At 51.3% G+C, this 57,671-nt stretch carries 54 protein-coding genes, 7 tRNA genes and 1 riboswitch (1 of these 62 running past the window's edge); of the genes, 43 read left to right on the forward strand and 18 right to left on the reverse strand.

Annotated features, from left to right (window positions below):
* Positions 1–478: 478 nt before the first annotated feature.
* The 3 genes from hemG to EHW56_RS13530 all read right to left on the reverse strand — a co-directional run bounded on the left by hemG (position 479) and on the right by EHW56_RS13530 (position 3,209).
* Positions 479–1,024, reverse strand: coding sequence for a menaquinone-dependent protoporphyrinogen IX dehydrogenase (gene hemG / locus EHW56_RS13520; protein ID WP_046074829.1), 546 nt, complete (start codon positions 1,022–1,024; stop codon positions 479–481).
* A gap of 21 nt (positions 1,025–1,045) precedes the next feature.
* Positions 1,046–2,503: a TrkH family potassium uptake protein gene (locus EHW56_RS13525; RefSeq protein ID WP_046074830.1), complete on the reverse strand. Its 1,458-nt coding sequence runs from the start codon at positions 2,501–2,503 to the stop codon at positions 1,046–1,048.
* 67 nt (positions 2,504–2,570) lie between these two features.
* Positions 2,571–3,209 (reverse strand): YigZ family protein, encoded by a 639-nt coding sequence (locus tag EHW56_RS13530; RefSeq protein ID WP_046074893.1) that lies wholly within the window; start codon positions 3,207–3,209, stop codon positions 2,571–2,573.
* A 216-nt stretch (positions 3,210–3,425) separates the two neighbouring features.
* Between EHW56_RS13530 and fadB the strand changes: the two genes are divergently transcribed.
* The 3 genes from fadB (at position 3,426) to EHW56_RS13545 (ending at position 7,938) form a co-directional block, all read left to right on the forward strand.
* Entirely contained in the window at positions 3,426–5,606 is a 2,181-nt protein-coding gene (gene fadB / locus EHW56_RS13535) for a fatty acid oxidation complex subunit alpha FadB (RefSeq protein WP_046074831.1), read from the forward strand.
* Between the two features lie 16 nt (positions 5,607–5,622).
* A complete protein-coding gene (gene fadA, locus EHW56_RS13540; protein ID WP_046074832.1) occupies positions 5,623–6,786 on the forward strand; it encodes an acetyl-CoA C-acyltransferase FadA in 1,164 nt (387 codons plus the stop codon).
* A gap of 159 nt (positions 6,787–6,945) precedes the next feature.
* Positions 6,946–7,938, forward strand: a complete 993-nt coding sequence (locus EHW56_RS13545; RefSeq protein WP_152797100.1) for an MDR family oxidoreductase — start codon at positions 6,946–6,948, stop codon at positions 7,936–7,938.
* Between the two features lie 130 nt (positions 7,939–8,068).
* Here the strand turns inward: EHW56_RS13545 and EHW56_RS13550 are convergent, their stop codons facing one another.
* Positions 8,069–8,272, reverse strand: coding sequence for a hypothetical protein (locus EHW56_RS13550; protein WP_077607307.1), 204 nt, complete (start codon positions 8,270–8,272; stop codon positions 8,069–8,071).
* A gap of 121 nt (positions 8,273–8,393) precedes the next feature.
* Between EHW56_RS13550 and tusA the strand changes: the two genes are divergently transcribed.
* Positions 8,394–8,642 carry a sulfurtransferase TusA gene (tusA, locus tag EHW56_RS13555; RefSeq protein ID WP_046074835.1) on the forward strand — a complete coding sequence of 83 codons (249 nt, stop codon included), beginning with the start codon at positions 8,394–8,396 and terminating at the stop codon, positions 8,640–8,642.
* Positions 8,643–8,675: 33 nt separating this feature from the next.
* On the opposite strand, the gene EHW56_RS13560 is transcribed toward tusA, so the two are convergent.
* Positions 8,676–9,236, reverse strand: a complete 561-nt coding sequence (locus EHW56_RS13560) for a TMEM165/GDT1 family protein (protein ID WP_152797098.1) — start codon at positions 9,234–9,236, stop codon at positions 8,676–8,678.
* Between the two features lie 28 nt (positions 9,237–9,264).
* Positions 9,265–9,437, reverse strand: a riboswitch (yybP-ykoY riboswitch).
* Between the two features lie 175 nt (positions 9,438–9,612).
* On the opposite strand from EHW56_RS13560, the gene glyQ reads away from it, so the two are divergent.
* The 3 genes from glyQ (at position 9,613) to EHW56_RS13575 (ending at position 14,233) form a co-directional block, all read left to right on the forward strand.
* Complete coding sequence (gene glyQ / locus EHW56_RS13565; RefSeq protein WP_069362311.1) at positions 9,613–10,524, forward strand: glycine--tRNA ligase subunit alpha; 912 nt, start codon at positions 9,613–9,615, stop codon at positions 10,522–10,524.
* A 9-nt stretch (positions 10,525–10,533) separates the two neighbouring features.
* Positions 10,534–12,603 carry a glycine--tRNA ligase subunit beta gene (glyS, locus tag EHW56_RS13570; RefSeq protein ID WP_152797096.1) on the forward strand — a complete coding sequence of 690 codons (2,070 nt, stop codon included), beginning with the start codon at positions 10,534–10,536 and terminating at the stop codon, positions 12,601–12,603.
* A gap of 376 nt (positions 12,604–12,979) precedes the next feature.
* Entirely contained in the window at positions 12,980–14,233 is a 1,254-nt protein-coding gene (locus EHW56_RS13575; RefSeq protein WP_152797094.1) for a valine--pyruvate transaminase, read from the forward strand.
* A 683-nt stretch (positions 14,234–14,916) separates the two neighbouring features.
* On the opposite strand, the gene EHW56_RS13580 is transcribed toward EHW56_RS13575, so the two are convergent.
* From EHW56_RS13580 to dnaA, 6 genes are all read right to left on the reverse strand, one after another.
* A complete protein-coding gene (locus EHW56_RS13580; RefSeq protein ID WP_152797092.1) occupies positions 14,917–15,354 on the reverse strand; it encodes an Hsp20 family protein in 438 nt (145 codons plus the stop codon).
* Between the two features lie 199 nt (positions 15,355–15,553).
* Entirely contained in the window at positions 15,554–15,931 is a 378-nt protein-coding gene (locus EHW56_RS13585) for a VOC family protein (protein WP_046074842.1), read from the reverse strand.
* A 159-nt stretch (positions 15,932–16,090) separates the two neighbouring features.
* Entirely contained in the window at positions 16,091–18,508 is a 2,418-nt protein-coding gene (gene gyrB, locus EHW56_RS13590) for a DNA topoisomerase (ATP-hydrolyzing) subunit B (protein WP_077579396.1), read from the reverse strand.
* An 18-nt stretch (positions 18,509–18,526) separates the two neighbouring features.
* Positions 18,527–19,606, reverse strand: coding sequence for a DNA replication/repair protein RecF (gene recF, locus EHW56_RS13595; RefSeq protein ID WP_152797090.1), 1,080 nt, complete (start codon positions 19,604–19,606; stop codon positions 18,527–18,529).
* Between the two features lie 3 nt (positions 19,607–19,609).
* The gene (dnaN, locus tag EHW56_RS13600; protein ID WP_152797089.1) at positions 19,610–20,710 is read right to left on the reverse strand and encodes a DNA polymerase III subunit beta; all 1,101 of its coding nucleotides are present in this window, start codon (positions 20,708–20,710) and stop codon (positions 19,610–19,612) included.
* Positions 20,711–20,712: 2 nt separating this feature from the next.
* Positions 20,713–22,110, reverse strand: coding sequence for a chromosomal replication initiator protein DnaA (gene dnaA / locus EHW56_RS13605; protein WP_046074846.1), 1,398 nt, complete (start codon positions 22,108–22,110; stop codon positions 20,713–20,715).
* Between the two features lie 368 nt (positions 22,111–22,478).
* On the opposite strand from dnaA, the gene EHW56_RS13610 reads away from it, so the two are divergent.
* From EHW56_RS13610 to EHW56_RS13780, 35 genes are all read left to right on the forward strand, one after another.
* Positions 22,479–23,231 carry an amino acid ABC transporter substrate-binding protein gene (locus EHW56_RS13610; RefSeq protein ID WP_046074847.1) on the forward strand — a complete coding sequence of 251 codons (753 nt, stop codon included), beginning with the start codon at positions 22,479–22,481 and terminating at the stop codon, positions 23,229–23,231.
* 58 nt (positions 23,232–23,289) lie between these two features.
* The gene (locus EHW56_RS13615) at positions 23,290–23,961 is read left to right on the forward strand and encodes an amino acid ABC transporter permease (protein WP_046074848.1); all 672 of its coding nucleotides are present in this window, start codon (positions 23,290–23,292) and stop codon (positions 23,959–23,961) included.
* Complete coding sequence (locus EHW56_RS13620; RefSeq protein WP_152797087.1) at positions 23,958–24,704, forward strand: amino acid ABC transporter ATP-binding protein; 747 nt, start codon at positions 23,958–23,960, stop codon at positions 24,702–24,704. The genes EHW56_RS13615 and EHW56_RS13620 overlap by 4 nt, the downstream gene beginning before the upstream one ends.
* A gap of 209 nt (positions 24,705–24,913) precedes the next feature.
* On the forward strand, positions 24,914–25,048 hold the full coding sequence (rpmH, locus tag EHW56_RS13625; protein WP_025672864.1) for a 50S ribosomal protein L34: 135 nt from the start codon (positions 24,914–24,916) through the stop codon (positions 25,046–25,048).
* A 13-nt stretch (positions 25,049–25,061) separates the two neighbouring features.
* Positions 25,062–25,433, forward strand: a complete 372-nt coding sequence (gene rnpA / locus EHW56_RS13630; protein ID WP_046074850.1) for a ribonuclease P protein component — start codon at positions 25,062–25,064, stop codon at positions 25,431–25,433.
* A complete protein-coding gene (gene yidD / locus EHW56_RS13635) occupies positions 25,385–25,645 on the forward strand; it encodes a membrane protein insertion efficiency factor YidD (protein WP_077456636.1) in 261 nt (86 codons plus the stop codon). Before rnpA ends, yidD begins: the two co-directional genes overlap by 49 nt.
* Before the next feature lie 2 nt (positions 25,646–25,647).
* The gene (yidC, locus tag EHW56_RS13640) at positions 25,648–27,261 is read left to right on the forward strand and encodes a membrane protein insertase YidC (protein ID WP_152797085.1); all 1,614 of its coding nucleotides are present in this window, start codon (positions 25,648–25,650) and stop codon (positions 27,259–27,261) included.
* A gap of 99 nt (positions 27,262–27,360) precedes the next feature.
* Positions 27,361–28,725: a tRNA uridine-5-carboxymethylaminomethyl(34) synthesis GTPase MnmE gene (gene mnmE, locus EHW56_RS13645; RefSeq protein ID WP_152797083.1), complete on the forward strand. Its 1,365-nt coding sequence runs from the start codon at positions 27,361–27,363 to the stop codon at positions 28,723–28,725.
* Positions 28,726–28,875: 150 nt separating this feature from the next.
* Positions 28,876–29,976, forward strand: coding sequence for a GGDEF domain-containing protein (locus EHW56_RS13650; protein WP_052708062.1), 1,101 nt, complete (start codon positions 28,876–28,878; stop codon positions 29,974–29,976).
* A 66-nt stretch (positions 29,977–30,042) separates the two neighbouring features.
* Positions 30,043–30,495 carry an FMN-binding protein MioC gene (gene mioC / locus EHW56_RS13655; RefSeq protein ID WP_046074853.1) on the forward strand — a complete coding sequence of 151 codons (453 nt, stop codon included), beginning with the start codon at positions 30,043–30,045 and terminating at the stop codon, positions 30,493–30,495.
* A 393-nt stretch (positions 30,496–30,888) separates the two neighbouring features.
* Positions 30,889–32,778 carry a tRNA uridine-5-carboxymethylaminomethyl(34) synthesis enzyme MnmG gene (gene mnmG, locus EHW56_RS13660; protein ID WP_152800029.1) on the forward strand — a complete coding sequence of 630 codons (1,890 nt, stop codon included), beginning with the start codon at positions 30,889–30,891 and terminating at the stop codon, positions 32,776–32,778.
* Positions 32,779–33,405 carry a 16S rRNA (guanine(527)-N(7))-methyltransferase RsmG gene (gene rsmG, locus EHW56_RS13665; protein ID WP_077579391.1) on the forward strand — a complete coding sequence of 209 codons (627 nt, stop codon included), beginning with the start codon at positions 32,779–32,781 and terminating at the stop codon, positions 33,403–33,405.
* A gap of 13 nt (positions 33,406–33,418) precedes the next feature.
* The gene (locus EHW56_RS13670; protein WP_046074855.1) at positions 33,419–34,216 is read left to right on the forward strand and encodes a ParA family protein; all 798 of its coding nucleotides are present in this window, start codon (positions 33,419–33,421) and stop codon (positions 34,214–34,216) included.
* Positions 34,217–34,224: 8 nt separating this feature from the next.
* Positions 34,225–35,115, forward strand: a complete 891-nt coding sequence (locus EHW56_RS13675) for a ParB/RepB/Spo0J family partition protein (protein ID WP_152800027.1) — start codon at positions 34,225–34,227, stop codon at positions 35,113–35,115.
* 180 nt (positions 35,116–35,295) lie between these two features.
* The gene (locus tag EHW56_RS13680; protein ID WP_046074857.1) at positions 35,296–35,685 is read left to right on the forward strand and encodes a F0F1 ATP synthase subunit I; all 390 of its coding nucleotides are present in this window, start codon (positions 35,296–35,298) and stop codon (positions 35,683–35,685) included.
* An 8-nt stretch (positions 35,686–35,693) separates the two neighbouring features.
* Entirely contained in the window at positions 35,694–36,482 is a 789-nt protein-coding gene (atpB, locus tag EHW56_RS13685; protein WP_077607318.1) for a F0F1 ATP synthase subunit A, read from the forward strand.
* A gap of 70 nt (positions 36,483–36,552) precedes the next feature.
* Positions 36,553–36,804: a F0F1 ATP synthase subunit C gene (gene atpE / locus EHW56_RS13690; protein ID WP_025672872.1), complete on the forward strand. Its 252-nt coding sequence runs from the start codon at positions 36,553–36,555 to the stop codon at positions 36,802–36,804.
* Between the two features lie 52 nt (positions 36,805–36,856).
* Positions 36,857–37,327, forward strand: coding sequence for a F0F1 ATP synthase subunit B (atpF, locus tag EHW56_RS13695; protein ID WP_046074859.1), 471 nt, complete (start codon positions 36,857–36,859; stop codon positions 37,325–37,327).
* Between the two features lie 15 nt (positions 37,328–37,342).
* Positions 37,343–37,876, forward strand: coding sequence for a F0F1 ATP synthase subunit delta (gene atpH / locus EHW56_RS13700; RefSeq protein WP_046074860.1), 534 nt, complete (start codon positions 37,343–37,345; stop codon positions 37,874–37,876).
* A 16-nt stretch (positions 37,877–37,892) separates the two neighbouring features.
* Positions 37,893–39,434, forward strand: a complete 1,542-nt coding sequence (atpA, locus tag EHW56_RS13705) for a F0F1 ATP synthase subunit alpha (protein ID WP_152800024.1) — start codon at positions 37,893–37,895, stop codon at positions 39,432–39,434.
* Between the two features lie 46 nt (positions 39,435–39,480).
* The gene (gene atpG / locus EHW56_RS13710; protein ID WP_077458596.1) at positions 39,481–40,347 is read left to right on the forward strand and encodes a F0F1 ATP synthase subunit gamma; all 867 of its coding nucleotides are present in this window, start codon (positions 39,481–39,483) and stop codon (positions 40,345–40,347) included.
* Between the two features lie 36 nt (positions 40,348–40,383).
* Positions 40,384–41,787 (forward strand): F0F1 ATP synthase subunit beta, encoded by a 1,404-nt coding sequence (gene atpD, locus EHW56_RS13715; protein WP_046074863.1) that lies wholly within the window; start codon positions 40,384–40,386, stop codon positions 41,785–41,787.
* 19 nt (positions 41,788–41,806) lie between these two features.
* Complete coding sequence (locus EHW56_RS13720) at positions 41,807–42,229, forward strand: F0F1 ATP synthase subunit epsilon (protein WP_046074864.1); 423 nt, start codon at positions 41,807–41,809, stop codon at positions 42,227–42,229.
* A 153-nt stretch (positions 42,230–42,382) separates the two neighbouring features.
* Positions 42,383–43,741 carry a bifunctional UDP-N-acetylglucosamine diphosphorylase/glucosamine-1-phosphate N-acetyltransferase GlmU gene (gene glmU, locus EHW56_RS13725; RefSeq protein ID WP_152800022.1) on the forward strand — a complete coding sequence of 453 codons (1,359 nt, stop codon included), beginning with the start codon at positions 42,383–42,385 and terminating at the stop codon, positions 43,739–43,741.
* 118 nt (positions 43,742–43,859) lie between these two features.
* Positions 43,860–43,934 (forward strand) — tRNA-Gln (locus EHW56_RS13730).
* A gap of 2 nt (positions 43,935–43,936) precedes the next feature.
* Positions 43,937–44,013 (forward strand) — tRNA-Arg (locus EHW56_RS13735).
* A 42-nt stretch (positions 44,014–44,055) separates the two neighbouring features.
* Positions 44,056–44,140, forward strand: a tRNA-Leu gene (locus EHW56_RS13740).
* A gap of 35 nt (positions 44,141–44,175) precedes the next feature.
* Positions 44,176–44,250, forward strand: a tRNA-Gln gene (locus EHW56_RS13745).
* A 9-nt stretch (positions 44,251–44,259) separates the two neighbouring features.
* A tRNA-Met gene (locus EHW56_RS13750) sits at positions 44,260–44,336 on the forward strand.
* 41 nt (positions 44,337–44,377) lie between these two features.
* Positions 44,378–44,464, forward strand: a tRNA-Leu gene (locus EHW56_RS13755).
* A 45-nt stretch (positions 44,465–44,509) separates the two neighbouring features.
* A tRNA-Leu gene (locus tag EHW56_RS13760) sits at positions 44,510–44,594 on the forward strand.
* A 155-nt stretch (positions 44,595–44,749) separates the two neighbouring features.
* The gene (locus tag EHW56_RS13765) at positions 44,750–45,514 is read left to right on the forward strand and encodes a DeoR/GlpR family DNA-binding transcription regulator (protein ID WP_046074866.1); all 765 of its coding nucleotides are present in this window, start codon (positions 44,750–44,752) and stop codon (positions 45,512–45,514) included.
* 21 nt (positions 45,515–45,535) lie between these two features.
* On the forward strand, positions 45,536–47,374 hold the full coding sequence (glmS, locus tag EHW56_RS13770; RefSeq protein WP_046074867.1) for a glutamine--fructose-6-phosphate transaminase (isomerizing): 1,839 nt from the start codon (positions 45,536–45,538) through the stop codon (positions 47,372–47,374).
* Between the two features lie 279 nt (positions 47,375–47,653).
* Positions 47,654–48,025, forward strand: a complete 372-nt coding sequence (locus EHW56_RS13775; protein ID WP_021022741.1) for a helix-turn-helix transcriptional regulator — start codon at positions 47,654–47,656, stop codon at positions 48,023–48,025.
* 186 nt (positions 48,026–48,211) lie between these two features.
* The gene (locus tag EHW56_RS13780; protein ID WP_046074868.1) at positions 48,212–48,583 is read left to right on the forward strand and encodes a helix-turn-helix transcriptional regulator; all 372 of its coding nucleotides are present in this window, start codon (positions 48,212–48,214) and stop codon (positions 48,581–48,583) included.
* 38 nt (positions 48,584–48,621) lie between these two features.
* Here EHW56_RS13780 and ilvA read toward each other — a convergent pair whose 3' ends face one another.
* The 5 genes from ilvA to ilvG are packed head-to-tail and all read right to left on the reverse strand — an operon-like array spanning position 48,622 to position 54,903.
* Positions 48,622–50,181 (reverse strand): threonine ammonia-lyase, biosynthetic, encoded by a 1,560-nt coding sequence (ilvA, locus tag EHW56_RS13785; protein ID WP_152800020.1) that lies wholly within the window; start codon positions 50,179–50,181, stop codon positions 48,622–48,624.
* 2 nt (positions 50,182–50,183) lie between these two features.
* A complete protein-coding gene (ilvD, locus tag EHW56_RS13790) occupies positions 50,184–52,025 on the reverse strand; it encodes a dihydroxy-acid dehydratase (protein ID WP_152800018.1) in 1,842 nt (613 codons plus the stop codon).
* Between the two features lie 17 nt (positions 52,026–52,042).
* A complete protein-coding gene (gene ilvE / locus EHW56_RS13795) occupies positions 52,043–52,984 on the reverse strand; it encodes a branched-chain-amino-acid transaminase (RefSeq protein ID WP_152800431.1) in 942 nt (313 codons plus the stop codon).
* Between the two features lie 18 nt (positions 52,985–53,002).
* Positions 53,003–53,260 carry an acetolactate synthase 2 small subunit gene (ilvM, locus tag EHW56_RS13800; RefSeq protein WP_046074872.1) on the reverse strand — a complete coding sequence of 86 codons (258 nt, stop codon included), beginning with the start codon at positions 53,258–53,260 and terminating at the stop codon, positions 53,003–53,005.
* Positions 53,257–54,903 (reverse strand): acetolactate synthase 2 catalytic subunit, encoded by a 1,647-nt coding sequence (ilvG, locus tag EHW56_RS13805; RefSeq protein ID WP_077579379.1) that lies wholly within the window; start codon positions 54,901–54,903, stop codon positions 53,257–53,259. Before ilvG ends, ilvM begins: the two co-directional genes overlap by 4 nt.
* Positions 54,904–55,392: 489 nt before the next feature.
* On the opposite strand from ilvG, the gene EHW56_RS13810 reads away from it, so the two are divergent.
* Positions 55,393–56,916, forward strand: coding sequence for a YifB family Mg chelatase-like AAA ATPase (locus EHW56_RS13810; RefSeq protein WP_046074874.1), 1,524 nt, complete (start codon positions 55,393–55,395; stop codon positions 56,914–56,916).
* Here the strand turns inward: EHW56_RS13810 and EHW56_RS13815 are convergent, their stop codons facing one another.
* Positions 56,917–57,486, reverse strand: a complete 570-nt coding sequence (locus EHW56_RS13815; protein WP_046074896.1) for a thiol:disulfide interchange protein DsbA/DsbL — start codon at positions 57,484–57,486, stop codon at positions 56,917–56,919. It abuts the gene before it with no gap.
* A gap of 170 nt (positions 57,487–57,656) precedes the next feature.
* A protein-coding gene (locus tag EHW56_RS13820) for a serine/threonine protein kinase (protein ID WP_046074875.1) crosses the window boundary here: on the reverse strand, positions 57,657–57,671 show its final stretch. The gene runs 966 nt beyond the window's last position; only the last 15 of its 981 coding nucleotides appear in the window; its start codon lies off the right edge, out of view — the gene reads right to left on this strand; it ends in the stop codon at positions 57,657–57,659.

Consider the following 57,671-nt stretch of genomic DNA (forward strand, 5'->3'; position numbering starts at 1 on the left):
AAACGAATTGACTGTGCCGAACAACTGTAAAAGTTGTCGTTTGGTCACTCAGTTCATCGAATAAATCTTTTTGTCTATTCTCAACGAGTGCCCACACAGATTGCATAGGTCAAATTGTTAAAGAGCGTTGACGATGCGAAGCCGCGCTTCGCTTGGTCAGGGCTGCGTATCTTACGCGCCTTGCCGTTAAAGTCAAGAAGAAATTTTATCTTTTATTCTCAACCCGCCGGGTGAAATAAAACCTCTTTTTGACTCCCCTAACGCTTGGCGTTAAGCAGGTCGGCCATCTTAATCTTTTAAAAAATCACGTCAAGCGTTTATTTTTATTTGATTTTTTTCTCGACATGCTCGCTGAACGCTTGCCCTGCGTGCCGTGTCGATGGAGGCGCATTATAGAGAAACCACTCACCTTCGCAAGACTAAAAAGCGACTTTTTTTAGAAAAAGTCGCCGTTCGGTCAAACAATCAGCGTTATGGCCTAAAAGCGGGCAAATTGCTCGCTAAATTCCGCCACTTTTCGCCAATCCGTGTATTCAACCTCTTTGGTCGTATCCGTCTCCCCACCCGTGATATGCATGATGAAGCGAATCATCACTCGATCAAACCATTTATAACGTGGATAGTAGAGTGCGCCGGCAAAGACACCATGCAGTTCGGGGGTCCAGGGTGACTTTTCGATAAACTTACGGCTATAAGCGCTGGTTTCTGGCGTATCTTTCCCCGGTTTACGCGCGGTGAGATTGACACTAAAGAATGCTGCTTTCACGGTTTTAAGCTGATCTGCATGCGCATCAATGAATTGATATAGCTTTTTATTAAAATGGCCATAGCGAATAGACGCACCAATCAGTATCCGATCGTATTGGCTGAGATCAATGTCTGGCCGCTGATGAATATCTTTCACCTCACACTGCGCCGAAGCCCCCAGCTGTTGCTCGATAAAATGCAGGATTTTCTTGGTCTGCCCTTCTCGGCTGGAATGTAGCAGTAAGACTTTTTGCGTTGCGTTGCTTTGCTCGCTCATGTCCTCTCCTTCCCCATACGGCTAGCTCCGCCAGAATGTGGGAGTAAATAAAACCAATAATGTGAATATTTCTAAACGACCGAATAGCATGGCAAGGATCAATACCCACTTCGCCGTGTCATTAATATCGCCAAAGTGAGCAGCCACTTCGCCTAGCCCTGGGCCTAGGTTATTGAGGGTCGCTGCAACGGCTGAAAACGCCGTTAGCTCTTCAATGCCAGTGGCTATCAAGGCCAACATACAAATGACAAATACCAGCGCGTAGGCGGAGAAGAACCCCCATACGGCATCAACCACTTGCTGCCGTAGCGCCTTATTACCCACTTTGATGGTGTATACCGCGCGAGGGTGCACCAAGCGTTTCAATTCTCGCGTTCCTTGGAGTGACAACAGCAAGATACGAATGACCTTCATCCCGCCACCGGTCGAGCCTGCACACCCACCAATAAATGACGAGAACAGGAGTAAAACGGGGAGGAACAACGGCCAATGGGCAAAGGTTGTGGTGGTATAGCCCGCGGTGGTTGATATTGATACCGACTGAAATAGCGCCTGGGTGAAGGTTTCTGTGGCGCTCTCATAAACCTGATGCCCGCTCAGCATGGTAAACACCACCAGCCATAGTAGGAACTGAATCACCAAAAACGCGCGAAATTCTGGATCACGCAAGTAAAACTTTAGATTGAGCCCATTATTGGCAAAGGCGGCGAAATGGAGAGAAAAGTTACACGCAGAGATCAACAGAAACACCACAGTGATGAGATTAACCGCAGTGCTATCAAAGTGACCAATGCTGGCATCATGGGTTGAGAACCCGCCGATGGCAACGGTCGAAAAGCTGTGCCCAATGGCATCAAAGGCAGACATGCCCGCCAGCCAGTAGGCCAAGGCACAACTTACGGTTAAAGTCAGATAAATGTACCAGAGCACCTTGGCAGTCTCAGCGATCCGAGGTGTCATTTTGGTGTCTTTCACGGGGCCAGGGATCTCGGCGCGATAAAGCTGCATCCCCCCGATGCCGAGTACTGGTAGGATGGCCACCGCCAGCACAATGATCCCCATACCACCGAACCACTGTAGCAACTGGCGATAGAACAAAATCGCTTTAGGTAACTCATCTAGCCCCACAATGACGGTTGCGCCCGTCGTGGTTAAACCAGAAAAGGACTCAAAAAACGCCTCGCTCACGGAAAGATCGGGCTGTTCAGACAGCATCAACGGAACTGCCCCTGCACTGCCGATCACCGTCCAGAATAAGACAACAATCAAAAACCCATCACGTGCTTTGAGTTCATGCCGATAATTTCGATTGGGGAACCAAAGTAACCCGCCACCCGCGAGTAGTAGAAAAAACGTCAAAACAAAAGGATAGCCCGCACCATCACGATAGATAAACGCAACCAATGCAGGCGCTAACATGGTGATGCTGAACAGGGCCAGCAGGAGTCCGACAATGCGGGTAATGGAACGAAATTGCATAGCCTGACGTGGCCCTCTTATCGGCGGTAGCGACTTTCTACCGTCTCGTCGTTACACGTAAAGCAGGCTAAGTGCCTGACGTTGTCTTATGTTCTAACGGGTGCGCGCTTGCTTGTCCGCGGGTTTGATTTTTAAGTGCTTCAAGAAACACATCGATATAGCGCGCATCGATACGCACACTCAATCGCACATTATGGCTGAATTCTGCATCGAGCTGAACGCCATCGTACTGCTTGAGTAGCGATTCTATCGTATCAATGTGAGCATATTCACAGCTTATCGTGTAAGGGACTGTCACTGCCACTTCTCGCGTGGTCAAAAGGCCCAGGGCTTGCTGCACACTACTGCCATACGCTTTGACCAAGCCCCCAGTACCCAGTTTAATCCCGCCAAAATAGCGTACTACCACGGCACAAATCTCACCGACGTTCGCACCAGATAACTGCGCAAGCATCGGCTTGCCTGCCGTTCCCGCTGGCTCACCATCATCGCCACACCCCCATTGCACGGAAGATTCAGGCCGGCCTGCGACAAATGCCCAGCAGTGATGCCGTGCATCAGGATACGCTTCTCGCAACGATTGAATAAATTGCTTTGCCTCTTGTTCTCCGGGCGTATGAGCAAGATACGTAATAAACCGGCTTTTTTTGATTTCAAGCTCGTGCCTCACGGTGTCAGCAGGCACTGCGTATGGGGTGATAGGCATCATGGTACAACCTTTGTGTCTCAGCGATGCACTGTATCATATTCCCTCAAGCACGACAGGGACTCGACCACAGTAAAAACAACCCACACCACATATTTTAAACATTCGTTTAACTTTTGGTTGTCATTTCTTATAACAATGATCCACACTAGGTCGCATCTGGTCTAACCAGAACACTATTCAACCAGGATGGTACTGCCAACGTGGAGAACAACCATGATCTACCAAGGAGATAACCTATCAGTTCGTGCTTTGGATAACGGCATTGCAGAACTGACCCTAGACAGCCAAGGTTCTGTCAACAAATTGGATCTGGCAACGCTAGAAAGCTTAGACCAAGCCCTCGATGCCTTGTCGGGTCGCGATGATATTAAAGGACTGCTGCTGACCTCTGCTAAATCAGCCTTTATTGTCGGCGCAGACATTACCGAATTTCTCGGATTGTTTGCCAAACCCGACCAAGAGCTCTCTGATTGGGTATCTCGCGCCAATGCCATTTTCAATCGTTTAGAAGATTTACCCTATCCCACCCTTAGTGCCGTCAATGGCCATGCACTCGGCGGTGGCTGTGAGTGCATACTCGCGACCGATTTACGTGTAGCAGGTCAGGACGCGCGTATCGGTCTTCCTGAAACCAAGCTCGGCATTATGCCCGGCTTCGGTGGTACCGTGCGCTTGCCTCGACTTATCGGCGCCGATACCGCGATGGAAATCATCACTGCTGGGAAAGAAAAACGCGCGTCCGCGGCGTTAAAAGAAGGCGTAGTGGATGCCGTTGTCGATAACGCGCACCTGCGTGACGCGGCGATTCGAATGCTAGGCCAAGCGATCGACGAAAAAATTGACTGGCAAAGCCGTCGCCAACAGAAAAAACAACCACTGAAGCTTAACCGCACCGAGGCAGCGATGAGCTTTACCATGGCCAAAGGCATGGTGGCACAAGTTGCAGGGAAACATTATCCGGCTCCAATGACGGCAGTGACGGCCATTGAAGAAGCCGCAGGGATGACACGCGATGAGGCACTTGAGGTCGAAAACCGCTATTTCGTCAAGCTAGCCAAAACCGATGTCGCACAAGCCTTGGTGGGCATTTTCCTCAATGACCAGGTCATCAAAGGCAACGCGAAAAAAGCTGCCAAACAAGGTAAAGACACACAACGTGGTGCGGTATTAGGCGCAGGCATCATGGGCGGCGGCATTGCCTATCAATCGGCACTGAAAGGCGTGCCGGTGATGATGAAAGACATCGCCCAAGCCTCACTCGACCTCGGTATGAAAGAAGCAACCAAGCTGCTGAATAAGCAGCTAGAGCGTGGTCGTGTCGATGGTTTTAAAATGGGCCAAGTATTGTCGTCAATCACCCCAAGTCTTCACTATGCGGGCATTGAGCAAAGTGACGTGATCGTCGAGGCCGTGGTCGAGAACCCGAAAGTAAAAACCAGCGTCCTCAAAGAAGTCGAAGCGCTAGTCAGTGACGACACGGTCATTGCGTCCAACACCTCTACCATTCCTATCAATACACTGGCGAAGTCATTGGCCCGTCCAGAAAACTTCTGTGGCATGCACTTCTTTAACCCGGTTCATCGCATGCCATTAGTTGAAGTGATTCGTGGCGAGAAAACCTCTGATGAAACCATCGCACGCGTGGTGGCTTACGCCGCCAAGATGGGTAAGTCGCCCGTGGTCGTCAACGACTGCCCCGGCTTTTTCGTCAACCGCGTATTGTTCCCCTACTTCCATGCCTTTAGCTTGCTACTGCGTGACGGGGTGGACTTCCAGCGCATTGATAAAATCATGGAAAAACAATTTGGCTGGCCGATGGGTCCGGCGTACCTGCTTGACGTGGTCGGTATTGATACCGCGCACCACGCACAGGCGGTAATGGCAGAAGGCTTCCCAGACCGCATGAGTAAGTCTGGCCGCGATGCCATTGATGTGATGTTTGAGGCCGAGCGCTTTGGTCAGAAGAATGGCAAAGGCTTCTATCGCTACACCACAGACAAAAAAGGCAAGCCGAAAAAAGAAGCCGATGAAGCCGTCCCTGCTTTGCTCGCACCCGTAATTGAAGGGGGTCAAGCAGAGATCAGTGACGAGGATATTATCGCTCGCATGATGGTGCCGATGATCAACGAAGTCGCCCGCTGTTTGGAAGAAAACATCATTGCCTCTCCGGCAGAAGCAGACATTGCTTTGGTTTACGGTATCGGCTTCCCGCCATTCCGAGGCGGTGCCTTCCGTTATGTCGATACTTTGGGTGTTGATAACTACGTCGCCATGGCTGACAAATTCTCTGAGCTCGGCGCTTTGTATCATGTTCCTACGGATATGAAACGTCGTGCCAGCGATAAACAGGCTTACTTTGATGTCACACCGGTCAACGCACCGCAATCAGCCTAAGTTTAAGGAGAGAACAATGAACAATGTAGTGATCGTTGACTGTATCCGTACCCCCATGGGCCGTTCGAAAGGCGGTGTGTTTCGCCACGTTCGTGCTGAAGATCTATCCGCGCACCTAATGAAGTCTCTATTGGTACGTAACCCTGGGGTAGACAGCACCAGTATTGAAGACATCTACTGGGGCTGTGTACAACAAACGCTCGAGCAAGGTTTCAACATTGCCCGTAATGCGGCGCTCCTTGCTGGCATTCCACATAGCGTGGGTGCCACCACGGTCAACCGCCTGTGTGGCTCGTCGATGCAGGCACTGCACGATGCGGCTCGCGCAATCATGGTCGGTGATGGCGACACCTTCTTGATTGGTGGTGTCGAACACATGGGCCACGTGCCGATGAACCATGGTGTCGACTTCCACCCTGGCTTATCTAAGTCAGTCGCTAAAGCCGCTGGCATGATGGGACTTACCGCAGAAATGCTCGGTCGCATGCATGGCATCAGTCGTGAAATGCAAGACCAGTTTGCCGCTCGTTCTCATGCCCGTGCGCATGCCGCCACCGTGGAAGGCCGTTTTAGAGATGAGATTGCGCCTATTGAAGGCCATGATGCCGATGGCTTACTCACCTTGGTGGAAGACGATGAAGTGATTCGTCCAGAAACTACCGTAGAGAGCCTCGCTGGTTTACGCCCCGCCTTTGATCCTGCCAATGGCACAGTAACCGCTGGCTCGTCGTCGGCACTATCGGATGGTGCCTCTGCAATGTTGGTGATGAGTGAAGAAAAGGCCAAAGCCTTGGGGCTGCCTATCCGTGCACGTATCCGTGCCATGGGCGTCGCCGGCTGTGACCCATCCATTATGGGATATGGTCCGGTCCCAGCGACCAAAAAAGCGCTCAAACGTGCGGGCCTAAGCATCGATGACATTGACTTGGTCGAACTGAATGAGGCATTTGCCGCCCAGTCTCTGCCTTGTGTCAAAGATCTTGGCCTGATGGATAAAGTGGATGACAAAGTTAACCTCAACGGTGGTGCAATTGCACTGGGTCACCCGCTAGGCTGTTCCGGCGCACGCATCTCGACCACCTTACTACATCAAATGGAGCGCCAAGATGCTACCTTAGGCTTAGCGACCATGTGCATTGGTCTCGGTCAGGGGATTGCGACAGTGTTCGAACGCGTCTAACCACAATGCGCACTTTCATCAATAAAGAGCGGCTACGTCCGCTCTTTTTTTGGCTTGCGTCATCCCGCACGCAATCGCATAGTGATTGATGTAACGCATGTGGTGGTAACATCATCTGGCCTAGTATGGCCACTCACTGACTTCAACCGGGAGAATGCCATGTTTAACGCGCTTGTCCTTGAACAACACGAAAAGCAAACCCTCGCCAAAATCACCTCACTCGATGATGACCTTCTTCCAGAAGGCAATGTCACCGTCAATGTTGATTTCAGCTCCCTCAATTATAAAGACGGCTTAGCCATTACCGGCAAAGGTAAGATTGTTCGCCAATTCCCCATGGTGCCAGGGATCGACTTTGCCGGCACAGTTGCCGATAGCCAACACCCCGACTATCAACCCGGAGATAAAGTGGTGCTCACTGGTTGGGGCGTCGGTGAAGCACACTGGGGAGGCATGGCAGAGAAAGCGCGTGTTAATGGCGACTGGCTCGTTCCCCTTCCTGAGGGGCTCATTGCGCAACAAGCAATGATGGTAGGCACCGCGGGGTTTACCGCGATGTTATGTGTGCAAGCCTTAATCGATGGTGGCGTCAAACCTGAAGATGGCCCAGTGTTAGTCACCGGTGCCAGTGGCGGCGTTGGCTCTGTCGCGGTCACCTTATTGCATGCGTTGGGCTATCGCGTCAGTGCCGTCACAGGCCGACTTGAAGCCAACCAAGCGTGGCTTAAGCAACTAGGCGCTGACGACGTGCTACCGCGCGAGTCCTTTAGCGCACCCGGTCGCCCGCTAGACAAGCAACAGTGGGCTGGCGCAATTGATACCGTAGGCAGTCAAATGCTTGCCAATGTCCTCTCACAAATCCAGTACGGGGGGACGGTCGCCGCATGCGGCCTTGCCGGCGGTTTTGATTTACCCGCCACTGTGATGCCGTTTATTTTGCGCAATGTGCGATTGCAAGGTGTCGATTCAGTCTCTTGCCCGAAAGCGCAACGTCAAGCTGCGTGGCAATCACTCACCAAGCTACTCCCAGCCAGTTACTTTGAACAGGCGTGCCACACCATCGCACTGGCGCAAACCCCAGAGTATGCGGATAAAATTATTCAGGGCGAGGTGAAAGGCCGCGTCGTTATCGAGATCGCTCACCAAAACTAATCCGCGCAAAAAGGCCAATCTTTATTACGGGTTGGCCTTTATTGGCGACGTGTAGACAAAAAAAATCCCGCTCGAAGAGCGGGGAAGCCCAAGAAAACTGGGAGTGAGTGTAGCTGTTGAGTGAGTTAGCCTAGTCAGGCTGCGAGCGTGGCGTTGAGGTCGATAAGGCTTCTACCAATAACCCCAAGGCTGCGGCGCAGATTGCTAGTGTTGCCAAGAGAGTGTGCTCATGACTGTGCGTTAATCCCCAAAAAGCGAGTCCGCTCAGCCCTGTGTAAGCAGCGATACGGTGTCCATAAGCCAAGCTCAATGTGCTCGTTTGTGCTTTTCTCATGATCCCGCCTTTCGTTAACGACTTGTTAAATAATTTACACAACTCATTTACAAGCGCAACCCTGTTTGAATAATTTGTCGCCATAAGTATGATCAGGTCGACACTTTTTGAGGTAAAAATAATGACACTCGCTTTTGACCACGCCGATCTTCAACTTGATGCCTTAGGCCTGCGCTGCCCGGAGCCTGTAATGATGGTACGTAAACGTATCCGTCATATGGACGAGGGACAAACCTTGCTGATTACCGCCGATGATCCCTCAACCACGCGTGATATTCCCAGCTTTTGTCGTTTTATGGATCACACCCTTATCGCAGCCCAAACAGAGAGCGTGCCGTTTCAGTTTTTGATCAAAAAAGGGCTGGCATAACGCCAACCCTTATTCATTCATCATTGTCCTGCGTTAGCTCAGTAGATACCAAGTATCGAGCACAGCCAATGCGGCAAACATCGCCGCCGCGAGCGCCCGCACGACAGCAAGCGGGACATGGCGCTGAATTTTATCACCCGCCAGCACCACTGGGACATTGGCTAGCAACATGCCAATGGTTGATCCAATCACTACCACCCACAACGCTTCATTAAACTGTGCGCCCAATGCGGTCGTGGCGAGCTGGGTTTTATCGCCAATTTCTGCGACAAAGAACGCACTGAAGCTCGCCCAAAACGCGCTTTTGCCCTGAATACCTTCATCCTCAAGCTTATCCGGGATCAGCATCCATACCGCCATCACGCCAAAACTGATGATCAAAATAATATGCAATACGGTATCGGTCAGTATATCGGCCGCGACCACCCCGAGCCAGGCGGCAATGGCGTGATTGACTAACGTCGCCAATAAAATGGCACTGATAATCACCGCAGGTTTACGAAAACGTGTCGCTAACGCCAGCGATAGTAGTTGGGTTTTATCCCCGATTTCCGCCAAGGTGACGGTAGAGATAGAAATGGCAAGAACGCTCATGACATTGCTCATCTGGGGCAGGGCTTATTATGATTCAACCACGACAACACACACGCCCCACCCCGGTTCGTGCGATTGTCGTTGGTCTCGTCAAGCCCAGAGCACCTAATGGCAGGCTTGCAATCACCATGAAGATTTTGCTTCAACTATGTTGATGATTGCCCCACTGACTGTGCAGTGGTCGACTACTCCCCAAGACGGCGCTAGTGTACGATTTGAACAATCGCTTGGCAACTTCTATTCCTCTTGCCCCTGCACGGAGAAAATAAGCGCCTCAAAGGCGCACAAAAATCCGCCAGCCCCCTACTGCTTGAGCGCGCTGCGAGTTATAATTGCCAGCTATTTTCTCCATTCATCAACTCGCGCGAACCTGACAATGCATAAATTCGATATCAAAACCTTTCAGGGTATGATCCTCGCGCTGCAGGATTATTGGGCCCAGCAAGGCTGTACCATTGTTCAGCCGCTAGACATGGAAGTGGGTGCAGGTACCTCCCACCCAATGACATGCTTGCGTGCACTTGGTCCAGAGCCCATTGCAGCGGCTTACGTTCAACCTTCTCGTCGTCCTACCGATGGGCGTTATGGCGAGAACCCGAACCGTCTGCAGCACTACTACCAGTTTCAAACCATCCTGAAGCCGTCACCCGATAACATTCAAGAGCTGTATTTAGGCTCGCTGCGAGTGCTGGGAATTGACCCAGAAGTCCACGACATTCGCTTTGTGGAAGATAACTGGGAAAACCCAACGCTGGGCGCTTGGGGCCTCGGCTGGGAAGTCTGGCTGAACGGGATGGAGATCACTCAGTTTACCTACTTCCAACAAGTCGGCGGCCTGGAATGTAAACCGGTCACCGGTGAGATTACCTACGGTATCGAACGCCTGGCGATGTACATTCAAGAAGTCGACTCTGTGTATGATCTGGTTTGGACCGATGGCCCATTTGGCAAAGTCACCTACGGCGATATTTTCCACCAAAACGAAGTGGAGCAATCGACCTATAACTTTGAACACGCTGATGTTGATTTTCTGTTCCGCTACTTTGATCAGTGCGAAGCCGAAAGTACCAAGCTTCTGGATCTCGAGCAGCCGCTCCCTTTGCCTGCTTACGAACAGATCCTAAAAGCCGGTCATGCGTTCAACCTGCTGGATGCGCGTAAAGCCATTTCAGTGACTGAACGTCAACGCTATATTCTGCGCATTCGCACACTGACTAAACGTGTCGCCGAAGCCTACTACGCATCTCGCGAAGCGCTAGGCTTCCCGATGTGCCGACACAGCAAATAAGGGAGCATCATGGCAACGCAAAATTTCCTGATTGAGCTCGGCACTGAAGAGCTACCACCCACAGCCTTGCGCACACTGGCTGAAGCCTTCGCGAGTCAGTTTGAAGCACAACTAAAAGACGCTGATCTGAGCCACCACGGCATTACTTGGTACGCGTCCCCGCGTCGCTTAGCACTTAAAGTGGCTGCATTGAGCGATCGCCAGCCAGATAAAGTGGTTGAGAAACGCGGTCCTGCGGTAAAAGCCGCCTTTGACGCAGACGGCAATCCCACCAAAGCGGCCATGGGTTGGGCGCGCGGTAACGGGATTGACGTGAGCGAGGCCGAGCGCCTAAAAACCGATAAAGGTGAGTGGTTGCTGTATCGTCAACACGTACCTGGCCAAGCCATTGACGCCTTACTGCCGGTACTGGCCGATAACGCCTTAAGCAAACTGCCTATTCCTAAACCCATGCGCTGGGGTGACAAAGACACCCAGTTTATCCGCCCAGTGAAAACCTTGGTGATGCTGTATGGGGACACCTTGATTGAAGGCACTATCCTAGGCGTGGCGTCTGATCGCGTGATTCGTGGCCACCGCTTTATGGGTGAATCGAGCTTAACGCTGGATCATGCTGACGAATACCCAGAGCGCCTTGAGCGTGAAGGTAAAGTCATGGCCGATTATGAAAAACGTAAGGCGTTGATTATTAAAGATGCCAAAGCAGCGGCTGACGCGGTTGGTGGGGTTGCTGAGCTTGATGACGACTTGGTTGAAGAAGTCACCTCTTTGGTGGAATGGCCAGTGGTACTGACTGCCTCTTTTGAGAACAAGTTCCTTAAGGTGCCATCAGAAGCGCTGGTGTACACCATGAAAGGCGATCAAAAGTACTTCCCTGTCTATGACGCTAATGGTGAGCTACTGCCCAAGTTCATCTTCGTGTCTAACATCGAATCGAAAGATCCAGCGCAAGTTATCTCAGGCAATGAAAAAGTCGTGCGTCCTCGCCTCGCGGATGCGGAGTTCTTCTTTGATACTGACCGCAAGCGCCCATTGATTGATCGCCTGCCAGAGCTTGATAGCGCGGTATTCCAAAAGCAATTGGGTACCATCAAAGATAAAACCGATCGCATTACTGCACTCGCAGGACAGATTGCAGAGCGTATCGGCGCCGACAAGTCACACACTGAGCGCGCAGGCCAACTGGCTAAGTGCGATCTCATGACCTCGATGGTGTTTGAATTCACTGAAACCCAAGGCGTGATGGGCATGCACTATGCGCGTCATGATGGCGAGCCCGAAGCCGTAGCGCTGGCGCTGAATGAGCAATACTGGCCACGCTTTGCCGGTGACAAGCTACCTACGACACCGGTCTCCTCAGCACTCGCGATGGCTGACAAAATGGATACCATCGTGGGCATCTTTGGTATTGGTCAAGCACCTAAAGGCAGCGACCCCTTCGCCCTGCGTCGGGCCGCATTAGGGGTTCTACGTATTGTCGTCGAGAATGGCTATCAGCTTGATCTTGTCGACCTCATCCGTGATGCCAAAGCTCAGTACGATGACCGTCTGACTCACAAAGAGGTAGAAGCGGATGTCCTCGACTTTATGCTAGGTCGTTTCCGCGCTTGGTACCAAGATATGGGCTATAGCGTTGATATCATCCAAGCCGTGTTGGCACGTCGTCCAACCAAGCCTGCTGACTTTGACAGCCGCGTTAAAGCGGTGTCGCACTTCCGCAGCCTTGAAGAAGCCGAAGCACTCGCCGCGGCCAACAAGCGTGTAGGCAATATCCTGGCCAAGTATGACGGCGAGCTCCCTAGCAGCGTCGATACAAGCTTGCTACAAGAAGACGCTGAAAAAGCATTGGCGGACGTGGTCGCTGAGAAAGTCGCTGCGGTTAAACCTTTATTTGCTGACAGCGATTATCAGGGCGCGTTGACCGAGCTGGCGCAATTGCGCACACCGGTTGATACCTTCTTTGATAACGTGATGGTTATGGCAGACGATCCTGCACTGAAAGCCAACCGTTTGGCGATGCTTCACCTTATCCGTGAGCAGTTCCTCAACGTGGCAGATATTTCTGTTCTGCAGAAGTAATTATCAGCAACACACGACTCAGCCCCGCTATGACGCGGGGCTTTTTTTGGGTATTGATACGCGGACGCCCCTCTTCGCTACCAATTCTCATCTACCTTGCTACCAGCTCTCAGCCTCGTTGGCTACCCAATTTAATGACGCTAATCACCCTGTTTGTCGAGCCAAGCCGAGTTGGTTTCACATGGAACACTTGGATTTCTACCCCTCTAAGCGACTTTCGCCCTAGTGTGTACCGATAACGTAACAACCCCGTCAACCATACCCTTTAATGACGAGAAGATAACAAACTTACCATGCTTTCTTTTACACAATAGATTGTTGTATGTTGATTGCAGCTTAACCACAACATCGATACAGATATTTAAAGGCAGTAATCATGGAAGTCACTCACTTTGGCGAGAAGTTCGCCAATCACTCGGGCATCACACAATTAATGGACGATCTTAATGACGGCTTACGTAATCCAGACGCCATTATGTTGGGGGGCGGCAACCCCGCGGCGATCCCGGAAATGCTCGACTACTTTAAGACGCTAAGCCAATCAATGCTCGACGACGGTAGTCTCGTTCACGCCATGGCAAACTACGATGGTCCACAAGGAAAATCGGCATTACTCAATGCCCTCGCCGAGCTGCTGAATAAGACTTATGGCTGGCAGCTCTCAAGCAAAAACATCATGCTGACCAATGGCAGCCAAAGTGCATTCTTTTATCTGTTTAACCTATTAGCGGGGCGCTACGCCGATGGCAGCCACAAAAAAATATTGCTACCCCTTGCCCCCGAGTATATCGGCTATGGTGACGCCGGTATCAACGACGATATCTTTGTTAGCTATCAACCTGAGATTGAATTATTGGATAACCGCCAATTTAAATATCATGTCGACTTCAGCCGCCTGAAGATTGATGAGAGCATTGGTGCCATCTGTGCCTCCCGCCCGACTAACCCAACCGGGAATGTGCTAACCGATAACGAAATCCGACAACTGGACCAACTCGCGCGCGACCACAATATTCCACTGATCATCGATAACGCTTATGGCACGCCCTTCCCGGATATTATTTTTGAAGACGTTGCACCGTTCTGGAATGACAACACCATACTCTGCTCGAGCCTCAGTAAGCTAGGGCTGCCTGGTGTGCGTTGCGGGATTGTGATTGCCAATGAAACGGTGATCAATGCGATGTCCAACATCAATGGTATCGTCAGCCTGTCGCCAAACAGTGTGGGGCCAGCAATGGCACTAGCAATGATAGAACGCGGTGATCTCTTACGCTTAAGCAAAGACGTCGTTCGTCCTTTCTACCAGCAAAAGTCACAGCGCACATTAAAGATGGTGCTTGAGACCATTAATGATGAGCGAGTTCGTGTTCATAAGCCAGAAGGAGCTATCTTCCTGTGGCTCTGGTTTAACAAGCTCCCAATCTCTACCCAAGAGTTATATAAACGCTTAAAAGCTCGCGGTGTACTGGTTGTCCCCGGAGAGTATTTCTTTATTGGTGTCGATCACGAAGGCTGGGATCATGCCAAGCAATGTATCCGAATGAACTACGTGCAAGATGACAAGATGATGCAGAAAGGCATTGATATTATCGCTGAAGAAGTCGCGCGTGCCTACAACGAGGAATAAGCCTTGGTTTCACGTGGAACATCGGTTAGTGGATGTTCCACGTGAAACCTTTTATGGATTTCCCTTCTCATGTTTTAAGTCAACACTTAAAGAACAACTCGTCATTCAAATATTGCACGAGACTTTTGGACAAGGTGAAGAAGTCGCTCATCTCGCACCACTTAAGACCAAGTAGGCTCACAGCAAACAAGTCGTCATCCAGCACTGCTAATGACACGCCTTTCTTTCCTTGCAAGCGGACCTACCCTTAAAACGTACCGCTACACTCCCTCCCAAATAGCCGTCGATTCAATCTATATGGTCAGCCCGAACGTCGATTGGTTTAGTTTGATAGGCCAGGCGAGATGGTTTGCTATTGGTATTCTTATATGTTTCACGTGAAACATTATCCTTGCTTTCAGTAATATATATCGAGAGAGGACGTTCTTGGCTGGGAACTGAAACACCACTATTTTTTCATTCAGCGGCAGAGTGTTGGGCACGCATTACAAAGCCAGATCTCGTTAAGAGACGGATGGGCAACCGGCAGCGCTAGACAGATCTATGTGGACGGGATAAATCATCAGGCGCTTCACAGCTTCGGATGTCACGACGGATTGGCAGGCTCGTCTTAGGTGTATAGTCGATAAAAAGGGCAGCATGGCTGCCCTCTCCCTTATCGTGAACCACTCGGGATTCAAGCTTTACTCAGCGTTTTCTAGCAAACGGCTACCGATTTCGATACGACGAGGCTTTTCTTCCTCTGGTACTTCGCGTACTAAATCAATATGTAGCATGCCGTTTTCCATGTCTGCCCCTGTCACTTTAATATGATCATCGAGCTGGAACTTGCGCTCGAAATCGCGCTCGGCAATGCCTTGGTACAAGAACTTAGTATCTTGATTACGTGCACCCTTTTTACCGGCGACGATTAGGCTATTTTTTTGCTGAGTGATATCCACCTCATCTTGGCTAAAGCCTGCTACCGCCATGGTGATGCGGTATTGGTTTTCTTGGCTTTGCTCTATGTTGTAAGGAGGAAATCCACCCGCATTATTGGCATTGCTGTTTTCAACCAGATCGAATAAACGGTCGAAACCAATTGCAGTACGATAGAGTGGAGAGAAATCAAAGTTACGCATAATCTTACCCTTCCTATGAAGCAATAAAATGTTATCTACGGCCTTCCAACTCGGACAAGCCTCCGGCGACCCAATAGCATCGCCTTATTACTCTATATAGGGTTGGGTAATTTGATTTCAATAGCGACTTTAAAAAATTTTTGCTCTCATGGAGGGCGCACAATTCGAAAGCGAACCTCTTAAGCCCCCTCCCATCATATTAATCAAGCGGCGCTACGCGCACTAAATGCCCATCAGGGTCTTGAATCACGAAGGTTCGGCCAAACACATCATCGTAAGGAGCTTGCACAACATTGATGGTTAGGTTGTTCGACCATTGGTCAAAAACGGCATCAACGTCATCATTGGTAGGCACCATAATGCCAATTTCACTCAGTCGCGTCATCGAGGGTGAGGGCTGCTCGCCGCCTGTCCACAACGCAAATAAGGCATCTCCCTGCTCAGAGGCAGAAAACGCCACATACCTGGGACTGGTAAAGACAGGATCACATTGAAACAGTTGCTGATAGAAACCCACAGAACGGTCAATATCAGAAACATAAACCAATTGGAGATTAGCGCGCGTTTTTATAGACATCAGGCTTCCTATCATTTTGTCGTTAAGGGAATGATAAGTGTACTCGCGCTAAAAACACTGTATATAAAAACAGTTACATATTGAGGTTTGCCTCCCAAACAGGCATGAAAAAGGCCAGCAATGCTGGCCTTAATTGTTGATAAATAGTTGATTTATCACTTATACATCGAGGTTTTCTACTTTCAGCGCATTGTTTTCGATAAACGCACGACGTGGCTCAACTTGATCACCCATCAAGGTGGTAAACAACTCATCCGCGGCAACCGCATCCTGAATCGTCACCTGCATCATACGACGACCTTCAGGATCCATAGTGGTTTCCCAAAGCTGCTCTGGGTTCATCTCTCCCAAACCTTTATAGCGCTGACGAGACACACCACGGGTTGACTCTTTGATTAACCAGTTGAGAGCTTGCTCAAAGCTCTCTACCGATTGCGTACGTTCACCGCGCTTAACGTACGCCCCTTCATCCAGGAGATCATTTAAGGTTTCCGATAGGCTTGCGATTCGACCGTACTCTTTCGAGTTCAGGAAGTCATAGCTCACTAAGTATTTATAATCGACACCATGGGTGCGCACCACCAGCTCTGGCACCCATACCTGATGCTCTTCATCGAGTCGGCATGATGCCTGATACTGGCTTTCACCCGTCGACTTACGATTCAAAATCCCAACAATGTTTTCTACCCATTGCTTAGCTGCCCACTCGTCGCGCAGGTCATCGACTGACAAACGCGGTTGATAAAGCAGCTCATTGAGTAGCGCGGCGGGATAGCGACGCTTCATACGCTGAATCAGCTTGAGGACACCATTGTACTCTTTCACCAATTTCTCAAGTGACTCGCCGTGCATCGCTGGCGCATCTGGGTTCACGAACAATGACGCATTCTCCAACGCCAATGCCACCTGATACTGCTCCATCGCCTCGTCATCTTTGATGTATTGCTCTTGCTTGCCCTTTTTCACTTTATAAAGCGGTGGTTGAGCAATATAAATATAGCCTCTCTCAATCAGCTCTGGCATTTGGCGATAGAAGAAGGTCAGCAGCAAGGTACGAATATGCGAGCCGTCGACATCCGCATCGGTCATGATGATGATGCTGTGATAACGTAGCTTGTCCGGATCGTACTCTTCCCGGCCAATCCCGCACCCCATTGCCGTGATCAGTGTCGCCACTTCTTGCGAGGACAACATCTTATCAAAACGGGCTTTCTCGACGTTGAGGATCTTACCTTTGAGCGGCAAAATCGCTTGGTTCTTACGGTTGCGCCCCTGCTTGGCTGAGCCGCCTGCAGAGTCACCCTCCACAATGTAGAGTTCAGATAGCGCCGGATCTTTTTCCTGGCAATCGGCAAGCTTGCCGGGAAGGCCAGCTAAATCCAACGCGCCTTTACGACGCGTCATTTCACGTGCTTTACGTGCCGCATCACGCGCACGGGCAGCGTCAATGATCTTGGTACACACTACTTTCGCATCGGCAGGGTGCTCAATGAGAAAGTCTGATAAGTGGCTGCTCATGGCGGATTCAACCGCCGATTTCACTTCCGATGACACCAGTTTGTCTTTGGTCTGGCTGGAGAACTTGGGATCCGGTACTTTCACCGAGACCACCGCGGTCAAGCCTTCACGGGCATCATCGCCAGACGTCGCGGCTTTGGCTTTTTTGGAATAACCTTCTTTGTCCATGAAGCTATTGAGCGTACGTGTCAATGCGCCACGAAAACCCGCAAGGTGAGTACCACCATCGCGCTGCGGAATATTGTTGGTAAAGCAGTAGATGTTTTCTTGATAGCCATCGTTCCACTGCATCGCCACTTCAACGCTAACCCCGTCTTCCCGAGTATGCTCAAAGTGGAAAACGGATGGGTGGATGGAGGTCTTCTTGTTGTTGAGGTGTTCGACAAACGCGCGGATGCCCCCTTCGTATTTAAAGTGATCCGCTTTGTCTTCTTCGCGCTCGTCAATTAACTTGATGGAGACACCCGAATTAAGGAAAGACAACTCACGCAAGCGCTTGGCAAGCACGTCATAGTTGAAGTTGATATCAGAGAAAGTCTCTTCACTTGGCCAGAAACGAATACGGGTACCGGTTTGGTCGGTCTCACCCATTTCAGCCAGCGGTCCTAGAGGCTCACCGTGCGCAAAATTAAGCTGGTGAACATGGCCATTACGCCAAATAGTCAACTCGAGTTTTTCTGACAAGGCGTTGACCACCGATACCCCCACCCCGTGAAGGCCGCCAGAGACTTTATAAGAGTTGTCATCAAACTTACCGCCGGCGTGGAGGACGGTCATGATCACTTGTGCGGCCGATACACCTTCTTCCTCATGAATATCGACCGGGATACCACGACCATCGTCGCGAACCGATACCGAGCCATCCTCGTGGATGGTCGCCACGATATCATTACAATGTCCGGCCAGTGCTTCATCGATCGAGTTATCGACCACCTCAAACACCATGTGGTGCAGGCCGGTACCATCGTCGGTATCGCCGATATACATTCCCGGACGCTTACGCACGGCATCCAAGCCCTTCAGTACCTTGATACTCGATGAATCGTATTCGTTGGACATTGAGTTACTCTCGCTTATTTATCCTGCGTTAATTTTGCCATGTTCCACATGAAACATCTTACTATTTTCGTCGCAAATTTCCGCGACTTGATCGGCACTAATGGCGCTAACAAAAACCTGAGCCCCAATGCGGGTCAACTCACTGGCCAATAGTGCTCGCCGGCGACTGTCTAATTCGGAGGCAAAGTCATCGATTAAGTAGATACAAGCGATACCTTGCTCCTCGCTATACAACTGGCCTTGTGCAAGCCGAAGTGCACATACCATTAATTTTAACTGTCCGCGCGATAGCACATCATCGACTGGCGTACCTGCCACCTTGATGCGCAAATCGGCTTTATGCGGCCCTGATACCGTGTATCCCATTTGCTGGTCGCGCTCAAAGTTCGCCGCCAACAATGCCTGATAGTCTGCGCCTCGCTCCCATCCTTGATAAAAACGAAACTGGATGGAAAACTCGGGAAGAAATGCTTGGCATAATGCGGTCGCTCGCGCGGAAACCGCATCAACGTAAGCCTGACGCCATGCGCTGATTTGTTCGGCAAGGCGTGCTAGTTCCGTATCCCATACTTGGATATCGCCATAGTGGCGCGCTGTTTTCAACGCGGCGTTGCGTTGCTTCGTTAGGCGCTTCACTCGTGTCCAAGCTTCAAAAAAACCTGGCTCAGAATGAAACACCCCCCAATCGATAAACGCACGACGAAACTTGGGCCCATCGGTTAATAACTCAAAACCTTCAGGGGTGATCAATTGCAATGGCAGCACTTTGGCCAGGGCCACCAGCTTTTGCCCTTTTTCTTGACCGATTTTAACATCTGCACTGCCGTCTCGGCGCTTTTGAATGCCGACCGGAAGCAAGATCCCATCTTGCGTTTTTACTCGACCATGTACCGTAAGATTGGGTTGCTGATGACGAATCACTCGGCTGTTAAGCACGCTACGAAAGGAGCGCCCATGACCGAGAAAGTGGATGGCTTCCAATACACTGGTTTTACCACTGCCATTGGGGCCAATTAAAAAGTTAAAGCCTGACGACAACTCAATATCGCAGGCTTCAATATTTCGAAAGTCGTGGACGACCAGTCGTGATAGCGCCATAACCTAGAGGCGAATTGGCATCACAACATACATGGCGTCTTCGCGATCGCAGTCCTCAATCAAGGTACTGCCCACCGCGTCTGTCATCGAAAAACGCACCTTGTCACAACGTAAAACATTGAGCACATCGAGCACGTAACTAACATTAAAACCGATTTCGATTGGCTCACCTTGATAGTCGACTTCCAAAAACTCTTCCGCTTCTTCTTGCTCAGGGTTGTTGGCGGAGATACGCAGCTCGCTACCTTCAATATTCATTCGCACGCCGCGAAATTTCTCGTTCGATAATACCGCGGCTAATGACAATGCTTGCTTGAGCTCAGCACAGTCGACCTCAAGCGTTCGGGAAGTGGATTGTGGCAACACACGCCGATAATCAGGAAAGCGTCCATCAACCAATTTAGAGGTAAAGGTCACATTGCCCACCACCGCACGAATATTAGACGCGCCAATTTGGATATTCACCGGGTGCTCGCTATCATCGAGCAAACGCGCCAACTCACTGACGCCTTTACGTGGCACAATCACTTGTTGTGCGGGCAACGCCTCTTCCATGGATAAATGACACACCGCCATCCGGTGGCCGTCCGTCCCAACGGTGCGCAGCGTATGCCCATCGGTTTCGAATAAGAGTCCATTGAGGTAATAGCGTACATCTTGGTTCGCCATCGAAAACTGCGTGGCGTCAATCAGATGACCCAGCTTGCTTTGCGGTACTTGTAAGCTCACTTCGGCATGCCAGTCTTCGATGTTGGGATAATCTGAAGCCGGTAAGGTCGATAATGTAAAGCGGCTTCGTCCCGCTCGCACCACCACGCGGTCACCTTCTTGCGCCACAGTGATACGAGCTTCGCTATGTAAGCCTTTGATGATATCCATAAACTTACGCGAAGGCACAGTGATCGCCCCATCAAGATACTCACCGTCCAGCGGTGCGGTGGCATTGAGCTCGACCTCCATATCGGTCGCCGTCAGCTTGAGTTGCTGCTCCGACACTTCAATCAATAGGTTACTTAAAATCGGCAAGGTACTACGCCCGCCTAGTGCCCCAGTAACTTGCTGAAGCGGTTGAAGTAATTGCTCACGCGTAAGAGTAAATTTCATAATTAGGACGACAACGTTCGAATCAGGTTAGAGTAGTCTTCTTTAATATCGTGACTTTCTTCACGCAGCTGCTCAATCTTACGACAAGCATGCAATACGGTGGTATGGTCACGACCGCCAAATGCATCACCAATTTCCGGTAAGCTGTGGTTGGTCAGCTCTTTTGCTAGCGCCATCGCCATCTGGCGGGGTCGCGCCACCGAGCGAGACCGACGCTTAGACAACAAGTCTGCCATCTTGATTTTATAATATTCAGCCACGGTTTTCTGGATATTATCAATGGTGACCAACTTTTCTTGCAAGGCGAGCAAATCCCGCAACGCTTCTCGGACGAAATCGATGGTGATCGCACGACCGGTAAAGTTGGCATTGGCGATCACGCGGTTAAGCGCCCCTTCAAGTTCACGCACGTTAGAACGTAGTCTTTTCGCGATAAAAAAGGCCACTTCATCAGGCAAACGAATGGCATGATCTTCCGCTTTTTTCATTAAAATCGCCACCCGGGTTTCCAGCTCTGGCGGCTCAATCGCGACGGTCAGCCCCCAGCCAAACCGCGATTTTAAGCGGTCCTCGACCCCGTTGATCTCTTTGGGATAGCGGTCGGAGGTGAGAATGATTTGCTGGTTACCCTCAAGCAACGCATTAAAGGTATGGAAGAATTCTTCTTGCGAGCGCTCTTTGTTGGCAAAGAATTGGATATCATCAATCAATAGCGCATCGACACTGCGGTAATAACGCTTAAACTCTTCGATAGCATTATTTTGCAGCGCTTTCACCATATCTTGCACAAAGCGCTCTGAGTGCATGTACACCACGCGCGCATCCGCTTTGCGATCAGAAATGGCATTACCCACCGCATGCAACAAGTGCGTTTTACCTAAGCCCGTTCCGCCATAAAGAAAAAGGGGATTATAGGCCGCCCCCGGGTTATCCGACACCTGACGCGCGGCTGCCAAGGCTAACTGGTTCGATTTACCCTCAACAAAGTTATTGAACTTGTGTTTGGGGTTGACGTTGGAGCGATGATTAACATCCGATTGCACCGGTGAGGGAGCAGGCTCCCACACTCGTCCTTGCGGCGGCGCTGGCGCCGCTTGTTGCGGAGCGGGCGCAGCAGCAGGCCCGGCAGGGGCAGCTTGTGGCGTTGCGGCAACCGGTTTGCTCCCCACCTCAAAGCGCAGCATGGGTACGTCGACACCACAAAACTCGTTCAGTAATTGATTAATTTGATGCAGATACTTATCTCGCACCCAATCAAGCACAAAACGGTTTGGGGCAAAGAGGGTCAACGTATTGTCATTGAGCTCGGCTTGAAGTGGCCGTACCCACATACTGAATTCTGTCGCAGGTAAATCATCTTGAAGACGTTCAAGACACTGCAACCAAAGCGATGATGACACGTTTGACTCCACGCAGTTGTACCGAAAAGAGAAAGGTCACAATGGTACTCCTGTCGCGCCCAGATCGCTACCCACAAGATCCCGAAATCAGTGAATAAGATCCGAGTTATTCACATAGATCCCACAGAAATACGTGAGATCGCCACAGCAAACCCATGTTTTACTCACAAGAATAGGATCAGATTGGCCAATGATCCTGTTCTTTCCTTGTGCATAATTTTGATCAATGTGGGGTTTATCCCAGGAATTACACGACAACTTCGGTGAATAAGTTATTACTCATAACAAGAAGGTATTTCTCGCCTGCCACTGCCACCCTCTATATTACGCACCTTATCAATATCGATGTGGTTACTACGGAGCTTTTCATGACTAAATGGTTCATCAACGCCCTGCTCAGCGTGAGCATGATTCTCACTGCCCCCGCCTTTGCTTCTGAAACAGTAAAAGTGGGCATGTCTGGCCGCTACTTTCCGTTTACGTTTGTTAAACAAGACCAGCTACAAGGTTTCGAAGTCGATTTGTGGGATGAGATTGGCGAGCGCAACGACTACGATGTGGAGTATGTCACCGCTAACTTCTCAGGACTGTTTGGTCTGTTACAAACCGGCCGTATCGACACCATTTCAAACCAAATCACCATCACCGATGAGCGCCAAGCGAAATATCTATTCACTGACCCGTATGTGGTGGACGGCGCACAAATCACGGTTCGTAAAGGCAATGATGCCATTAACTCGGTCGCCGATCTGAAGGGTAAAACCGTGGCCGTTAACTTAGGCTCGAACTTTGAACAACTGTTGCGTGAACACCCAGCCGCTGATGATATCAACATCAAAACCTACGAAACCGGGATTGAACACGATGTGGCCTTGGGTCGTGCTGATGCCTTTATTATGGATCGCCTCTCCGCGCTACAATTGATCAAAGAGTCAGGTCTGCCCCTACAATTAGCTGGACAACCTTTTGAAACCATTGCTAATGCATGGCCGTTTGTCGACTCAGAGCGTGGTCAACGCTTACGTGATGAAGTCAATGCTGCGCTAAACGCGATGCGTGAGGACGGCACCTTGGCGGATATCTCAACCAAATGGTTCGGTGGCGATATCACTAAAAAGTAAGTGTTTACTTTCATTTAATAAGCCCGCGCAGGCGGGCTTTTTTGTTTAAAGGTCAATCATGGCGTTCGATTTTGATTACATGGCCTCCTTGTTTCCCCTGCTGCTGCGTTATTTGGGGATCACCATGGAGATGGCTGTACTGGGCCTCATCTTCGCCCTCGCCTTGGCAGTGGCGATAGCCTTGATTCGCGTGTTTCGCATCCCTGGGCTCAATGGTATTGCACAGATCTTTATTAGCTTCTTCCGTGGCACCCCGCTATTGGTGCAACTGTTTCTACTTTATTACGGTCTCCCTCAGGTCATCCCCGCCTTAGTGGGAATGGAAGCCTTTACCGCCGCAGTGATCGGAATCAGTCTGCATTTTTCTGCGTACATGGCCGAGTCAATCCGCGCCGCCATTACCGGGGTGGATCGCAGCCAGATGGAAGCCAGTCTGGCGGTGGGCATGACCACCCGCCAAGCGATGCAACGCATCATCTTGCCGCAAGCGGTGCGTATTGCCCTGCCATCGTTGATGAACTACTTCATTGATATGATTAAAGCCACGTCACTCGCCTTTACGCTCGGGGTCGCGGAAATCATGGCACAAGCGCAAATGGAAGCGTCATCCAGCTTCAAGTTCTTTGAAGCTTACTTAGCGGTGGCACTCATCTATTGGGCCGTGGTTGTGGCATTAACACGCGTTCAGTATTGGGCAGAGGCACACCTTAATAAGGCGTATCAACGATGATAAAGATAGAAAAGCTAAAAAAAATCTATCAAGGCGTTGCGGTGCTCGACGGCATCGACCTCACTATCGACCGAGGCGAAATAGTTTGCATTATTGGTCCTAGCGGCACCGGTAAATCGACCTTATTGCGTTGCATTAATTTTCTCGAGCGTGCCGAGCAAGGGATCATCGAAATCGGGGAGCAACGCGTTGATAGCGGCAATATGGCCACCCGTAAGCAGGATATTCTGGCGTTGCGGCGTCAAACTGGCTTTGTTTTCCAAAATTATGCGTTATTTGCTAACCTCAATGCTCGTGACAACATTGCCGAGGGGCTGCGCACCGTTAAGGGATGGGCGAAAGACAAAGCCCGTGAGCGTGCCCAGCAAATTCTCGATGATATTGGGCTTGGCGATAAAGGGGATCATTACCCGGCCTCTTTATCGGGTGGACAACAGCAACGGGTTGGCATCGGCCGGGCGATGGCGCTGGAGGCTGAGCTGCTGCTGTTTGATGAGCCCACGTCAGCCCTCGATCCAGAGTGGGTTGGCGAAGTGTTGGCGTTGATGAAAAAGCTCGCCACTCGCCACCAAACCATGCTGGTGGTCACCCATGAAATGCAGTTCGCTCGCGATGTGGCGGATCGGGTGGTATTTATGAACGACGGCCATATTATTGCCCAAGGGACACCGAATTGGTTATTTAACCAATGCGACGATCCCCGTTTGCATAAGTTTTTGAATCAAGTCGGGATCGCTCCCTAGTCGACGATCGCTTGGGGATCGATCCTTGCGATCTGTGCCCAAGTGCTTATAATTCACCGCCCGGAGTGGCGTCGGTTAGTGATTGACTAATCGTTAGTCAATGGCTACAATCCGCCCTCTTTGTTGAGAGGCGTCGGAGTCAAGCCTAGTGCTACCCTCCCACGTCGGGTTAACAAACCTAACACTGATCAGTAATAAAGGTAGAAACCATGAAACGCACTTTTCAACCTTCAGTTCTAAAGCGTAAGCGCACTCACGGTTTCCGTGCGCGCATGGCGACTAAGAACGGCCGTAAGGTCATTGCCGCTCGCCGTGCGAAAGGCCGCAAGCAGCTTTCTAAATAATCCGCAGTGATTTGTGAATAAGCTCGCTTATCCTCGGGAGTTACGTCTGCTAACTCCCGAACATTTCAGTGCCGTCTTCCAGCAACCGCATCGCGCCGGTTCGCCGCACTTAACTATACTCGCCAGAAACAACCCACTCGGCCATCCACGTCTCGGTCAAGCTGTACCGAAAAAGCAAATCAAACTTGCTGTTGATCGCAACCGCTTTAAACGTGTGGTCCGCGAAAGCTTTCGTTTACGTCAACATCAACTGCCGGCGAAAGACTTTGTGGTGATCGCGAAAAAAAGTGCTAACAACCTAAGCAATCAAGCGCTGCGAGACGAATTGGACAAGTTATGGCAACGTTTGTCGCGACCGCCGCGCAAAAAGCGCTCATCGCGCTGATTCGGGGATACCAACTGGTTATAAGTCCACTTATTGGACCACGATGCCGGTTTACACCAACCTGCTCTCACTACGCCATCATGGCGATTCAATCCCATGGTGTGATAAAAGGGTGTTGGTTGGCAGGCAAACGTCTATTAAAATGCCACCCTTTGAATGATGGCGGTTACGATCCTGTGCCGCCTTGCGACCACCATAACAGAGACAATTAACAATGGATTCCCAACGCAATATCCTGTTGATTGCCCTATTGTTCGTTTCTTTCATGCTTTACATGGAATGGAACAAACCAGACTCCCCGCAACCGCAGGGACAGGGCGTTGAGCAGCAGCAAACCACTCACAGTGACGTGCCAAGCAGCAATGACGGTGATACCACGTCTCTTGATGCACAGCCTGTCTCTGACAAGCTTGTCACCATCAACACTGACGTTTTAACACTGAAAATTGATACGCAAGGCGGTGATGTTGTCCACGCCGAGCTCCCGCAATATGATGCGGAGCTGGATTCTGACAACGCCTTCACGCTGTTGCACAGCAAACCTGATCATACCTTTGTGGCACAAAGCGGCTTAATTGGTGCCAACGGCATCGATACGGCAGAGGGACGCGCACAATACCAGGTGACGCAAAACAACTTCTCGCTCTCGGACGATCAAGACACCCTACGGGTGCCAATGACGGTTGAGAAAGATGGCATTACCTACACCAAAACCTTCGTGTTTGAGCGTGGTAGCTATGCGGTGGATGTTGAACACACTATCAACAACCAAACCGATGCCAACGCCAGTGTCACTATGTACACCCAGCTTAAGCAAAACTTGCTGGACGATGGCGGCAGTTTGACCATGCCGACTTATCGCGGTGGCGCCTACTCCACCGACGACAAGCGTTACGAAAAGTACAGCTTTGATGATATGCAAAGCAAAAACCTGAACGTGACGTTTGACCAAGGTTGGGCCGCGATGATCCAGCACTACTTTGCTACCGCGTGGATCCCACGGGCGGACAATAATGTGCTGAGCACCCGTACCACGGCTCAATACGGTTATATCCAAACCAAGACCCGCGATACCATTGCCGCTGGCACCAGCAAGACGCTGACAGCAACCTTATGGGTCGGTCCGAAACTGCAAGAACAAATGGCCGCGGTGGCACCAAGCCTGGATTTGGTGGTCGACTACGGCTGGCTATGGTTTATCGCTAAACCGCTGCACTGGTTGCTCTCCACCATTCAAACCTTTGTGGGGAACTGGGGTCTGGCCATCATCATGCTAACCTTCATCGTGCGTGGCGCCATGTACCCGCTCACTAAAGCGCAGTACACCTCGATGGCGAAAATGCGCATGCTGCAGCCTAAACTGCAAGAAATGAAAGAGCGTATCGGTGACGATCGTCAACGCATGAGCCAAGAGATGATGGAGCTCTATAAGCGTGAGAAGGTCAATCCGCTTGGCGGCTGTCTGCCATTGGTTCTGCAAATGCCGATCTTTATTGCCTTGTACTGGGCACTGATGGAGTCGGTAGAATTGCGCCATGCGCCATTCTTTGGCTGGATTCAAGACTTGTCGGCACAAGACCCATACTATGTGCTGCCGCTGTTGATGGGTGCATCCATGTTCTTGATTCAGAAGATGAGCCCCACCACGGTCACCGATCCGATGCAGCAGAAGATCATGACCTTTATGCCTGTGGTCTTTACGTTCTTCTTCTTGTTCTTCCCATCCGGTCTGGTTCTATACTGGCTGGTATCGAACGTGGTCACGCTTATCCAACAGACACTGATTTACAAGTCGTTGGAGAAAAAAGGCCTGCATTCACGCTCGTAACTCAGGCCGCGTCACGTAATAATAAAAAGGCGACCCGGTGGTCGCCTTTTTTGTCGTTTATGGCCTAAAGGCCTGTAATTCAAATAAAGAGTGTGCACTATGGCTCAAACCGACACTATCGTGGCACAAGCCACTGCAACTGGCCGCGGCGGCGTAGGGATTGTCCGCGTGTCTGGCCCGCTCGCCCATGAGATTGGTACAAAAATGACGGGACGTGATCTGGCGCCTCGTCGTGCAGATTATTTGCCCTTTCTCGACCAAGAGGGTCAACCTATCGATCAGGGCATTGCTTTATTCTTTAAAGGCCCTCATTCGTTCACAGGCGAGGATGTGCTTGAACTGCAAGGCCATGGTGGCCCAGTGATCATGGACATGCTTATTCAGCGCATCAGTGCCTTTTCTGGGGTGCGTGCCGCACGACCCGGAGAGTTCTCCGAACGCGCGTTTTTAAACGACAAACTGGATTTAGCCCAAGCTGAAGCCATTGCCGACTTGATTGATGCCAGCTCCGAGCAGGCCGCCCGCTCGGCCTTGCAATCGCTGCAAGGGGCCTTCTCTAGTCAGGTGAATGCGCTGGTGGAAAAAGTGATTCACCTGCGTATTTACGTTGAAGCCGCAATTGACTTTCCCGATGAAGAAATCGACTTTCTCTCTGATGGCAAAGTCGCCAGCGATCTCACGCAGATTATCGAGCACCTCGCCACATTGCGCAAAGAAGCCAACCAAGGGGCGATTATGCGTGAGGGAATGAAAGTGGTGATCGCAGGCCGCCCCAACGCCGGAAAATCAAGCTTATTGAATGCCTTATCAGGGAAAGATAGCGCGATTGTCACGGATATCGCCGGTACGACTCGGGATGTCTTGCGTGAGCACATTCATATTGACGGTATGCCTTTGCACATTATTGATACGGCAGGGCTACGCGATACCGCTGATGAGGTCGAACGTATTGGTGTCGAGCGGGCATGGGATGAAATTGAGCAAGCCGATCGCGTCTTGTTTATGGTCGATGGCACCACTACCAACGCCACTCATCCTGCGGAAATTTGGCCAGACTTTGTTTCACGTTTACCTAAAGCGATGGGCATGACAGTGATCCGCAACAAAGTCGATATGACCGGCGAGCCAATGGGACACGATAGTAACCATGATCCCGCACTCATCCGCTTAAGTGCCAAAACGGGCGACGGCATGGACGCATTACGTCAGCACCTCAAAGCCTGTATGGGCTACGCCGGCGGCAGTGAAGGCGGATTTATGGCGCGTCGCCGTCACCTCGACGCGCTTGCTAATGCCGCACATCACTTGGACATCGGTCAGGCGCAGCTAGAAGGTTATATGGCCGGCGAGATTTTAGCAGAAGAATTACGCCTCACTCAGCAACACCTCAATACCATCACCGGTGAGTTCAGTGCCGATGATTTGCTGGGGAAAATTTTCTCTTCATTCTGCATCGGGAAGTAATTATCCCCAACCTGATCACGGGATCCTTCTACTAAGGATCCCTTGTAATACCTCGTCTGATCCCCTTTATCCTCATTATTCGATCGTAAGTTATCCACGTAGTTTTCACCATGATCAGCTACGCTTTAACGAGGTGTGGATGGAGGTACTATGCTGGCAAGTTTTAACCCGATCTTATCAATAGGCCTGAGTGAACATAATCAACTGATGCGGCATCAGATCCGCATGACCAATCTACTCACGGTGATCTGCGTGGTTGGCACGATCATTTTCTCCACCATGTACTGGCTTGCTTTCCAAACCCCGATCGCGGCTTGGCACAACGTCAGTTACGCCTTTTTGTACGCGGCAACCTGGCTGTTGATGTGGTCAGGACGCTGGTATATCGCTCGGTACTACCTTTTTTTCATGTTTTTTGCCCAGCAGTTCATCATGTCTTACTGGGTGTTTGCGGCACAAAGCCAGAACGAACTCTTGTTACTGGTCTCGCCCACTATCGTCTTATTGCTGTTTGACCCCAATGAGCGTCTGGCGCGTTACGGGCTATCACTGACAGCCATCGGCTTAATGTTTTCCATCCAGGTATTACCCACACCCGACCCCTTGGTGAACCTTTCCACCCTAAACAGCAAAACCATTTACCTTAGCGTTGTCCTGATATTTATTGCCTTATCAGTGATTTTAATGGACTTTTATCTCCATGATCTCTACACCCTCAACCGGCAGGCACGGCAGTACATTCAGCGCGAGCCCCTAGCGCAAACATGGAATGCAACCCAGTTTTATCGCCGACTGAGCACGGAGTGCCAATCATCGACCGACAAGCCGATCGCAATCCTTTGCATTAATATTGATCATTTTCAGCATTTTAATACGCAACATGGCCACTCTATTGGTGATCAAAGCTTACAGTTCCTGGCCGGCCTACTTCATCGTCATCTACCACGCGATGCCCTACTTAGCCGCACTCACGCCGATCAGTTTTTAGTCATGCTAAAAGAAAATGATTGCGCCGATGCCCCAAAATGGGCGGTTAAATGTTATCACGCCATCGCAGAGACCCCCTTTACCTTTCATGGCGGCGCCCATGCATTCACCGCCTCGATAGGCATCGTTCAGCACTTTTCCGGAAACGGTCAAGCGATCGAGTTAATTGACCAAGCCTGCCAAGCCATGACGGAGGCGAAACAAGCGGGCGGCAACCAATGTGTCTGTCAACTTAGCCAGATGACGGCTAGCCAAGCGGTTTAAGCGGAGATTGACTCCTTGAGGTAAGGTCGAAATACTAGGGATGAATACCTTAACGATGAGGAAAGCATGGCAACTATCACTATTATTACCGGCAGTACCCTAGGTGGCGCTGAGTATGTCGGCGATCATCTCGCAGATCTCTTGCAAGCAAAAGGCCATCACCCTCAAGTGGTCAACGAGGGGCTCATTGATGATGTGCTCGGTGCCTCTACCCTATTGATCGTCACGTCAACCCATGGCGCAGGGGACTTTCCAGACAGCATCGCTCCCTTAATGGAACAACTGATCACCGAGCGCCCGATGCTACGCGACGTTCACTATGGCGTGGTCGGGATTGGGGACTCGAGCTACGACACGTTTTGCGAAGCAGGCATGAAAGCAGATGCGTTATTACAAGACTTGGGCGCAATCAAAGTCGGTGAGCGCATTGATATCGATATTCAAGCGCATCCGGTCCCAGAAGATGAAGCCGAACGCTGGTTAACAGACTGGGAACCACAACTTCACGCGCTCAAGTGAACAAAAAACAACCAACCTAACTGTGGATAACTAAGGAATAACCCAGTGATCTTCCTTTAGTTATCCATTTAATACTTTTCAACCCCTGCCCCCTATGTGGATAAGTACCCATTTTGATCCCAGGTGATACAGGATCGGATCCAAGGCCACCCACAGAAAGTGATCGTTTCAAGATCCTTGATCTCTATGATCTTTTTTTAGTTATCCACTAAGATCCCTTTCCCTAATAGTAGATCTAACAAAGGATCTATATAAAGATCTTATATATATAAAGCCAATGCGCTCTAACGATCCGGATCAAGGTTTGGTTCCCTGTTGGCAGAAAAAGCGCTAGAATGTCGCCCCTTTTGCTTAGTTCATGCGCAAACACTTAACCAGGTTGAGGCTTTAATCATGTTTTACCAGGATCACTTTGACGTCATCGTTGTGGGTGGTGGCCATGCTGGTACCGAAGCGGCACTCGCTGCTGCCCGGATGAATCAAAGAACACTGTTGTTGACCCATAATATCGACACCTTGGGACAGATGTCGTGTAACCCCGCGATTGGTGGGATCGGGAAAGGACACCTGGTAAAAGAAATTGATGCCCTGGGTGGTGCCATGGCGCAAGCCACCGACAAAGGCGGGATCCAATTTAGAACGCTGAATGCATCTAAAGGACCGGCGGTACGCGCGACACGAGCTCAAGCTGATCGCGCACTTTACAAAGCGGCGATCCGTCATACCTTGGAGAACACGGCAAACCTTTCTTTGTTTCAACAAGCGGTGGTCGACCTGATCGTCGAGCAGGATCGTGTTACAGGCGTAGAAACAGAAATGGGGCTGAAGTTCAGCGCGACCACGGTTGTGCTAACGGTCGGAACCTTTTTGGGTGGGAAAATCCATATCGGTATGGATAATTACGCCGGTGGACGTGCCGGTGATCCGCCGTCAAACAAACTTGCGGATCGCTTACGTGCATTACCGTTTCGCGTTGATCGACTGAAAACCGGCACACCTCCGCGCATTGACGCACGCTCGGTCGATTTTTCAGTGATGCAAACCCAACATGGTGATACCCCTTGCCCGGTATTTTCATTCATGGGAAATGTCCAGCAGCATCCGCAACAAATCCCGTGCTATATCACCTACACCAATGAAAGAACGCACGACGTCATCCGCGAAAACCTTTCTCGTAGTCCGATGTATTCTGGCGTGATTGAAGGTATTGGGCCGCGTTATTGTCCGTCGATTGAAGACAAGGTGATGCGGTTTGCCGACAAAGACAAACATCAAATCTTTGTGGAACCAGAAGGATTGACCAGCAATGAGTTGTATCCGAATGGCATCTCCACCAGCTTGCCGTTTGATGTGCAAATGGGCATTATCCAGTCGATCAAAGGGTTTGAAAACGCCAAAGTGATCCGCCCTGGCTATGCGATCGAGTATGATTTCTTTGATCCTCGCGATCTCAAACAAACGCTAGAAACCAAATTTATCGACGGGTTATTTTTTGCGGGACAAATCAACGGCACCACCGGTTATGAAGAAGCCGGGGCGCAAGGTTTGCTCGCTGGGTGTAACGCGGCATTACAAGCTCAAGGCAAAGAAGGCTGGAGCCCACGTCGCGATCAAGCCTATATGGGCGTGTTGATCGACGATCTCTCCACCATGGGCACCCAAGAGCCTTACCGCATGTTTACCTCTCGTGCCGAGTATCGATTACTATTGCGCGAAGACAATGCTGATATGCGCTTAACCGAAAAAGGGCGCGAGCTTGGTTTGGTCGACGATGCTCGCTGGGCGCGTTTTAATCAGAAAATGGAAAACATGGAGCAAGAGCGTCAGCGCCTGCGTGGGACTTGGATCCATCCACATTCGGACGATGTTACTGCGCTTAACGCCATGCTGAAAACCCCCTTAGCACGTGAAGCCAATGGCGAAGATTTGCTGCGTCGTCCCGAGCTGCGTTATCAAGATATTGTGGCGTTACCGACCTTTGGGCCGGCCCATCAAGACACGCAAGCCAGTGAGCAAGTGGAGATCCAAGTGAAATATGCCGGTTACATCGACCGTCAGCAGGATGAAATCGCCAAGTCGCAGCGTCATGAACATACGACACTGCCAACAGACCTCGATTATGAGCAAATTAAAGGCTTGTCCAATGAGGTGAAAGGGAAGCTTGCCGATGCACGCCCGGAAACCGTGGGCAAAGCGTCTCGAATTTCTGGTGTGACACCCGCTGCCATCTCCATTTTGCTTGTGCACTTGAAAAAACAAGGCATGTTGAAGAAAGGGGCATAAATGGAATCACAACTACAACAAGGGCTTGCCAAAGCAGGCCTGGTTTTGTCTGCACAACAACAGGCTCAGCTCCTTGCCTATGTGCGCCTGTTGGATAAATGGAACAAGGCGTACAACCTGACATCTGTCCGTCGTCCTGAAGACATGGTGGTGAAACATATTCTTGATAGTTTGGTTGTTTCCCCCCATCTTGACGGCGATCATTTTATCGATGTGGGGACAGGTCCAGGATTACCAGGTATTCCTCTGGCTATTGCGAATCCGGATAAACACTTCACCTTACTAGACAGTTTAGGGAAACGGATCCGCTTCATTCGCCAAGTGTTGCACGAACTAGAAATAGACAATGTCACGCCGGTACAAAGCCGCGTCGAGGACTTTATCCCCGATAATGGCTTTGATGGCGTCTTGAGCCGGGCGTTTGCTTCCATGAACGACATGGTGAGCTGGTGCCAACATCTTCCTCATGCTGAGGGACAATTTTACGCGCTGAAAGGGCAAGTGGACCAGCAGGAGCTGGATGCCTTGCCTGCTGCTTGTTCTGTGACCGATATCAAAGCTTTGAAGGTACCGGGATTGGAAGGGGCGCGTCATCTAGTAATCTTGAGAGCAAAGAGTAACGAATAGAGGTCGAGAGCACGTGGGTAAAGTTATCGCGGTAGCAAACCAGAAAGGCGGCGTGGGGAAAACCACCACCAGTGTCAACCTTGCAGCGTCACTGGCTGCCACCAATCGCAAAGTGCTACTGATTGATTTAGACCCACAGGGCAACGCGACCATGGCCAGTGGGGTGGATAAATACGATGTGCATGCCACTGCCTACGACCTCTTAATTGAAGACACACCGTTTGAGCAAGTCGTGGTGGAAGACACGGCAGGCAGCTATCACCTGATTGCCGCCAATGGCGACGTGACCGCCGCTGAAATTAAGCTGATGGAAGTATTCGCTCGCGAAGTTCGCCTGCGCACCATGCTTGAGCCGGTGGTGGATCGCTATGATTATATTTTTATTGATTGCCCACCTTCGCTCAACTTGCTGACTATTAACGCAATGACCGCTGCCAACTCTGTGTTGGTTCCCATGCAGTGTGAGTACTTTGCCCTGGAGGGATTAACGGCCTTGATGGATACCATCAGCAAGCTGGCCAGTGTGGTCAATGCTGAGCTTCACGTGGAAGGGGTGCTGCGCACCATGTACGATCCGCGTAACCGATTAGCGACCGAAGTATCGGATCAGATCAAAAAACACTTCGGTGATAAGGTGTATCGTACCGTGATTCCTCGCAACGTGCGGCTTGCGGAAGCGCCAAGTCATGGCCGACCCGCCATGTACTACGACAAATTATCGAGCGGTGCCAAAGCCTACCTCGCCCTTGCGGGTGAAATCCTGCGTCGCGAAGAGCAAGCACGCTCCTCGCCAGACGCTGTCAATGCCTGAGGAAAACAATGAATTCAGCGAAACGCGGTCTTGGAAAGGGCCTGGATGCCTTGTTGGCGACCAGTGCACATGCACAGTCATCCACCCAAGCTTCCCCTGAGTCCACCAATACGAGTAACAGCGAATTACAGCAGTTGCCCGTTACTGCGTTGGAGCCAGGTCAGTATCAGCCACGTCAAGATATGGCTGAGGAGGCACTGGAAGAGTTAACCGAGTCCATCCGCGCGCAAGGTATTATTCAGCCTTTGGTTGTCCGTCAAGTGGCTGCCGGGCGCTATGAGATCATTGCCGGTGAGCGTCGCTGGCGTGCCGCTAAGCAAGCAGGGCTTAACAATGTCCCCTGCTTGGTGCGCGAGATGAGCGATAAGGTCGCCAGTGCGGTCGCCTTGATTGAGAATATCCAGCGCGAGAACCTGAATGCGATGGAAGAAGCTCAGGCACTCGCGCGCTTAGTTGACGAATTTGAACTGACTCACCAACAGTTGGCGGAGTCACTCGGTAAATCTCGGGCCACCATTAGTAATCTACTTAGGTTAAATGGATTGGAGTCCGGTGTGCGGCAATTGCTGCTTAACAAACAACTCGAGATGGGTCACGCACGTGCCCTGCTGGCGCTCGAAGGCGACGCACAAATCGATGCGGCGCTGACCGCCGTCAATAAAAAGATGACGGTTCGCCAGATAGAAAAACTAGTAAAAAAGATGCTTTCGCCGCCTGTTGAGACGGAAAAGCCTAAATCGTCACCTGAGGTTGAAGCGCTCCAGCAGCGTTTAGGGGACAAATTAGGGGCCAGCGTCGCATTAACACAACAGAAAAACGGCAGTGGGAAATTGGTGATTAATTTTGAAGAATCCGAAAAATTAGCGCAAATTCTTGCAATTTTCGACGAAGAAATGTGACCTATGCCATTCGCTTTTTGTTACATAAAAGCGCTTACTGTGATCAGGTTACTCTGTTGTAAAATTTTCCCCGCTTTTTTACATCGATGCGATTGCATTAGTTGGGGCGAAACGTATAATTTTTGCTGTTTTCCCAGCACGGCAACAGTGCTAAGTGGAACGGAATCGAGGAACAAATACATGGTATCGACGCTCGCGCGGCCGGGTCGTGAAATCGCGACAAAATTGGTGCTTTTGCAAGCTGGCGTCGTATTAGCAACGGCAATCGTGATGGCACTTGCTATCAATGTCGACTGGGGAAAATCCGCGCTGATCGGTGGAGGCATCTTTGTGGTTGCCAATGCTGCCTTTGCGGCGTGTGCTTTCCTTTTTAGTGGGGCAAGAGCTGCGAAATTCGTAGTTGCGTCCTTCTTTAGCGGTGAAGTGTTGAAAATTTCACTGACTGTCGTCTTGTTTGTCCTTGCTTACCTGTATGTCGAGGTGGAATTGCTTCCCCTCAAACTGGCCTATTTGCTGGCACTAGGGGTTAATATCCTCGCGCCAGTTTTATTCATTAACAACAACAAATAGGATGAGTTATGGCTGCGTCAGGTGATGCGCTTACACCGTCTGGCTATATCACTCACCACCTGACACACTTGTCAAGCGGTGAGGGGTTTTGGGCGGTTCACATTGATAGCCTGTTTTTCTCTGTCCTCATCGGTATTGTCTTCCTAGGCCTTTTCCGATCGGTGGCAAAGAAAGCATCGACAGGTGTCCCGGGTAAGTTTCAGTGCTTCGTTGAGATCTTGGTTGAGTTCGTTGATGACAACGTCCGCGAAACCTTCCATGGACGAAATCCACTGATCGCACCTTTGGCCCTGACTATCTTCGTCTGGATATTCTTGATGAATACGATGGACTTAATCCCTATCGATTTTCTACCGTATCCGGCGGAACACTGGTTAGGCATTCCTTACTTGAAAGTGGTGCCAACTGCAGACGTAAATATCACCCTTGCGATGGCGCTGGGCGTGTTCTTCTTGATGATTTTCTACAGCATCAAGATTAAAGGTGTGGGTGGCTTTGCCAAAGAGCTGGCGCTACACCCGTTCAATCACCCTATCATGATTCCGTTCAACCTCCTGTTGGAGATAGTTTCGCTGCTGGCGAAGCCTATTTCACTCGGGATGCGTCTGTTCGGTAACATGTTTGCCGGTGAGGTGGTATTTATTCTTATCGCGGCGTTGTTGCCGTGGTGGGCGCAATGGCTGGGCTCTGTGCCGTGGGCAATATTCCACATTCTAGTCATTACGATTCAAGCCTTTGTCTTTATGATGTTGACCATCGTGTATCTCTCGCAGGCACACGAAGACTCAGATCATTGATGACATTTTTTAGAAAGCAATTTGTTAGTCATTATTGGCTCAAAGCCGACAACGAAAACTGGAGATAGTGATGGAAACTTTATTGAGCTTTTCTGCAATTGCCGTGGGCATCATTGTAGGTCTTGCTTCCCTTGGTACTGCGATTGGTTTCGCCCTGCTGGGTGGTAAATTCCTTGAAGGTGCAGCACGTCAACCTGAGATGGCTCCTATGCTGCAAGTTAAGATGTTCATCATCGCGGGTCTTCTTGATGCGGTTCCAATGATCGGTATCGTAATCGCACTGCTGTTCACGTTCGCGAACCCATTCGTAGGTCAACTGTAAACTGGCTAATAGCTGAACAGACCCTTTAGCTTATGATTAAGGAGGCGCCGTTGTGAATATCAACGCAACTCTGCTAGGCCAGGCAATCGCGTTCACTATCTTTGTGTGGTTCTGCATGAAATATGTATGGCCACCATTGATGCAAGCGATTGAAGAACGTCAGAAAAAAATCGCTGACGGTCTCGCGGCGGCTGATCGCGCCGCCAAAGACCTGGATTTGGCCCAGGCGAATGCTTCTGATCAATTGAAAGAAGCGAAGCGCAACGCAACTGACATTATCGAGCAGGCCAATAAGCGCAAAGCACAAATCCTCGATGAGGCACGTGCAGAAGCGGCTGCTGAGCGCGACAATATCCTCAATCAGGGTAAAGCCGAGCTAGAAGCCGAGCGTAACCGTGCTCGCGATGAGCTGCGTAAGCAAGTTGCATCGCTCGCTGTTATTGGTGCCGAGAAAATTATTGAGCGCTCTATTGACGAGAATGCTCATAAAGATCTTCTCGATAAAATCACTGCAGAACTGTAACAAGGAGGGGCAGCAATGTCTGAACTGACAACACTCGCTCGCCCCTACGCGAAAGCAGCCTTTGATTTTGCGGTAGAAAAAGGCGAGTTAGCTCAATGGGCTGAAATGCTCGCCTTTACTGCTGAGATTGCCCGTGATGAACGTGTTCAACATATGTTGGATGCCTCTTTCTCTGCTGACACATTGGCAGAGATGTTCATCACAGTTGGCGGTGATCAGCTCAATGATTTTGGTCAAAACCTGATTAAGGTGATGGCTGAAAACAAGCGCTTAAAAGCTCTTCCTGAGGTTTGTGAGCAGTTCCTAGCGATGCGTTTGGAACTGGAAAAAGAAGTTGAAGTTCAAGTGATTTCAGCGACGGCTCTTTCCGAAGAGCAACAACAAGCCATCAGTGACAAGCTCGCCGCGCGTCTTGAGCGCAAAGTAAAGCTGAACTGTAGTGTAGACGAAACCCTGGTTGCCGGGGTTATTATTCGAGCTGGAGACTTGGTCATCGATAACTCAGTAAGTGGCCGTATGCGCCGCCTGAGCGATGCATTGCAGTCTTGATTTGGGGAATTGGAGCATGCAACTTAATTCCACGGAAATTAGCGATTTGATCAAACAACGCATCGAGAAATTCGACGTTGTGAGTGAAGCGCGCAACGAAGGTACCATCGTGTCAGTCAGCGACGGTATCATTCGCATTCACGGCCTTGCTGATGCGATGCAAGGTGAAATGATTGAACTGCCTGGCAACCGCTATGCACTTGCATTGAACCTTGAGCGTGACTCAGTGGGTGCGGTTGTGATGGGTCCTTACTCGGACCTGCAAGAAGGCATGAAGGTGACCGGCACAGGCCGTATCCTTGAAGTACCCACTGGTCCTGAACTATTGGGCCGCGTGGTAAACACCCTGGGTGAGCCGATTGATGGTAAAGGCCCTATTGAGGCAAAAACCACATCGCCAGTCGAAGTGATCGCCCCAGGTGTTATCGCACGTCAATCCGTTGATCAGCCAGTGCAAACCGGCTATAAAGCGGTTGACTCGATGATCCCTATCGGCCGAGGCCAGCGTGAGCTGATCATCGGTGACCGTCAAACTGGTAAAACCGCACTGGCTATCGATGCGATCATCAACCAGAAAGATTCTGGTATTTACTCTATCTACGTTGCGATCGGCCAAAAAGCCTCGACCATTGCTAACGTGGTGCGCAAATTAGAAGAGCATGACGCACTGAAAAACACCATCGTGGTGGTGGCATCAGCGTCTGAAGCCGCAGCATTGCAGTACCTCGCGCCTTACGCGGGTTGTGCAATGGGTGAGTACTTCCGTGACCGCGGTGAAGATGCACTGATTGTCTACGATGATTTGTCTAAGCAAGCCGTTGCTTACCGTCAGATCTCGCTATTGCTGCGTCGTCCACCAGGTCGTGAAGCCTTCCCAGGTGATGTTTTCTACTTGCACTCGCGCCTACTTGAGCGTGCGGCACGTGTTAACGCTCACTATGTCGAAGAGTTCACTAAAGGTGAAGTGAAAGGCAAAACCGGTTCGTTGACCGCCCTGCCTATCATTGAAACGCAAGCCGGTGACGTGTCGGCATTCGTACCGACTAACGTTATCTCGATCACCGACGGTCAGATCTTCCTGCAAACCGAGCTGTTTAACGCAGGTATCCGCCCGGCGGTTGACCCAGGTATTTCGGTGTCGCGTGTGGGTGGCTCTGCACAAACCAAGATCATGAAAAAACTGTCAGGCGGTATTCGTACAGCTCTAGCACAGTATCGTGAGCTTGCCGCGTTTGCGCAGTTCTCTTCTGATCTGGATGACGCGACCAAGAAGCAATTGGATCACGGTCAGAAAGTGACCGAGCTGATGAAGCAGATGCAATACGCACCTATGTCTGTGTTTGAGCAGGCGTTGGTGATCTTTGCGGCTGAGAAAGGCTACTTGGAAGACGTTGAGCTGAACAAGATCGGTGACTTTGAACGTTCCCTACTGGCCTTTGCGAAGAGCCAGTACGCTGACCTGGCTGCTCAAATTGAAGAGTCTGGTGCTTACAACGATGACGTTGAAGCACAGCTGAAAAAGCTGTTGGATGACTTCAAAGCGACCCAGACTTGGTAACACGTAGGTGACCACTTCGGTGGTCGCCCACTAATGGAGAGTAACTATGGCCGGCGCAAAAGAGATTCGTAATAAGATCGGAAGTGTGAAAAACACACAGAAGATCACTAAAGCGATGGAAATGGTGGCAGCCTCCAAAATGCGTAAAACGCAAGAAGCCATGGAGTCGTCACGTCCATACGCTGTCACTATGCGCAAAGTGATCGGTCATCTTGCACTGGGTAACTTGGAGTACCGCCATCCCTATTTGGAAGAGCGGGAAGCCAAGCGCGTTGGTTACATCATCATTTCTACTGACCGCGGACTGTGTGGTGGCTTGAACATTAACTTGTTCAAAAGTGTCATCAACGATATGGAAAGTTGGAGCCAAAAAGGTGCCGAAATCGATATGGCACTGATTGGGGCGAAAGCCACCGCTTTCTTTAACAGTTATGGCGGCAATGTAGTGGCACAAACTGCTGGTCTGGGTGACACCCCAGTACTGGAAGACCTCATCGGTACCGTTGGGGTGATGCTGAAAAAATATGATGAAGGTGAGCTGGACCGCTTGTACCTGGTTTTCAACAAATTTGAAAATACCATGGTACAGACCCCAGTGATCGATCAATTGCTGCCTTTGCCAAAGTCAGACGACGAGGAGATGCAGCGCAGCCACGCTTGGGATTATATCTATGAACCTGAGCCGAAGCCGTTGCTCGATACCTTGTTGGTTCGCTATGCCGAATCGCAAGTGTATCAAGGTGTGGTAGAGAACCTCGCCAGTGAGCAAGCGGCACGTATGGTGGCAATGAAAGCTGCGACCGATAATGCGGGGAATCTGATTGATGATCTGCAATTGGTTTACAACAAAGCCCGTCAGGCTGCAATCACCCAAGAGCTGTCAGAAATTGTTTCTGGCGCAAGCGCGGTGTAAAGGCAAGGGTTAACGAACTAGTTTAGAGGAATAACGATGGCTACAGGTAAGATCGTTCAGATCATCGGTGCGGTAGTCGACGTAGAGTTTCCACAAGACGCCGTACCTAAGGTATACGATGCGTTGAATGTGAAACGTGAAGGCGAGCGTCTGGTGCTGGAAGTTCAGCAGCAGCTTGGTGGTGGCGTTATCCGTGCCATCGCAATGGGCTCATCTGATGGTCTGCGTCGTGGAATCGAAGTAGAAAATACAGGTAAAGCAATCGAAGTCCCTGTGGGTGAAGCCACGCTGGGGCGTATCGTCAACGTCTTGGGTGACGCGATTGATGAGCGTGGCGATCTCGGTGAGAAAGAGCGTTACTCTATCCACCGTGAAGCGCCAAGCTATGAAGATCAGTCGAGCGCGACCGAGCTTTTGGAAACCGGCGTTAAGGTTATCGACCTTATCTGTCCGTTTGCCAAAGGCGGTAAAATCGGTCTGTTTGGCGGTGCGGGTGTCGGTAAGACCGTTAACATGATGGAGCTTATCAACAACATCGCACTGCAACACTCAGGTCTGTCTGTATTCGCTGGTGTCGGTGAGCGTACTCGTGAGGGTAACGACTTCTACTACGAAATGCAGGAAGCCGGTGTTGTAAACATTGAGAATCCCGAAGAGTCAAAAGTGGCCATGGTCTATGGTCAGATGAACGAGCCACCAGGTAACCGCCTGCGTGTCGCACTGACTGGCCTAACCATGGCGGAAAAATTCCGTGATGATGGTCGTGATGTACTGCTGTTCATCGATAACATCTATCGTTACACCCTTGCCGGTACCGAAGTATCTGCCCTGTTGGGTCGTATGCCATCGGCAGTAGGTTACCAGCCAACACTGGCTGAAGAGATGGGTGTGCTGCAAGAGCGTATTACCTCAACCCGTACCGGTTCTATCACCTCGGTACAGGCGGTTTACGTTCCTGCGGATGACTTGACTGACCCGTCACCCGCCACCACCTTTGCCCACTTGGATGCAACGGTTGTATTGTCGCGTAACATCGCGTCGATGGGTATGTACCCGGCGATTGACCCACTGGATTCAACCTCACGTATGTTGGACCCATTGGTGGTTGGTCAAGACCATTATGACGTGGCTCGTGGCGTGCAGTCTGTCCTTCAGCGCTATAAAGAGCTGAAAGACATCATTGCTATCCTAGGTATGGATGAGCTGTCTGAAGAAGATAAGCTAACGGTTGCACGTGCACGTAAGATTGAGCGTTTCTTGACGCAGCCTTACCACGTCGCCGAAGTCTTCACCGGCCAGCCAGGTGTTTATGTTTCGCTAAAAGATACCATTGCAAGCTTCAAAGGCCTGCTCAGTGGTGAGTACGATGACATCCCAGAGCAGGCATTCCTGTACTGCGGTAGCATCGAAGAAGTGCTCGAAAAAGCGAAAAACCTGTAAGGCTTGAGTAGGAGGCGATATGGCAGCGATAACCTTCCATCTGGATGTGGTCAGTGCAGAGCGACAATTGTTCTCTGGTCGTGCTGAGCATATTCAGGTGACCGGTAGCGAAGGTGAACTGGGTATTCACGCAGGACACACACCGCTGCTGACCGCTATCACGCCTGGCATGGTTCGCATCGTCAAACAAGGCGGTAGCGAAGAGATTATTTATCTTTCTGGTGGCACGCTTGAAGTGCAGCCTGGCACAGTGACTGTGCTGGCTGACACCGCAATTCGTGGTGAAGAACTGGACCAAGCTAAGGCGGAAGAAGCGAAGCGCCGCGCTGAGGATAAAATCCACAATCAGCATAAAGACGTCGACTTTGCTCAAGCGGCCAGTGACCTGGCTAAGGCGATTGCGAAGCTTCGAGTGATCGAGCTGACCAAGCACAAGCGTTAATCAGGCACTTACGGTGAGAATAAAAGCGACGCTTCGGCGTCGCTTTTTTATTGCCTGCAAAGGCCACCTTGCAGGCTGTGATTCGCGTGAAAGCTAAAACGCGTTACACTAAGGGCAACTTAATAGACAAGCCTCTTTTATCACGGAAAGACTATGCAATACAGTGCAGTTATTCTCGCGGCCGGTAAGGGCACGCGTATGTATTCACAAACCCCTAAGGTGCTTCATACCTTGGCGGGTAAGCCTATGGTTGAGCACGTTATTGACACTTGTCACGGCCTCGGCGCTTCGCAAATCCATTTGGTTTATGGCCATGGTGGCGACACTATGCAGCGCGTTTTAGCGCACTCACCGGTGAACTGGTGCTTGCAAGCGGATCAATTGGGCACCGGTCATGCCGTGCAACAAGCGGCGCCGCACTTCGCGGATGATGAGCAAGTATTGGTGCTCTACGGCGATGTCCCTTTGATTTCAGAGCAAACCCTCTCGCGTTTGCTCGAAGGGCAGCCTGAAGGTGGAATTGGTCTATTAACTGTGCATCAGGACGATCCGACTGGCTACGGCCGTATTGTCCGTGAAAACGGGGAAGTGGTGGCGATTGTTGAGCAAAAAGACGCGACTGACAGCCAGCTTGCCATCACTGAAATCAATACCGGTGTGCTGGTGGCCACCGGACGTGACTTGCGGCATTGGTTATCGCAACTTGATAACCACAATGCACAAGGCGAGTTTTATCTCACTGATGTGATTGCCCTGGCACATCAACAAGGCCGCTCGATTCAAGCGGTTCACCCTGTGAATGCGGTGGAAGTGGAAGGGGTGAATAACCGCCTGCAGCTTTCTCGCCTTGAGCGCGAATACCAAAAAATGCAGGCTGAACAGCTATTACTCAGTGGTGTGATGCTCAAAGACCCTGCGCGTTTTGACTTGCGTGGCCAGCTGCAATGCGGGCAGGATGTCACCATCGACGCTAACGTGATCATCGAAGGCAATGTCACCTTAGGGGATAACGTGACCATCGGGGCCGGGAGCGTACTGATTGATTGTGAGGTTGATGATAATACATTGGTACGTCCGTATAGCGTGATAGAAGGGGCTAGCGTCGGTGAGGATTGTACCGTTGGTCCGTTCACACGGCTGCGTCCGGGCGCCGAGATGGCGCGCGATGCCCACGTGGGCAACTTTGTGGAGATGAAAAAGTCTCGCTTAGGCGAAGGCTCGAAAGCCAATCATCTGACTTACCTGGGTGATACCGATGTTGGCCGCGGCGTGAACATTGGTGCCGGCGTGATCACCTGTAATTACGATGGTGCCAATAAACATAAAACCGTGATTAAAGATAACGCCTTTATTGGTTCGGACTCTCAGCTGGTGGCACCTGTGGTGATCGGCGAAGGGGTGACCGTTGGGGCTGGCAGCACCATCAGCAAAGATGTCGCCGATGGTCAACTTATCATCACTCGTGCTAAACCAAGGACAATTGAGGCTTGGCAACGGCCGAAAAAAAAGTAGAATACTGATGGTTGAGCGCGCACAGGCGGCTTTTTAGCTTGAAAGGCGAAAAGTTGTGCGGTTGGTAAAATCAGGTATTGACTCCCGATAAAAACCAGCCTATTATGCGCGCCTCAGTTGGGGTATCGCCAAGCGGTAAGGCAACGGGTTTTGATCTCGTCATTCCCAGGTTCGAATCCTGGTACCCCAGCCAACGCGTCCGTAGCTCAGCTGGATAGAGTACCTGGCTACGAACCAGGCGGTCGGAGGTTCGAATCCTCCCGGACGCGCCATCTTTCTTCAGCTACCATGAAGTCAGATGAACAACTTGGAATGCGGAAGTGGCGGAATTGGTAGACGCACCAGATTTAGGTTCTGGCGCCGCAAGGTGTGAGAGTTCAAGTCTCTCCTTCCGCACCATTATTTAAACATGTGGCATTTAGCGGCATGAAAATTGGGGTATCGCCAAGCGGTAAGGCAACGGGTTTTGATCTCGTCATTCCCAGGTTCGAATCCTGGTACCCCAGCCACTTTAGGTTGGCTACGTAGCTCAGTTGGTTAGAGCACATCACTCATAATGATGGGGTCACAGGTTCGAATCCCGTCGTAGCCACCATTATTCCGATTTGTTGCTAACGCAGTAAATCGCACCGATTTGCGGCGGTGGCGGAATTGGTAGACGCGCTAGCTTCAGGTGCTAGTGTCCGAAAGGACGTGAGGGTTCAAGTCCCTCCCCCCGCACCAAGACAATTGATACTCGGCCCGCCCGCCGATCTATCATACAAATTTGCGGAAGTGGCGGAATTGGTAGACGCACCAGATTTAGGTTCTGGCGCCGCAAGGTGTGAGAGTTCAAGTCTCTCCTTCCGCACCATATCAAGCCCATCAGCATTTGCTGGTGGGCTTTTTTCGTTATTGCCCTACGCTGAACCCTCCTCTTCTTTGTTTTGCCACACTTTTAGCCGCGTTATCTTGATCTTTGTTTTGTTTGCTCTACCATAAGTTTCGAATCGAAACTTTGGTTGTTATATGTCGAAACGAAATACCCAACAACGTCGCCATACCATCGTCAGTTTATTGACCGAGCAAGGCCAAGTGAGTGTTGATGCGCTCTCGCAACGCTTTGAAACCTCAGAAGTGACGATCCGTAAAGACTTGGCGGAGCTTGAGAAGAATGGCTTGTTACTGCGCCGTTATGGCGGTGCAGTCCCCGTGCCACAAGAAATGGTGTCGGAGCACGCGGTCAAGGTATCGAAACAAAAGCAAAGTATTGCCGATGCGGCCGCTGCGCGCATTCGTGACCATAACCGGATTGTGGTCGACAGTGGTACCACCACGGCCGCTTTGATCCCTTTACTGAATAAGAAGCGTGGTCTTGTGGTTATGACCAACTCGCTACAGGTCGCCAACGCGATACGTGAACTGGAACATGAGCCAACGCTATTGATGACTGGGGGGACCTGGGACACCCATTCTGAATCGTTTCAAGGCCAAGTGGCCGAACAAACCTTGCGAGCGTACGACTTTGATCAGCTTTTTGTCGGTGCCGATGGCATTGATGTGGCACGGGGTACCACGACCTTTAACGAAATGACGGGCCTGACGCGGGTGATGGCGGAGGTCGCACGAGAAGTGGTGGTGATGATTGAGTCGGAAAAAATTGGCCGTCGGATCCCCAATCTAGAGCTTGCGTGGTCAAGCATCGATACCCTGATCACCGACAGTTCGCTTGACGATGATCTTAAACACGCCATAGAACAAACCGGCATAGATGTGATCTGTGCTGACCAGTAATAAGACCAGTAAGGAAAGACTATGTGTGGAATTGTAGGGGCGGTCGCGCAGCGTGATGTCGCCGAGATTTTAGTAGAGGGGTTGCGTCGCCTTGAGTATCGCGGTTATGACTCGGCCGGGGTCGCGATCACTGATTCAGCAACCGGGCAGCTCACACGTGTGCGTCGTCTTGGTAAAGTGGCCGCGTTGTCAGATGCGGTGACCGAGACGAATCCTACCGGTGGTACCGGTATCGCACACACACGTTGGGCCACCCATGGCGAGCCCAGTGAAGTGAATGCCCACCCACATATGTCTGGCGAGACGATTGCAGTGGTACACAATGGCATTATTGAAAACCACCAAACGCTGCGTGAACAGCTGCAAGCGCGAGGCTATCAATTCCACTCACAAACCGATACTGAAGTGATTGCGCATTTGGTTGATTGGGAGCTTAAGCAAACCTCTGATTTACTTGAAGCATTCCAACGTACAGTCACCCAGCTCGAGGGCGCTTACGGTACTGTGGTGATGGATAAAACTCAGCCTGAGCGCTTGATTGCTGCGCGTTCGGGAAGCCCATTAGTGATTGGTTTGGGGATTGGCGAAAACTTTCTCGCCTCTGATCAGTTGGCGCTGCTCAATGTCACGCGTCGTTTCATCTATCTCGAAGAAGGCGATGTGGCCGATATCTCTCGCCGCGAGGTGACCATTTATAATCAAGAAGGCACACCGGTGGAACGTGAGGTGCATGAAGCCAGTGCTCAATACGATGCGGCGGATAAAGGCCAATATCGCCACTATATGCAAAAAGAGATTTATGAGCAGCCAACGGCACTCACCAATACCATGGAAGGCCGCTTGGGCAGCGATCATGTGATTGTCGAGGCAATTGGCAATGGGGCCAGTGATATCCTCGCCAAAGCGCAGCACATTCAAATTATCGCTTGTGGCACCTCGTATAATGCGGGCATGGTGGCGCGATATTGGTTTGAGTCGCTGGCAGGGGTCAGTTGTGATGTGGAGATTGCCTCGGAGTTTCGCTATCGCCAGTTTGTCACTCGTCCAAATAGCGTGCTGATCACCTTGTCACAGTCTGGCGAAACGGCCGATACGCTGGCGGCGCTGCGCTTAGCCAAGGAGCGTGGTTATATGGCGACTATGGCGATTTGTAACGTTGCGGGCTCCTCATTGGTACGAGAGTCGGATCTCGCCTTTATGACTAGAGCAGGGACAGAAATAGGCGTGGCATCGACAAAGGCTTTTACCACCCAGCTGTCTGCGCTGCTGATGCTGGTCACCGCGCTGGGCAAAATGCAAGGGTCGATTGGTCGTGATAAAGAACGTGAGATTGTCGATGCCTTGCATCACCTGCCTTCGAGTATCGAGCAGGCGCTGACCTTTGATAAGGCGATTGAGCAACTTGCCCAAGACTTTGCCGACAAGCATCATGCGCTATTTTTGGGACGTGGTGAATATTACCCGATTGCCGTTGAAGCCGCGCTCAAGCTAAAAGAGATCTCGTACATTCATGCGGAAGCCTATGCGGCGGGTGAGCTTAAACATGGCCCATTGGCGCTGATTGATGCGGATATGCCAGTGATTGTGATTGCCCCCAATAACGAGCTGCTGGAAAAGCTGAAATCAAACATTGAAGAAGTGCGTGCCCGCGGTGGCCAGCTCTATGTGTTTGCCGACCAAGATGCGGGGTTCACACCCGAGGAGGGAATGAATATTATCGCGATGCCGCATGCTGATGAGATTATCGCCCCCGTGTTCTACACGGTGCCGATGCAGCAATTGTCTTATCATGTAGCCTTAATCAAGGGCACTGACGTTGACCAGCCCCGAAACCTCGCCAAAGCGGTGACGGTTGAGTAATCCTGCCCAATAATCACCACGCTCTGACCAGGAGCGTGGTTGATCTTTTATCAATTACTGTCCTCTTTCTACAAAAATGCGATCTGCATAGGTTTTGTTGCAAAATGCAAATCATTTTGCATTTAATCTCAGGCATGGCGTCTGGAAAATTAAACAGAACGTCATTCTGTGTTTTAACTGATTGATATTTTTGATCTTTATAAGTGCCTAATAACTTGGCCTACATTGTGCATACTCAGGGTATAACGACTAACATCGACCAGTTATAGAGAGGAAGCAATGATTGACTCTAAAACCCAAGTAGCAAAACGCATCAAAGAAGCGCGTGAGTGGAAAGGCATCACCCAAGTAAAAATGGCTAAGTTGCTTAATGTGGCCCGCCAAACCTACTTGGATATCGAAAATGGCAAGACAGAGCCGCGTGTTCGTATGTTGTCCAACATTGCTGAGCTGACTGAGCGCCCATTGGTATGGTTTGTCTACGGTGACGAAGATGTCGAAATGCACGATGTTCAGTATAAGCAAGACGTGAATCGCCTGCTTGAGCATTTCTCTCGCTTACCGCACGAAGCCCGTACTGCGATCTTAAACCAAAGCGTGAACATGGCTTCGTTCTTGGTGAACTATTCTAAAGCGGCCCAGCGCGCATAAAAGTACTGCCTGCTCGACTAGATATGCGGGTAAGTGCTTGCTTACTGAGGTAGGCATCAAAAGCGTAGTGTCACACTATCGGTGTGCGCCACCATGATACGCCTGCCGAGCCATGCATAATGCAGGGTTGGTGTTGTGACGGGCTGTGTTTAATACAGCTCGGGTAGCAGAAATGAGGCATGAACCATGGTGATTTCGACCGCGCGCATGGCGCAACGGATCCGTGAAGCACGGGAATTTAGTAAAATAACCCAAGTAGACATGGCGAAGCGTTTGAATGTCGCGCGCCAGACCTATTTGGATATGGAGTCGGGGAAGACGGATCCGAAAATCCTCGCGCTGGTCATGATTGCCGATATTACCGGCCGTCCCTTTAATTGGTTCGTGCATGGCGAAACGGACGAGCGAGACATTGCGTTCTCTCACCGTGATGATTTAGCCGCATTGACGAGCTTGCTGAGTCAGCTCCCGCAAATGGCACGACAGACGGTGATGGATAACGCCCTATCGATCGCCGAATATGTGGTCACATTGGCCCCAGAGCCGCCAGACGAATAAACCAAGCCCGACATTAATGTCGGGCTTTTTGTTATGGGTTAATCGGTGGTTTTTGACAGGAAAAAACGGTAAGCCGGGTTCGATGTCTCATCTTTCCAGCCATACCCGAGCTCACGCAAATGGGCAGTAAAGGCGAGCAAGTCTTTGTCGCCAATTTCAAAGCCGCACAGTACGCGACCGTAGTCAGACCCATGGTTACGATAATTGAACAGGCTAATGTTCCAATGGGTGCCCAAGGTTTGTAAAAAGTGCAGCAATGCTCCCGGGTATTCAGGAAACTCAAAACTGTAAAGCCGTTCACTGAGGTTGGCCAATGGTCGACCACCAATCATATAGCGCACATGCACCTTAGCCATTTCATCATCGGACAAATCTTTGACCGGATAGCCGGCTTGGCGCAAATCGCGCAAGATATTGTCCAACTCTTCTTGCCCGCCAAGTAACCTGACACCGACGAAGATATTGGCGAGATGATCATCGCCATACCGATAATTGAATTCGGTGACGGCGCGATCGCCCAATATCTGACAAAAATTGAAAAAGGCGCCGGTTTGCTCTGGGATGGTGACAGCCAGTAAGCCTTCACGTTTCTCACCCAGTTCCGCGCGCTCAGAGACGTAGCGCAGCGAATGGAAATTGGTATTGGCACCAGACAACACGGTCGCAAGCTGTTTATCTTTGAGTTGGTGTTTTTCCACGTATTGCTTCAGGCCGGCTAATGCCAAGGCGCCAGAGGGCTCGGAGATAGCCCGCGTGTCCTCAAAGATGTCTTGCACCGCGGCACAGATAGCATCACTCGATACGGTGATGCTGTCATCTAAGTACTGCTGACAAAGCCGGAAAGACTCATCGCCGATACGTTTCACTGCTACACCGTCGGCAAAGGTGCCTACGCGATCAAGGGTCACGGGGAAGCCAGCATCTAACGCCGCACGCAGACAGGCGGAGTCCTCCGCTTCTACCCCGATAACTTTAATGTTGGGCATCAGTTGTTTGATAAGGACGGCCACACCCGCAGCGATGCCCCCGCCTCCAACGGGCAGAAAAATATAATCGAGGTGACCATTTTGTTGCACAAGCTCCAAGCCAATAGTGCCTTGTCCGGCAATCACTTGGGGATGATCAAAAGGTGGCACAAAGGTGTAGCCATGTTCGTCGGCGAGCTGTTGTGCCATGCCTTTGGCCTCATCGAAATTATTGCCGTGCAGTACCACATGGCCGCCAAAGCCGCGTACCGCGTCGACCTTGATGGCTGGCGTTGTACGGGGCATGACGATGGTCGCCTTCACCCCAAGACGGCTACCTGATAAGGCAACGCCTTGTGCATGGTTACCCGCCGATGCCGCAATCACACCGGCTTTTTTTTGCGCCTCGGTGAGCTGTGCCATCATGTTATGCGCGCCGCGTAATTTAAACGAGTGGACGGGTTGGCGATCTTCACGCTTGAGCTGTACCTGATTATTGAAGCGCTCAGATAAGCGCTTCATGGTTTGAAGAGGCGAGGTAATCGCCACTTCATAAACAGGCGCGCGCAAGATATCCCTAAGGTAATCAGCACCGTCCATCGGTTGTGCAGTTGAGGGTTGCGCCTGTTGCATGCTTATTCCTCCAATTTACTGCGATCGCGCACCGCACCTTTATCGGCGCTGGTGGCGAGGCTGGCATAGGCTTTTAACGCGTAAGACACCTGACGTTGACGGTCTTTGGGTTTCCAACCGCGAGCGTTCACTTCTGCGCGGCGGGTGGCCAGTGTCGCTTCGTCCACCAGCAGACTGATTTCGCGGGTGGGGATATCAATACGAATACGATCACCGTTTTCCACTAACGCGATGGTGCCGCCGTTCGCTGCCTCGGGAGACACATGACCAATGGATAGCCCAGAGGTACCGCCAGAGAAGCGCCCATCGGTGAGCAGCGCGCAGGATTTGCCCAATCCCATCGATTTTAAGTAGGTGGTGGGATAGAGCATTTCTTGCATGCCTGGTCCCCCTTTCGGCCCTTCGTAACGGATCACCACCACATCACCGGCTTTGACTTCACCACCGAGGATGGCTTCCACCGCGTGGTCTTGACTTTCAAACACCACAGCTGGCCCCTCGAAGGTCAGAATACTTTCATCGACCCCAGCGGTTTTGACGATACAGCCATTGAGCGCGATGTTGCCTTGTAGCACGGCTAAGCCACCATCTTGGCTAAAGGCATGTTCATGGGCGCGGATACAGCCTGATTGGCGATCATCATCCAGGGTGTCCCAGCGACAGTTTTGCGAGAAGGCTTGGGTGGTACGAATGCCCGCTGGCCCGGCGCGATAGAAGGCTTTAATCGCTTCATCATCGGTTTGTACAATGTCATATTGCGCCAGTTGCTCTTTGAGGCTCATGCCCAGTACGGTTTGTTGCTCGACGTTGAGCAGGTTAGCGCGCTGAAGCTCACCGAGGATCCCCATCACCCCGCCAGCACGGTGCACATCTTCCATGTGATATTGCTGCGTCGATGGCGCCACTTTGCAAAGATGAGGCACTTGGCGTGACATCCGATCAATATCATCCATATCGAAATGGACGTCGCCTTCTTGCGCAGCCGCCAGTAGGTGCAAGACTGTATTGGTAGAACCACCCATGGCAATATCCAGCGCCATCGCGTTTTCAAACGAGGCGCGGTTGGCGATATTACGCGGCAGGATGCTGTCATCGTCTTGCTCATAATAGCGCTTAGTCAGCCCAACAATCCGTTTACCGGCGTTGATGAATAGCTGCTCACGGTCAGCATGGGTGGCGAGCATCGACCCATTACCTGGCTGACTCAGCCCCAGCGCTTCGGTGAGACAGTTCATCGAGTTGGCGGTAAACATGCCAGAGCACGAACCACAAGTGGGACACGCGGAGCGCTCAATTTGCTCGCTTTGTTCATCGGACACATCTGGGTTGGCACCTTGCATCATGGCATCGACCAGATCGAGTTTCAGGATCTGATCGGACAGCTTGGTTTTGCCGGCCTCCATTGGGCCACCGGAGACAAAAATCACCGGGACATTGAGGCGCATCGAGGCCATCAACATGCCCGGAGTGATCTTGTCACAGTTAGAAATACAGACCATGGCATCGGCACAATGGGCATTGACCATATACTCGACCGAGTCTGCGATAATCTCACGGGAAGGCAGTGAGTACAGCATGCCGCCATGACCCATGGCGATACCATCATCGACAGCGATGGTATTGAACTCTTTGGCGATGCCGCCTGCTTTTTCGATTTCCTTGGCGACCAGCTGACCCATGTCTTTGAGATGGACATGGCCTGGCACAAACTGGGTAAATGAGTTGACGACGGCGATAATCGGTTTGCCGAAATCATCATCTTTTACGCCGGTAGCGCGCCACAATGCACGCGCGCCAGCCATGTTGCGACCGTGGGTAGTCGTTTTGGAACGATAGGTTGGCATATTACGACTCCTTTGCCTTATGCGCTCTGGTCTGGGTAAACCGGGTCAAGCCAGCCCCATTTGTCTTCGGTGGTACCATCAAACAAGCCAAAGAAGGCTTGCTGTAGTGAGGCGGTGATCGGGCCACGTTGACCTTCACCGACGGTGATCTGATCGACGCTACGCACAGGCACAATTTCTGCCGCGGTACCGGTCATAAAGACTTCATCGGCCAGGTACAGTGCTTCACGCGCAATCGGCTCTTCGCAAATGGTGAGCCCTTTCTCTTTCGCCAGCGTGATGATGGCGTCACGCGTGAGCCCCGGTAAAATGGCGCTGGTAGCCGGGGGGGTGCTAATCACGCCGTTTTTAATAATAAAGAGGTTTTCACCGGCCCCTTCGGACAGGTAGCCGCGGACATCCAAGACAATGCCTTCGGCATAGCCATGACGACGGGCTTCACCACCTACCAACAGAGAAGATAAGTAGTTCCCGCCGGCTTTGGCCGCAGTCGGAATGGTATTGGGTGCCGCTCGGTTCCAGCTCGACACCATGGCATCCACCCCTTGGGCGAGCGCTTCTTCCCCTAAGTAGCTCCCCCAGCTAAAGGCGGCGATGATGATATCCATTTGTGTATCAGGTGGCGGGCAGACCCCTAAGCCTACATTGCCCACAAAGCCAAGCGGGCGAATGTAGGCAGAGCGTAGCTGATTGACGCGCAAAGTTTCACGGCACGCTTCCATGAGTGCATCGACGCTGTAGGGGATCGGAAAACGGTAAATTTTGGCAGAATCTTTTAAGCGCTGCATGTGCTCGCGATGGCGAAACACCACTGGGCCGTTCGGTGTGTCATAGCAGCGGATCCCTTCAAACACTGAGGTGCCGTAGTGCATGGCGTGCGTGAGTACGTGCACGGTGGCATCCTGCCAAGCGATCATTTCACCGTTAGACCAAATGTAATCAGCGGTATTTGTCGACATTCTTTTCTTCCTTTTTGGTTATGCGCGTAGGGATTGTTGCTGGGATGAGGACATCATGACCTCAGCCACATCCCATAGCTTAGTCAGTTGTGGTCGCAAGGTCTCGATCGCTCTTTGGCTTTCGACGGTGACATCAAAAATGACGTGGCCGTTGTCCGCGGGCAAAGACATGTTGAACTGGCAAACCGTAAAACCGCGATGACGGATCACACGCAAAACACGCTCGAGCAGTTCAGGGCTGTGGGTCGCATGAATAGAAAACTGGTGTTGCATCATAAGTCTTGCTCCATCATTTGTTGGTTTGCCGCGCCGGGTGGTACCAGCGGCCATACATTTTCCATTTCATCAATGGCAACATGCAGCAAATAAGGACCTTGATGTGTCATCAAGGTGTTGAGTGCGTCCTCGACCTCATCTTTACGCTGGATACTGTGCCCAGGAATATCAAAGGCGCGCGCCAGGGTGAGAAAATCCGGGTTATCAGACAGGTCGGTTTCACTGTAACGTTGCTCGAAAAACAATTGTTGCCATTGACGCACCATGCCCAAACGCTGGTTATCTAGCAGGATGATTTTTACCCCGATGCCGCGACGCTTGAGCGTACCGAGCTCTTGGACGTTCATCATGAATGAGCCATCTCCGGACACGAGTACCACTTCATCCTCGGGACGAGCTACTTTGGCGCCCATTGCGGCAGGCAAGCCAAATCCCATGGTGCCTAGCCCCGCCGAGGTCAGCAGGTTCTCGGGTTGAGAGGGACGAACATGTTGCGCGACCCACATTTGATGTTGGCCCACATCGGTGGCAACGACTGTGCTTGCGGGCATGCTGTCGGACAAGCTTTTGAGCAAGGCGGGTGCATAGATGGCCTCGCCAGGGTGGTCGTAGCGCCACGCGTGCGAGGTTTGCCATTCGGTAATTTGTTCCCGCCATGCCGGTGACGTGTCAGGGCATGCGAGTGCAGGGAGTACTTGATTGAGTGGGGCGCAAACCGGTGCTTGCGCGCGGCGCAGTTTGTTGATTTCGGCCGCATCAATATCAAGGTGCACCACGTTGGCATGAGGGGCGAAGGTATCGAGCTTGCCGGTCACCCGGTCATCGAAACGTGCGCCAACCACAATCAGTAAGTCGGACGCCTGCACCGCGAGGTTCGCCGCTTTGGTGCCATGCATACCGAGCATCCCAAGGTAATGCGGATAGTTTGATTCAACCGTGCCCAAGCCTTTTAGTGTGCTGACCACTGGGAGCTGACTGCGTGCCAAGTAATCGCGTAACGCCTCGGTGGCTTTACCCAATACCACACCGCCACCGAGGTAAACCATAGGGCGCTCACTGGTACGAATAAGCGCATTGGCCTTTTCGAGTGCTTGGCTATCGACAGGGGCAGTATGTGAAACATGAACCTGAGCCTCAGTGTTTGGGATCAGTGCTTGTTGCACATCTTTAGCGATATCCACCAATACCGGGCCAGGACGGCCTGATTGTGCTATTTCGAATGCCTGCGCTAAAGTCGTCGTAAGCTCGGCCGGATCGGTGACCAGAAAACTGTGTTTGGTGCAGGCGAGAGATAAGCCGAGGACATCAATCTCTTGGAACGCATCCGTCCCTATTAGTGGGCTGGCGACCTGGCCGGTGATCGCGACTACGGGCACCGAGTCCATCATCGCATCGGCAAGCCCGGTGACTAAGTTAGTGGCGCCCGGTCCCGATGTCGCCAGGCAGACGCCAGGACGGCCACTGGCGCGGGCATACCCGATGGCGGCCATCGCTGCCCCTTGTTCGTGGCGACATAAAATATGTTCAACCCCACCATCATAGAGGGCATCATACACAGGCATGATGGCGCCGCCTGGATACCCAAATACGGTTTCAACGCCTTGCTTACGTAAGGCTTCCACAACCCATTGTGCACCTGTCATCTTTGTCCCTCCCCGTATGAACGGGGAGGGCAGGCGGGCGAATGATCTGTCTCTGCGCTCTCCATCATTGTTGCTTCCGTTGTCGTGTGGCGTCGCCACATGAATGAAAAAAGCCCCCGAACCTGTTGGTTGCGGGGGCTTGGTTGCGATGTTGCTGCTGTATTTCGCGTACCTAAACCCCTCGCGGAATAATGACCACGATGAGGCGAATAATTAGGACGATAGCGAAGTTAAGCATTTGTCTGTCTTTTCTTGTCGTTAGCCCATTTTATGGGCTTTTTGTTAATTGTGTTTTTGTTTACGCCTGCTTGTTACAGGTCAGTCACGAACCCGATCTGTCGCCGAGTCTCGTGTTTAATTGTTGTGCATTTGTAGTGGTATCACAGACCTCACTCGCATGACAAGAAAAAAATACTCTTAATCATAAATTGGCTCTGCACTATAAGAGTCGGGTTTCATAGTGGTTAACAAGGGTAACGCGGAGAGAAAATGGCATTAGCGATAGTGCACAGTCGAGCCTGTGTGGGCGTGCAAGCACCGAATGTGACTGTAGAAGTACACATATCTAACGGTTTACCTGGGTTTGCGCTGGTGGGGCTGCCTGAAACCACGGTGAAAGAAGCGCGGGACAGGGTGAGAAGTGCAATTGTGACGTCGAACTTTGAGTTCCCATCACGCCGGATCACCGTTAACCTTGCACCGGCTGACTTACCCAAAGAAGGTGGACGGTTTGATTTGCCGATAGCGCTCGGGATCTTGGTTGCATCTGGGCAGCTGCCGGAAAAGCGGCTCAACGAATTCGAGTTTTTGGGGGAGTTGGCTTTGTCCGGACAGCTACGGCCGGTTAAAGGGGCCTTGCCCGCCGCGCTTGCCTGTCAAAAAGCGCAGCGCGCACTGGTGGTGCCAGATGATAACGCCAGCCAGGTGGCATTGGTGGACAATGAGCGCCATGTGTCAGCGCCTGATCTGATTGCGGTGGCGCAGCACCTCATTGGTCAACAAAATCTCGGTTTGAATGCGACACAGGTAGAAGCCCCCGAACCTCCCTCAACACGGTGTTTGCGTGACATTATTGGCCAACAACAAGGAAAACGCGCGCTAGAGATCGCCGCCAGTGGTTCACATAATCTGCTTTTTGTTGGCCCGCCCGGAACCGGAAAAACCATGCTAGCCTCGCGGTTGTGTGATTTGCTTCCGCCTATGAATGATGAAGAGGCGTTAGCGTCAGCCGCGGTCACGTCGTTGACCCAGCAACCTTTGCATGAAGGAAACTGGCGTCGGCGCCCGTTTCGTAGTCCACACCACTCAAGCTCGATGGCGGCATTGGTTGGGGGTGGCACCGTTCCGCGCCCGGGAGAGATCTCTTTGTCTCACCATGGGGTGCTGTTTCTCGATGAGATGCCAGAGTTCGAGCGCCGGGTGCTTGATGCCCTGCGTGAGCCGCTAGAGTCGGGGGAGATTATTATCTCCCGCGCCAATGGCAAAACCCGCTTTCCCGCACGCTTTCAGCTGATAGGCGCATTAAACCCCAGCCCCACAGGCCATCATGAAGGAGAGCTCGCGCGCTCAAACCCACAGCAAATCTTGCGCTATCTAGCCCGTTTGTCTGGGCCATTATTGGACAGGTTTGATATGTCGATTGATATTCCGGCACTGCCAAGAGGGAGCCTCTCCAGTGGTGGTGAGCGCGGTGAGTCAACGGTCGTGGTAAAAGCCCGAGTTGAAGCGGCGCGAGCCAGGATGTTGGCGCGTCAAGGTAAGGTTAATGCGTTGCTGAGCAATCGAGAAATGGAACAACATTGCCAACTGGCTCAAACCGATGCCGCTTTTTTAGAACAAGCCCTGCATCGTTTGGGACTGTCTGTGCGGGCATACCATAGGATCATTAAAGTGGCGAGAACCATTGCCGATTTGGCCGATGTTGACACCATCCAGCGTCCTCACCTTGCTGAGGCGCTGGGGTATCGGGCGATGGATGGCTTATTACGCCACCTCAACGCCCAAGTCAGCTAATTACTTTTGGGTAAGCAAGAAGTTGATCAACTGAAAGTATTCTTCGGGGGTTTCCACGGTTTTCGGTGTGACATGATACTTGCCGTTCACGACCACGGCAGGCACGCCGCGCAGGCCCGCTTTTTCGAACGATTGGTCAAAGCGCTTCGCCATTGAGTTGGCCGCAAAGCTGTTGTAAGCACCATCAAACTCTTGGCCATCAATGCCGTTATCAACGAACAGTTGGCGCACCTCGGCCAATGATTTGGGTGGGTTTTGCGCCACGTGAATGCGATCGAACATCACTGGAATAATGGTGTCTTGTGCATTCAGTACCACGGCGGTTGCGTATGCACGGGTTAGGACACTGCCCATATCCCCGCCCATAAAGGAGACGTGATTTTTCACCACTTTGGCGTTGTCAGGCACCTGCTGTTTGAGCTGTTGAACCAGTGGCTCAAATTGATAGCAGTGAGGACAGTAGAAGGAGAAAAACTCAGTGACTGTGGGCGTATCCGTCGCTGGCGTGTCCAGCACTTGGTAGTCTTCCCCTGCCTTAAAGCGTCCCGGCTTAGCGTCAGCCACTTCCATAGGCGCGGTGGATTCAGACTGCGTTTGGGTAGACTCTGCCGTTTGCGTGGTTTGTGATGACGTTTGTGTCACGCTCTCAGGCTCAGAGCAGGCGGTTAAGCCGAGGATGAGTAGCACAGGAAACAGTTTCTTTAACATGATTGAATGACTCTCCGTTATCGATTGAGCGCTTACGGGTACAGCGT

The organism is Salinivibrio sp. VGrn1, from assembly GCF_009377995.1.
Lineage (GTDB): Bacteria > Pseudomonadota > Gammaproteobacteria > Enterobacterales > Vibrionaceae > Salinivibrio > Salinivibrio siamensis.

Excerpts from the sequence above, each read along its gene's own strand:
- glyQ (WP_069362311.1), top strand. The coding sequence starts at position 9,613 with ATGCATAAATTCGATATCAAAACCTTTCAGGGTATGATCCTCGCGCTG.
- yidC (WP_152797085.1), top strand. The coding sequence starts at position 25,648 with ATGGATTCCCAACGCAATATCCTGTTGATTGCCCTATTGTTCGTTTCT.
- EHW56_RS13610 (WP_046074847.1), top strand. The coding sequence starts at position 22,479 with ATGACTAAATGGTTCATCAACGCCCTGCTCAGCGTGAGCATGATTCTC.
- atpD (WP_046074863.1), top strand. The coding sequence starts at position 40,384 with ATGGCTACAGGTAAGATCGTTCAGATCATCGGTGCGGTAGTCGACGTA.
- atpH (WP_046074860.1), top strand. The coding sequence starts at position 37,343 with ATGTCTGAACTGACAACACTCGCTCGCCCCTACGCGAAAGCAGCCTTT.
- EHW56_RS13650 (WP_052708062.1), top strand. The coding sequence starts at position 28,876 with ATGCTGGCAAGTTTTAACCCGATCTTATCAATAGGCCTGAGTGAACAT.
- EHW56_RS13780 (WP_046074868.1), top strand. The coding sequence starts at position 48,212 with ATGGTGATTTCGACCGCGCGCATGGCGCAACGGATCCGTGAAGCACGG.
- EHW56_RS13620 (WP_152797087.1), top strand. The coding sequence starts at position 23,958 with ATGATAAAGATAGAAAAGCTAAAAAAAATCTATCAAGGCGTTGCGGTG.
- glyS (WP_152797096.1), top strand. The coding sequence starts at position 10,534 with ATGGCAACGCAAAATTTCCTGATTGAGCTCGGCACTGAAGAGCTACCA.
- fadB (WP_046074831.1), top strand. The coding sequence starts at position 3,426 with ATGATCTACCAAGGAGATAACCTATCAGTTCGTGCTTTGGATAACGGC.
- atpG (WP_077458596.1), top strand. The coding sequence starts at position 39,481 with ATGGCCGGCGCAAAAGAGATTCGTAATAAGATCGGAAGTGTGAAAAAC.
- glmS (WP_046074867.1), top strand. The coding sequence starts at position 45,536 with ATGTGTGGAATTGTAGGGGCGGTCGCGCAGCGTGATGTCGCCGAGATT.
- EHW56_RS13575 (WP_152797094.1), top strand. The coding sequence starts at position 12,980 with ATGGAAGTCACTCACTTTGGCGAGAAGTTCGCCAATCACTCGGGCATC.
- atpB (WP_077607318.1), top strand. The coding sequence starts at position 35,694 with ATGGCTGCGTCAGGTGATGCGCTTACACCGTCTGGCTATATCACTCAC.
- hemG (WP_046074829.1), bottom strand. The coding sequence starts at position 1,024 with ATGAGCGAGCAAAGCAACGCAACGCAAAAAGTCTTACTGCTACATTCC.
- EHW56_RS13810 (WP_046074874.1), top strand. The coding sequence starts at position 55,393 with ATGGCATTAGCGATAGTGCACAGTCGAGCCTGTGTGGGCGTGCAAGCA.
- EHW56_RS13545 (WP_152797100.1), top strand. The coding sequence starts at position 6,946 with ATGTTTAACGCGCTTGTCCTTGAACAACACGAAAAGCAAACCCTCGCC.
- EHW56_RS13765 (WP_046074866.1), top strand. The coding sequence starts at position 44,750 with ATGTCGAAACGAAATACCCAACAACGTCGCCATACCATCGTCAGTTTA.
- EHW56_RS13815 (WP_046074896.1), bottom strand. The coding sequence starts at position 57,486 with ATGGAAGTGGCTGACGCTAAGCCGGGACGCTTTAAGGCAGGGGAAGAC.
- EHW56_RS13720 (WP_046074864.1), top strand. The coding sequence starts at position 41,807 with ATGGCAGCGATAACCTTCCATCTGGATGTGGTCAGTGCAGAGCGACAA.
- EHW56_RS13525 (WP_046074830.1), bottom strand. The coding sequence starts at position 2,503 with ATGCAATTTCGTTCCATTACCCGCATTGTCGGACTCCTGCTGGCCCTG.
- EHW56_RS13775 (WP_021022741.1), top strand. The coding sequence starts at position 47,654 with ATGATTGACTCTAAAACCCAAGTAGCAAAACGCATCAAAGAAGCGCGT.
- glmU (WP_152800022.1), top strand. The coding sequence starts at position 42,383 with ATGCAATACAGTGCAGTTATTCTCGCGGCCGGTAAGGGCACGCGTATG.
- ilvD (WP_152800018.1), bottom strand. The coding sequence starts at position 52,025 with ATGCCAACCTATCGTTCCAAAACGACTACCCACGGTCGCAACATGGCT.
- EHW56_RS13615 (WP_046074848.1), top strand. The coding sequence starts at position 23,290 with ATGGCGTTCGATTTTGATTACATGGCCTCCTTGTTTCCCCTGCTGCTG.
- ilvA (WP_152800020.1), bottom strand. The coding sequence starts at position 50,181 with ATGCAACAGGCGCAACCCTCAACTGCACAACCGATGGACGGTGCTGAT.
- EHW56_RS13530 (WP_046074893.1), bottom strand. The coding sequence starts at position 3,209 with ATGCCTATCACCCCATACGCAGTGCCTGCTGACACCGTGAGGCACGAG.
- mnmE (WP_152797083.1), top strand. The coding sequence starts at position 27,361 with ATGGCTCAAACCGACACTATCGTGGCACAAGCCACTGCAACTGGCCGC.
- EHW56_RS13550 (WP_077607307.1), bottom strand. The coding sequence starts at position 8,272 with ATGAGAAAAGCACAAACGAGCACATTGAGCTTGGCTTATGGACACCGT.
- EHW56_RS13585 (WP_046074842.1), bottom strand. The coding sequence starts at position 15,931 with ATGTCTATAAAAACGCGCGCTAATCTCCAATTGGTTTATGTTTCTGAT.
- recF (WP_152797090.1), bottom strand. The coding sequence starts at position 19,606 with ATGGCGCTATCACGACTGGTCGTCCACGACTTTCGAAATATTGAAGCC.
- ilvM (WP_046074872.1), bottom strand. The coding sequence starts at position 53,260 with ATGATGCAACACCAGTTTTCTATTCATGCGACCCACAGCCCTGAACTG.
- EHW56_RS13675 (WP_152800027.1), top strand. The coding sequence starts at position 34,225 with ATGAATTCAGCGAAACGCGGTCTTGGAAAGGGCCTGGATGCCTTGTTG.
- tusA (WP_046074835.1), top strand. The coding sequence starts at position 8,394 with ATGACACTCGCTTTTGACCACGCCGATCTTCAACTTGATGCCTTAGGC.
- rsmG (WP_077579391.1), top strand. The coding sequence starts at position 32,779 with ATGGAATCACAACTACAACAAGGGCTTGCCAAAGCAGGCCTGGTTTTG.
- EHW56_RS13680 (WP_046074857.1), top strand. The coding sequence starts at position 35,296 with ATGGTATCGACGCTCGCGCGGCCGGGTCGTGAAATCGCGACAAAATTG.
- dnaN (WP_152797089.1), bottom strand. The coding sequence starts at position 20,710 with ATGAAATTTACTCTTACGCGTGAGCAATTACTTCAACCGCTTCAGCAA.
- mioC (WP_046074853.1), top strand. The coding sequence starts at position 30,043 with ATGGCAACTATCACTATTATTACCGGCAGTACCCTAGGTGGCGCTGAG.
- EHW56_RS13560 (WP_152797098.1), bottom strand. The coding sequence starts at position 9,236 with ATGAGCGTTCTTGCCATTTCTATCTCTACCGTCACCTTGGCGGAAATC.
- atpA (WP_152800024.1), top strand. The coding sequence starts at position 37,893 with ATGCAACTTAATTCCACGGAAATTAGCGATTTGATCAAACAACGCATC.
- EHW56_RS13580 (WP_152797092.1), bottom strand. The coding sequence starts at position 15,354 with ATGCGTAACTTTGATTTCTCTCCACTCTATCGTACTGCAATTGGTTTC.
- ilvE (WP_152800431.1), bottom strand. The coding sequence starts at position 52,984 with ATGTCGACAAATACCGCTGATTACATTTGGTCTAACGGTGAAATGATC.
- gyrB (WP_077579396.1), bottom strand. The coding sequence starts at position 18,508 with ATGTCCAACGAATACGATTCATCGAGTATCAAGGTACTGAAGGGCTTG.
- mnmG (WP_152800029.1), top strand. The coding sequence starts at position 30,889 with ATGTTTTACCAGGATCACTTTGACGTCATCGTTGTGGGTGGTGGCCAT.
- atpE (WP_025672872.1), top strand. The coding sequence starts at position 36,553 with ATGGAAACTTTATTGAGCTTTTCTGCAATTGCCGTGGGCATCATTGTA.
- ilvG (WP_077579379.1), bottom strand. The coding sequence starts at position 54,903 with ATGACAGGTGCACAATGGGTTGTGGAAGCCTTACGTAAGCAAGGCGTT.
- fadA (WP_046074832.1), top strand. The coding sequence starts at position 5,623 with ATGAACAATGTAGTGATCGTTGACTGTATCCGTACCCCCATGGGCCGT.
- rpmH (WP_025672864.1), top strand. The coding sequence starts at position 24,914 with ATGAAACGCACTTTTCAACCTTCAGTTCTAAAGCGTAAGCGCACTCAC.
- yidD (WP_077456636.1), top strand. The coding sequence starts at position 25,385 with ATGGCAACGTTTGTCGCGACCGCCGCGCAAAAAGCGCTCATCGCGCTG.